Raw genomic sequence first — 55,573 nt, 5'->3', positions numbered from 1 at the left:
TTCCTCGACTCCACCAAGGCACCGTTCGACGACCCGAAACTGCGCGAGGCGGCGGCCCTGGCCATCGACCGGGACGCCATCGTCAAGGGCATCTTCGACGGCCAGGCGGTATCCGACGCCGGCCTGCTCAACGTCAAGCCCGGTCAGCAGCCGACACAGAGCGTGAAAGCCGACGCCACCCGGGCTAAGGAACTCGTCGGCGGGGCGAAGCCGACCGTCCAGATCACCTACCCGGCCGCCCAGTACACCAACATCGAGGAGGTCTCCCAGGCCGTCGGCGGCAGCCTGGAGAAGGCCGGCTTCACGGTCAGCTACGTCCCGCTGGACTACGGCACGCTGGTCAAGCGGATCGTCGGCCGCCAGGTGCCGGGCCTGTCGATCTTCGCCGGGGTGCCGAACGTCGCGGTGCCGGACTACTTCGTCAGCGGCTTCATGAAGACAAAGTCGATCACCGGCAACTGCCCCGACCCGCAGATCGACACGCTCGCCCAGCAGGCTCTGGAGCAGAACGACGCCCAGCAGGCCGCGCCGCTCTACGAGCAGCTCAACACCATCGGCGTGGTCCAGAAGCACTGCTACGTGCCGCTGTACCGGCAGGTGTTCAACTACGCGACCGCCCCCGGCGTCTCCGGCGTGGTGTTCGGCCCGCTGAACACCGTGGACTTCACGAAGACGACCCGCTGACGATGTCCGAGGTAGTGCAGACGGGGGTGCCGGGCGACCTCGCCCGGCACCCCCGCACCCCGGAGCCGGACACCCCCGTGCTGGAGGTCACCGACCTCGTCGTCGAGCACCGCGACGGCGGCAGCGGCGCGCTCTTCCGCGCCGTCGACCAGGTGTCGCTGCGGATCGCGGCCGGCGAGAGCGTCGCCGTGGTCGGTGAGTCCGGCTCCGGCAAGACGACGCTCGCCATGGCGGCCACCGGGCTCGGCCCACGCGGCCGGGGCGACGTCCGGCTGCTCGGCCACCAGCTCTCGGCGATCAGCCGTGCCCAGCTGCGCCGGCTGCGCCCCGAGGTGCAGGTGGTCTTCCAGGACCCGCACGGCTCGCTCGACCCCCGCCAGTCGGTCCGCTCCGGGTTACGGGAACTGCGGGCGCTGCAACCCGAACGGACCTCCTGGATCGGCGACGCCGACCTGCTCGGCCGGGTCCGGCTCGCCCCGGACCTGCTCGACCGCTACCCCCACCAGCTCTCCGGGGGCCAGGCGCAGCGGGTCTGCATCGCCCGCGCCCTGCTCATGCGTCCCCGGCTCATCGTCGCCGACGAGCCGACCTCCGGCCTCGACGTCTCCGTCCAGGCCGACGTGCTGGCCCTGCTGCGGCAGATCCGGACGACCACCGGCGCGGCGCTGCTGATGATCAGCCACGACCTGGCCGTGGTCCGCTCGCTCTGCGACATCGTACACGTGATGTACCGGGGCCGGGTCGTCGAGTCGGGACCGTGCGTCCGGGTCTTCGACATCCCCGCCAACGACTACACCCGCGAACTGCTCGCCGCGATGCCCGGCGCGCGATGGAGGTCCCGCCGATGAAGGCCAGCACCGTACGCCGCGTCGGCGGCCGGCTCGCGTCGCTGTTCGCCTCGCTGCTCATCGCGCTCAGCCTGGCGTTCCTGCTCGGCCGGCTCTCCGGCGACCCGACCGCCACCATCCTCGGCCCGATGGCCCCGCCCGAGCAACGCGAGGCGCTGCGCCACCAGCTCGGCCTGGACCTGCCCGTCGCCGCCCAGTACCTCGACTACCTCAAGGGCGTCCTCACCGGCGACCTCGGCCAGTCGTTGCAGTTCTACCAGTCCAACACCTCGATGATCGCCGACCGGCTCCCGTTCACCCTGCAACTCGTCGGTGCCGGCATGGCCCTCGCCCTGCTGGTCGGCATCCCGCTCGGGGTGCTCGCGGCGACCCGGGAGGGCACCTGGTGGGACCGGGCGGCCTCCACCCTGGCCCTGCTCGGCCAGTCGGTGCCGGTGTTCTGGTTCGGGATGATGCTGGTGGTGCTGTTCGCGGTCAAGCTCGGCTGGCTGCCCGCCGGCCAGTCCGGCAGCCCGAAGCACCTGATCCTGCCCGCGCTCACCATGTCGGTCTACCCGATGGCGCATATCGCCCGGCTCACCCGGGCCTCGATGAGCGACGCGCTGGCCGAGCCGTACATCGACGCCGCCCGCGCCCGGGGCGTCAGCACCCGCCGGGTGGTGTGGCGGCACGCCTTCACCAACGCGATGATGCCGATCCTGACGATCGTGGTGCTCCAGACCGGCATCCTGCTCTCCGGCGCGGTCGCCGTCGAGTACGTCTACTCCTGGCCCGGCCTCGGGCAGCTCGCCCTGCAGGCCATCCAGTTCCGCGACTTCCCGCTGGTGCAGGCGATCGTCGTGTTCGGCGCGCTGGTCTTCGTCGTGCTGAACCTGCTCGTCGACGTCCTGCACTCGATCGTCGACCCGAGGGTGCGGTGAGCATGAGCCAACTCGAACTCGACCCGGTCACCGCCGCGGTGCCGCCGCCCCGGCGGGCCACCCGTCGCCGGCGTACCTCGGTGTTCTGGCTGGGCCTGCCGCTGGCGGTGACCGCCGTCGCGGTGTTCGTGCTGCCGCTGACCGGGCTGCTGCCCGACGCCGGCCAGGACCTCGACGCGACCCGCCGGCCGCCCGCGTTCCTTTCCGGCGGCAGCTGGGCGCACCCCCTGGGCACCGACAAGCTCGGCCAGGACCTGCTCACCCAGTTCGTCTCGGCCGGCCGGCTGACCATCGTGATCGGCCTCGTCGGCGCGCTCGTCGCGATCGGCCCCGGCACGCTGCTCGGCCTGCTCGCCGGCTACTTCCGGGGCTGGGTCGACCGGGTCATCTCGATCCTCATCGACGCCCAGCTCGCCCTGCCGTTCATCCTGGTCGCCCTCGCCATCATCGCCAACCGGGGCAGCTCGCTGCCGGTGCTGTTCCTGGTGCTGGCGCTCACCGGCTGGGCGGTGTGCGCCCGGGTCACCCGCTCCGCCACCCTGGCCATCCGGGAACGCCAGTTCGTCGTCGGCCTGCGCGCCGCCGGCGCGTCCGAGCCCCGGATCGTCTTCCGGCACATCCTGCCCAACCTCGCCGGCACCATCGTCGCCCTCGGCACCCTCCAGGTCGGCACCGCGATCCTGGTGGAGAGCGCGCTGAGCTTCCTCGGTCTGGGCGTGGTGCCGCCGATGAACAGCTGGGGCTCGATGCTCGCCTCGGGCCAGGACGAGCTGAGCCAGGCCTGGTGGATCGCCTTCTTCCCCGGCCTCGCCATCACCGCGCTGGTGCTGCTGGTGAACCTGCTCGGCGACGCCCTGCTCACCCACCACGACCCACGGAAGAGGCGGCGATGAGCGCCCTGCTGGAAGTCTCCGGGCTGTCCATCACCGCCCGGCTCGCCGTCGACGACCTGCGGCTGCTCGACGACGTCGACCTGGAGATCCGCCGCGGTCAGATCGTCGGCGTGGTCGGCGAGTCCGGCAGCGGCAAGACCACCCTGGCCCGCGCCGTCGTCGGCCTGCTCGACCGCAACGTCCGGGTCGACCACGGCACCGTCGCGGTCGCCGGCGAGCAGGTGGTGGCCCCCGGCGTCGACCGGACCGACCGGGTCCGGGGCAGCGCCGTCGGCATGGTGTTCCAGGACGCCTCGCGGTCGTTGAACCCGCTGATGAGGGTCCGCACCCAGCTCGCCGAGGTGCTGCGCCGGCACGTCCGCGACATCACCCGGGCCGAGGTGGAGCGCCGCTCGGTGCAGGTGCTGGCGCAGATGCGGATCGACGACCCCGGCCGGGTGCTGGCCAGCTATCCGCACCAGCTCTCCGGGGGCCTGCGGCAGCGGGTCGCCATCGGGCTCGCCGTGGTCACCCGCCCCGCGCTGGTGATCGCCGACGAGTGCACCACCGCCCTGGACGTCACCACCCAGACCAAGGTCGTCGACCTGTTCCGCACCCTGGTCGACGAACTCGGCATCGGCCTGCTCTTCGTCACCCACGACCTGATGCTCGCCAGCGACCTGTGCGACCGGATCGCGGTGATGAGCGGCGGCCGGGTCGTCGAACAGGGCGACGCGCTGACCGTGCTGGACCACCCGCGGCAGGACTACACCCGACGCCTGCTCGCCGCCATCCCCTCATGGAGCTGAAGGAGAACCCGCGACCCATGCCCGAGCAACCCGGCATCGACGCCTACGCGGCCTACCTCCCGGCGTACGCGCTCGACGACAACCGCCTCGACCCGAGCGTCCCGGCCCGCGCCGGTGGCCCCGCCCGCAGCGTCGCCGGCCACGACGAGGACGCCGTCACCATGGCCGTCGAGGCGTTGCGGCACGTCGCCGCCGGCACCCCGGCCGGCCGGCACCTGCTGCTGGCCACCACCAACGCGCCCTACGAGGCGAAGACCTCCGCCGGGGTGGCGCACGAGGCGCTGGGGCTCGACCCCGGCGTCACCGCGCTCGACCTGCGCGGCCACCGGGCCGGGGCGTCCGCCCTCGACCTGGCCCTGCGGGGCGTCGCCACGGCGGCCCTGGCCGACGTGCGTACCACCCGGCCCGGCGCCCCCGACGAGCTGGCCCAGGGCGACGCCGCCGCGGCGTTCGTCGGCGGCCGGCGGGCCGCCGTGCTCCTCGCCCGCGCCGGCCACACCGCCGAGGTGCTGGACCGCTGGCGACTGCCCGGGGAACGGCACGACCGGGTCTGGGACGAACGGTTCACCGCCGAGATCCTGGTCGCCGCCGGCCTGCACACCGCCCACCGGGCGCTGGCCGAGGCGTCCCTGGACACCGTCGACCAGGTGGTCGTGTCGTCGTCGAATCCGCGCGCCGCGGCGGCGCTGCGCAAGGCGCTCGGCGGCGCGACGGCGCTGCGCAAGGCGTCTGGCGGCGCGGGTCAGGACGCGGCCGTCGAACGGGCCACCGGCTTCACCGGCGCCGCCCACCCCGGGCTGCTGCTCGCCGCAGCCCTCGACGAGGCGCAGCCCGGACAGACCATCCTGCTGCTGTCGGCCACCGAGGGCGCCGACGCGTTCGTGCTGCGGGTCGGCGACGGGGTCCGCGCCGCCCGGGGCGGCCCGTCGGTCCGCGCGCAGCTCGCCGCCCGGCAGCGTGTCGGCTACGGCCGCTACCTGCGCTGGCGGGGACTGCTCGACGTGCAGGGTCCGGCCCGGCCGGCGGCCCCCGCCCCGGCGGCCCCGCCGATGCACCGCCGGGCCGGCTGGAAGTACCGGCTGGAGGGCAGCCGGTGCGACGCCTGCGGCCGGGTCACCACGCCACCCGGCCGGGTCTGCGCGTCCTGCGGCATCGTCGGGGCGGGCACCGCGACCGGGAAGGTCTCGCTGCGCGAGCGCACCGCCCGGGTGGTCTCGGTGACCCGGGACCACCTGACGACCATGCCGGAGCCGGAGGTGGCGATCGTCGTCGCCGACGTGGAGGGCGGCGGCCGGCTCAGCGCGTACGCCACCGACGTGGCACCCGGCGACGTGACGGTGGGGATGGCGATGACCCCCGTCTTCCGCCGGCTCTGGACCACCGACTCGATCCACAACTACTTCTGGAAGCTCCGCCCGGCACCCGCGGACGCCGCGCCAGGGAAGGACACCGCCGATGGCCAGTAGGCGCACCACCCACGACGTCGCGATCGTCGCGATGGGCTGCACCCCGTTCCGGGACCACTGGAACTCCTCCGCCGACGATCTGCTGGTCGACGCGGTGCAGGAGTGCGTCGGGTCGCTGCCCGACGTCACCCTCGACGACGTCGACGCGTTCTGGGTCGGCACCCAGGGGTCGGGGCTGTCCGGGCAGACCCTGGCCCGCCCGCTGCGGCTGGTCGGCAAGCCGGTGACCCGGGTGGAGAACTACTGCGCCACCGGCTCCGAGGCGTTCCGCAACGCGGCGTTCGCGGTCGCCTCCGGGGCGTACGACATGGTCATGGCGACCGGGGTGGAGAAGCTGAAGGACTCGTCGTACTCCGGGCTGTCGGCGGTCTTCCCACCCGCCGACGGCACCGACGTCGACTGGACCGCGCCGGCCGGGTTCTCCCTGCTCGCCCCCGCCTACCAGGCGGCGTACGGGATCGACGAGCGGGAGATGCGCGCCGCGATGACTCGGGTCGCGGTGAAGAACCACGCCAACGGGGCGCGCAACGACCGCGCCCAGTTCCGTCGGGCGGTCACCGCCGAGACGGTGGAGCGGTCCCCGCGGATCGCCGGGCAGCTCGGCGTGATGGACTGCTCCGGCGTCTCCGACGGCGCGGCAGCGGCGATCCTGGTCCGGGCCGAGGACGCCCACCGGTACACCGACAAACCGGTCTACCTGCGCGGGATGAGCTTCGTCGCCGGGTCGGGGGCCGGCCTGGCCGCCGACGGCTACGACTTCACCAGCTTCCCCGAGGTGGTCACCGCCGCCCGCGAGGCGTACGAGCAGGCCGGGGTGACCGACCCGGCGGCGCAGATCTCGCTGGCCGAGGTGCACGACTGCTTCACCCCGACGGAGGTGGTGCTGATGGAGGACCTCGGTTTCTCCGCCCGCGGCACGGCGTGGCGGGACATCCTCGACGGCCGCTACGACCCCGACGGGGCGCTGCCGGTCAACACCGACGGCGGGCTCAAGTCGTTCGGCCACCCGATCGGCGCGACCGGGCTGCGGATGATGTTCGAGTGTTTCACCCAGCTGCGCGGGGAGGCCGGACCACGGCAGGTGCCCGACGCCCGGCTGGCGGTGGCCCAGAACCTCGGCGGGCAACCCGGTTCCTGCGTCGCGTTCGTGGCGGTCCTGGGGAACGAGCGATGAGCGCCCGGGTCACCCTCGACGGCCGGGTCGTCGTCGTCACCGGCGCGGGCAACGGCATCGGCCGGGCGCACGCGCTGACCCTCGCCGCGCGGGGCGCGTCGGTGGTCGTCAACGACCTCGGCGGGACGGTCGACGGCTCGGGGTCCTCCGGTGCCGCCGAACAGGTTGTCGCGGAGATCCAGGCGGCCGGCGGCACCGCCGTCGCCTCGACCGACTCGGTGGCCACCGCCGCCGGGGGCGCGGACCTGGTCGGTCGGGCGATCGACGCGTACGGCCGGCTCGACGCGGTCATCCACAACGCCGGCATCCTGCGGGACCGGACCCTGGCCAAGATGTCCGACGAGGACGTCCGCGCGGTGCTCGACGTGCACCTGGCCGGGGCGTTCCACGTGCTGCGCCCCGCCTGGCCGCACCTGGTCGCCCAGGGTTACGGCCGGATCGTGCTGACCAGTTCGTCGTCCGGCCTGTTCGGCAACTTCGGCCAGGCCAACTACGGTGCGGCCAAGACCGGCCTGATCGGGCTGATGAACGTGCTCGCGTTGGAGGGCGCCCGGCGGGGGATCCTGGTCAACGCGATCGCGCCGACCGCGGCGACCCGGATGACCGAGAACCTGCTCGGCGAGCTGACCGAGCGGTTCGACCCACAGCACGTGGCGGCGGTGGCGACCTTCCTCGCCTCCGAACAGTGCCAGCTCAACCGCCACATCCTCACCGTCGGCGGGGGCCGGGTCGGGCGGATCTTCCTGGGCGTCACCCCCGGCTGGTTCGGCGGTGCCGCACCGGCCTCGCCCGACGACATCCTCGATGCGGTGGACGACATCTGCCGGCTCGACGACTTCATCGTGCCGGACAGCGGCGCCGACGAGGTCACCCTGATCCACCGGGTCCTCGGCGGGTCGGCCGGACCGTCCGCCTGACCCGGCGCGAACCCCACAGGAAGCGAGGCACCATGCCGGTCAGCGAAGTGCACCACGTGGCGATGACCGTCTCCGACGTCGACCGCGCCGCGGACTTCTACGAGCGGGCCCTGGGTTACCGCCGGACGTTGCGTACCGACGTCGGCGGGCCGGGGATCGAGGTGTCGCTGGGGTTGCCCGCCGGCACCACCGGCCGGGTCCAGTACCTCCAGGGCCCCAGCCGGGTCGGCCAGCTCGAACTCATCGAGTGGAACGGCGTCAAGACCCGCACCGCCACCGCCGGCCACCTGGAGCTGGGCACCTTCCTGCTCAGCTTCGAGGTGCCGCTGGACGAGCTGGACGACCTGCACCGGCGGCTGACCGAGTTGGGCGCGCAGTGCCTGTCCGCGCCGAACCGGGTGCTGCTGGACAACTACGGGTACATCACCGCGTTCGCCGCCCGGGATCTCGACGGCAACCTGCTGGAGTTCGTGTCGTTGCCGTCCCGGGAGGAGATCCTGGCGCGGCGGCGGGGGAGCGGCGACTGATGGGCGGGAGCAACTTCACCGAGACGCTGCGCCGGCAGGCGTTGCGCCGGGCCGACGCGGAGGCCCTGGTCGACGGGGACGCCCGTTGGACGTACGCCGAGCTGGACGCCGACGTGGACCGGCACGCCGCGGCCCTGCGCGACGCCGGCATCGCCGACGGCGACCTGGTCGGGCTGCTGGGCCGCAACACCGCCGGCTACGTCGTCGCGCTGTTGGCGCTGAGCCGGCTCGGCGCGGCCTCGGTGCCGCTGAACTGGCGGTTGCACGTCAACGAGCAGGCGTACGTCCTCGACCAGGCCGGCGTCACCGGGCTGGTCTACCACGACGACTTCGCCGCCGACGCGGCCCTGCTGGCCACCTTGACCGGGGTGCGGACGCTGGTCGCCGCCGGGGAGGCCGTCGTCGGCGACGCCCGACGGCTGGCCGACCTGCTGGCCGGTCAGCCGCCCGGCGTCCGGGTCGCCGACGCGGAGAAGAGCCCCGCCGACGTGCACCGGCTGCTCTACACCTCGGGCACCACGGCCCGCCCCAAGGGGGTGGTGCACACCTGCGGGAACCTCACCGCCAACCACTTCGCGCAGGTGCTCGAACTGGAGCTGACCGCCGCCGACCGGATCCTCGTCTCCGCGCCGCTGTTCCACGTCAGCGGGCTGGAGGCGCCGGGGCTGGCGACGTTCGTGGCCGGCGCGACGATGGTGCTCACCCCGACGTTCAAACCGACCGACATCGCCCGGATCGCCGACGGGGAGCGGATCACCGGCATGGTGCTGGCCGCCCAGATCCTGTTCGGGCTGCTCGACCTGGACGACCCGCCGGACCTCGGAACGCTGCGCTACCTGCTCTTCGCCGGGGTCGCGCCGAGCGTGCGCCAGGAGGTGAAGCGGCGGCTGCCGCACGTCCGCCTGATCGACACGTTCGGGATGACCGAGCTGTGCAACGGGGTCTGCTACCTCGACGCCGCCCACGAGCAGAGCAAGCTGGGCGCGCTCGGCGCACCGTTCCCCGGGGTGCGGATCCGGATCGTCGACGAGCACTTCCGGCCGGTCGGCCCGGACGTCGAGGGGGAGATCATCGTGCAGGGGGAGAAGGTCTCGCCCGGTTACTGGAACGACGACGAGGCCAACCGGCTCAGCCGGCGCGACGGCTGGTTCCGCACCGGCGACGTGGGGCGGATCGACGCCGACGGCTACCTGTGGTTCGTCGACCGCCGGGCCGACCTGATCAAGTCCGGTGGGGAGAACATCGCCAGCGCCGAGGTCGAACGGGTGCTCGCCCGGCATCCCGACGTCGCCGAGGTCGCCGTGATCGGGGTGCCGGATCCGCAGTGGGACGAGGTGCCGAAGGCGTTCGTCGTGCTGCGCCCCGGCGCGACCGGCACCGCCGAGGAGCTGCGGGCGCACTGCCGGGCCGAGCTGGCCCGCTACAAGGTCCCCCGGGACGTGCAGCTCGTGACGTCGCTGCCGCGCAACGACTCCGGCAAGGTGCTGAAGAAGGCGCTGCGGGAGACGGCGGTGTCCGGGTGAGCACCGCGAACATCGCCGCGATGCTGGCCGGCAACGCCCGCCGGTTCGGCGACGCCGACGCGCTGGTCTTCGAGGACCGCCGGTGGACCCACCGGCAGCTCGACGACGACGTCAACGCCCTGGCCGCCGGGCTGACCGCCGAGGGGGTGGGCCGGGACAGCCGGGTGGCGATCGTGGCGGACAACGTCCCCGAGTTCCTCGTCCTCTCGCTGGCGCTGGCGAAGCTCGGGGCGGTCTTCGTGCCGCTGAACTACCGGTTGACGGCGGGGGAGCTGGCCCGGCTGCTGGCGCACGCGCGGGTCGGGGCGGTCGCCACGGTGCCGGAGTTCGCCGCGCTCACCACCGCCGCGCTGGCCGACCTGCCGGCCGTACGCCGGTTCGCGTTGGAGCCGATCGACGACGGCTGGACCGACGTACGGTCGCTGGTCGCGGCGCACCGGGGCGCGCGGGTCGCCGACGCGGCCCTCGACGACACGGCGCTGCAACGGATCGTCTACACCTCCGGCACCACCAGCCTGCCCAAGGGGGTGCTGCTCACCCACGGCAACGTGAACATGAACATGCACGCCCAGGTCGTCGAGCTGGGGCTGCGGCCGACCGACCGGATCCTCAACGTCGCACCGCTCTACCACGTCGGCGGCACCGACCTGCCCGGCTACGGCATCTGGCACGTCGGGGGCGCCATGGTGCTGCACCGGCGGTTCGTGCCGGCGGACGTGCTGCGGGCCATCGGGGCGGAGCGGATCACCGGCATGGTGATGGCGGCGACGATGCTGGACATGGTCCGCCGCGAGTCCGCCGCCGCCGACCTCTCATCGGTGCGCTGGCTGATCTTCTCCCAGGTGACCGCGGCGCTGTTCGGGGTGGCCCGGGAGCTGTTCCCGAACGCCCGGCTGATCGAGGGGTACGGCCTGACCGAGACCTGCAGCGGGCTGACCTACCTCGACGCCGCGCACCAGGAGTCCAAGCAGGGGTCGGTGGGGCTGCCGGTGCCGTGGGTCCAGGTCCGGGTGGTCGACCCGGCCGGCGCCGACGTGCCGGTCGGTGCGGACGGCGAGGTGGTCGCGCGCGGGCCGAAGGTGAGCCCCGGCTACCTCGACGATCCGGCGGCGACCGCCGCCGCGTTCCGGGACGGCTGGTTCCACACCGGCGACATCGGCTGTTTCGACGCCGACGGCTACCTCTACATCAGGGACCGGCTCAAGGACATGATCCGCAGTGGCGGGGAGAACATGTCCAGCGCCGAGATCGAGAACGTGCTGGCCGACCATCCGCTGGTGCTGGCCGCGTCGGTGGTGGCCGCGCCGCACCCGGTGTGGCAGGAGGTGCCGGCCGCCTTCGTGGTCGCCCGGCCGGGCCTGACGCCCGAGGCGCTGATCGGGCACGCCCGGCAGCGGCTCGGCCGGTTCAAGGTGCCGAAGGAGGTCTACCTGGTGCCGGAGTTCCCCACCAACCCGTCGGGCAAGGTGCTCAAGCGGTCGCTGCGGGAGCTGCGGTCGACGCTGCGTCCGGACTGGACGTACGACGACGCCCGACGCGACTGAGGCCGCGCCGGGCGGGCCGCCCCGGTGTCACCGGCCGGCGGTGGCGTGACGCAGCAGGGCCAGGGTGTGCACGAGGGCGAACCGCCGGGTGCCCCGGCCCAGCTCGTCCCACGGCTTCTTCCAGGTCATCCGCCGGGCGAGGTCCCACGCGGTGACGCCGTCGCGGACCAGCCCCCGGACCGTCTCGACCTCGTCGTGGTGGAACGCCGCGAGGGCCTCGGCGCGGGCGGCGACGTCCCGGTAGGGGAACTGGTGGGCGGGGCAGGCGACGGCGGCCCCGAGGTCGCGCAGGCGGGCCAGCGTCCGGAACAGGTCGGCGGCCGGGTCGTCCCCGGGGCGGCTGACGATGGCGAGCTGGGTCGGCCCCTCGGCCATCATGGTGTCGCCGGTGAAGACCAGCCCCCGGCTGTCGAGGTAGACGGTGTGCCCGTAGGTGTGGCCGGGGGCGGGCAGGGCGCGGAGGGTCACCTCGCCGAAGCGGAGTTCGGTCTCGCCGGTCAGGGCCGTGTCGAGCCGCAGGTTCTCCGGGTGCGCGGTGACGGCGACCGCGTCGGTGTACATGGTGGCGACGACGTCGGGCGGGGCGCCGGTCAGGTCGAGCGCGGCGCGCAACTGCTCGAGGAAGGTGCCGCGCCGCCGGTGCATGGTGGTGAAGTCGTCGGCGTGGCCCATCACCACCCGGGCGCCGGAGGCGGCCCGTACCCGGTCGGCGAACCCGACGTGGTCGGGGTGGTTGTGGGTGATCAGGACCGCCGCGATGGCGTCGACCCGCTGGCCGATGGCGGCCATCGACCGCTGGAAGGACGCCCAGCAGCTCGGGTGGTCGTAGCCGGCGTCGACGAGGACCGGGCCGTCGCGGGTCTCGATCAGGAAGACGGTGATGGACCGCAGGGCACTGCCGTGCAGCGGGACGGGGACGGCCCAGACACCGTCGACGACCTGGGCGGGGACCGGGACCTGACGGGTCCGCCAGGCGGTGGCGTGGGCGTCGCTCACGGGTCTGGACATCGTCGGACGGCTCCCTTACTGTGGGACACCAACATACCGGATGGTCGGAATCTAGCTCAAGGAGTCCGATGAGCGAGGAGCGGACCGGGTTCCGGCTCTGGGCAGCCGCGGAACCGGACCTGTGCGCGATCGTGACCGCCGACGACCGGCGGATCTCGTACGGTGACCTGTTCGCCGAGGTGAACCGGCTCTCGCACGGGCTGCGTACCCACGCGGGCCTGCGGCCCGGCGACACGGTCGCGGCGGTGATGACCAACAGCCCCGGCCTGGTCGCGCTCTATCTCGCGGCGATGCAGTCCGGGCTCTACCTGGTGACCCTCAACTACCACCTGACCGCGCCCGAGGTCGGCTACGTCCTCGCCGACAGCGAAGCCCGGGTGGTGGTCGGCTCCGCCCGGGTCGAGGACGTCGTGGTGGACGCCGCCGGGGAGGTTCCCGGCATCCAGGTCTTCGTCGACGGGACGCCCGGCACGGACCGGGCCCGACCGCTCTCGGCGCTCACCGCCGGCATGCCCGCGACCAGCCCGGAGCAGACCCCGGCCGGTTCGCTGATGATGTACACCTCGGGCACCACCGGCCGGCCGAAAGGGGTCAAGCGCCCGCTCGGCGGGGTCGACGCGGACACCGGCGCGCTGACCTACGTCTGGCTGTTCCGCGAGTTCGGCATGGAACGCGACGCGTTCGCGTCCTGGCTGGTGTCGGCGCCGATGTACCACTCGGCCAACATCACCCCGGCGATGGGCGCGCTGCACGCCGGCGGCACCATGGTGCTGATGGACGGCTGGACGCCGGAGGGCTTCCTGCGCCGGGTCCAGCAGTGCCGGGTCACCGGGACCAGCATGGTGCCGACCCACTTCTACCGGCTGCTGCAACTGCCCGAGGCGGTGCGCGTCGGCTACGACGTCTCCTCGCTGCGCTACGTGCTGCACGGCGCCGCGCCCTGCCCCCGCGAGGTCAAGCAACGCATCCTCGACTGGTTCGGCCCGGTGGTCTACGAGTACTACGGCTCGACCGAGGTCGGCACCACCGTCGCGCGGCCCCACGAGTGGCTGGCCCACCCGGGCACGGTCGGTCGACCGGCCTCGATCTCCACCCTGCGCATCCTCGACGAGCTGGGCAACGAGGTGCCCGTCGGGCAGACCGGCATCGTCTACATGCGCCAGGGCGACGACCGGATCGAGTACCACAACGACCCCGGCAAGACCGACGGCGCGCGCCGCGACGGCCTGCTGACCGTCTGGGACGTCGGCCACGTCGACGCCGACGGCTTCCTCTACATCACCGGCCGCGCGGCCGAGCTGATCCTGGTCGGCGGGGTCAACGTCTACCCGGCCGAGATCGAGGCGGCGCTGATCGGCCACGACTGGGTCGCCGACGTCGGCGTCGTCGGGGTGCCCGACCCGGAGTTCGGCGAGGTGCCCCAGGCGCACGTCGTGCTCACCGACGCCGCACCCGACCCGGACACCGCCGTCGGGCAGCTGCGCCGGTACCTCACCGAGCGGCTGGCCAAGCCGAAGCGTCCGCAGTCCTACGTCGTGCGCGACGCGCTGCCCCGCGACCCGAACGGCAAGCTCTACAAGGCCCGGCTCGTGCCCGCCGGGGAGACCGGCGCATGACCGGCGACACCGACGACCCGCAGGGGGGTGGGCATGGACTTCGCTGACAGCGAGACCGACCTGGCGTTCCGGCACGAGGTCGGCGGGTGGCTCGACGGGGCGCTGGCCGACGTGCCCGACCAGGAGGAGCTGACCCAGGACGAGCGCGAGCACTGGTCCCGGGTGTGGCAGGACCGGCTCTGCGCCGGCAACTGGGCCGGGCTGTCCTGGCCGGTCGCCCACGGTGGCCGGGGGATGGACGCGCTGGCCCAGGCCGTCTTCAACGAGGAGGCGGCGGTCCGCGGTGCGCCGTACCCGCTCAACGGGGTGGGCATGATGCTGGCCGGGCCGACGATCATCGCGCACGGCACCCAGGCGCAGCAGGCCCGGCACCTGCCCGGCATCCTGCGCGGCGACGAGTACTGGTGTCAGGGCTTCAGCGAGCCCGGCTCCGGTTCGGACCTGGCGAGCCTGACCACGGCGGCGACCCGGGTCGACGGCGGCTGGCGGATCAACGGGGCCAAGATCTGGACCTCCAACGCGCACAACGCGTCGCGGTGCCTGCTGCTGGCGCGCACCGACGCCGCCGCGCCGAAGCACCGGGGCATCACCTACTTCCTCGCGCCGATGGACGGGTTCACCGTCCGGTCGCTGGTGATGATCAACGGGGACACCGAGTTCAACGAGATGTTCCTCGACGACGTGTTCGTCGCCGACGACGACGTGCTCGGCGGGGTCGGCAACGGCTGGACCGTCGCGCTCACCACCCTCGCGTTCGAACGCGGCAGCATGGCGCTCAACCTGTGGGTCTGGGCCCGCCAGGCGGTCGACCGGCTGGTCGACGTCGCGGTCGACCGGGGGGTGGCCGACGACAGCGCGTTCGTCGACGCGGTGGGCGCGTTGCAGTGCGACGCCGAGGCGGTCCGGATCGGGTCGATGCGGATGCTCGGTGAGAGCCGGGCCGGCGGGGTGCCGGGGCCGGAGACCTCGGCGCTCAAGAGCCTGTGGGCTCGGGTGGTGCAGAACGCCAATCGGCTCGCCGTGCAGCTCGACGAGGCCGGCGGGGTGCTGGTCGACGGCGACGGCGCGGCCGCCCGGATGCGCCGCTACCTGCGCGCCCGCGCCCACACGATCGAGGGCGGCACCGAGGAAGTCCAGAAGTCGATTCTCGCGGAGCGGGTGCTGCGCCTGCCCCGCTCACGCTGAGCGGAAGTGGTCCCGTGCGCGCGACATTCACCGAGGAACAGCAGGAGATCGGCCGGACCGTGGGCGCGCTCGCGGACGCCGACCGGGGTACCGCCCGCGCGGCGCTGTCGGGCCGCTGGCAGGCCCCGGCGGGGGACGGACCCCTGCTGCGCGACTTCGGGCTGCTCGGGGTGCCCGAGCAGGCCGGCGGCATCGGATCGAGCCTGATCGACCTGCTGGTCGCCGTCGAGGCGCTCGGCGAACGGCTGGTGCCGAGCCGGTTCCCGGCGCACGCGGCGGCCGTCCAACTGCTCTGCGGCGACGCGCGGCGCACCGGCCCGCTGCCGGACGAGGTGCTCGACGGCCGCCGGGTGCTCACCCCGGCGGTCGACGTGCCGGTCGGCTCCGGCTGGGCCGACCGGGAGCCGTCGGATCCGCTGGTGCGGACCCTGGTGCCGTACGCGACGCAGGCCGACGGCGTGGTCGCGCTCGGCCCGGCCGGGGTCTGGTTCGCCGACCCGGTCCGGGTCACCGTGCGGCAGTCGGTGGACCCGTCGGTGCCGCTGGCGGACCTGACGGTGGCCGCGCCCGAGCGGACGCAGCCCGCCGGGGCCGGCCCGCTGCGGGCCGCGCTGGTGGTGGCGGCCGAGCTGTGCGGGGTGGCGCAGGGGGCGGTCGACCTGGCCGCCGAGCAGGCCCGGACGCGCCGCCAGTTCGGTCGGGTGATCGGGGAGTTCCAGGGGGTGGCGTTCCCGCTGGCCGAGGCGGCCACCGCCCGCAAGGCGGCCTGGGACCTGACCCTCTACGCGGCGTGGGCGGTCGACACCGGTCGTCCGGACGCCGGGATCCAGGTGCACGCGGCCAAGGCGGCGGCCGGGCAGGCGGCGGTCTTCGCCGCCGAGCGGTGCATCCAGGTCCATGGCGGGATGGGCATCACCATGGAGGCGGACCCGCACCTGTTCCTGCGCCGGGCGTTCGTGCTCGACGCCCGGTGCGGGCGGGGCTCGTGGCACCGTCGGCGGACCGGGGAGCTGCGCATCCGGTCACGCCGGACGGCACCCGCCTGACCTGCGGAAGTCTTGCCGGGCAGCAACCCGGGCAGTAACATACCGGCTGGTCGGAATAAATGAGGAGAAGGCCGTGAAGTTCGGAATCATGAACCTGTTCCCGGTGGCCGACGGCGCATCGGACCACCAGGTGCTCCGGGAGAGCCTCGACGAGATCCAGCTGGCCGACGAGCTGGGCTTCGACTCGATCTGGCTCGCCGAGCACCACTTCTCGACGTACGGCATCCTCGGCAGCCCGGTGAACTTCGGCATGGCCGTCGCCGAACGCACCCGGCAGATCACCATCGGCACCGCCGTCCTGGTGCTGCCGCTGCACCACCCGCTGCGGCTGGCCGAGGACATCGCCGCCCTCGACGTGCTCAGCGGCGGGCGGGTCTCGATCGGCGTCGGGCGCGGCTACCAGCCCGCCGAGTTCGCCGGCTTCGGCGTCCCGCTGGCGGAGTCCAAGCAGCGCTACCAGGAGACGCTGGAGATCCTCCGGCTGGCGCTGTCGCAGGAGAACTTCTCCTTCCACGGCGAGATCTTCCACTACGACGACGTGACCACCTACCCGAGGCCGTACACCCCCGGCGGGCCGCCCATCCTGCAGGGCACGGTCTCCCCGGAGAGCTTCCGGGAGCGGGGCGCGGCCGGCGAGTCGATCATCACCTCACCCAACTTCACGCCGTTGGGCATCATGCAGAAGAACTTCGACCTCTACCGGCAGGGCATGCGGGAGAACGGCTTCGACATCTCCACCTACGACCTGCCCTTCATGCAGCAGGTCTGGTGCGGCGACGGCGAGGAGGGCCTGCGCGCGGCGGCCCAGGCGGCGATGAACTACTACAAGTCCGTCGGCAAGGTCATCCCCGGCTCGGAGGACGCCATCGCCAAGGAGCGGTCCTACTACGCGGCCGTCGCCAAGAACATCGAACTGCTGACCCTGGAGCAGACGCTCACCCACGGCGGCAACTTCGGCTCCGCCCAGCGGGTCATCGACACCATCGAGATGCTGCGCGAACAGCTCGGCATCAACCACTACATCGGCTGGCTGCGGATCCCGTCGCTGGACCGCAGGGCCGCGCTGCGCTCGATGGAGGAGTTCGCCGACAAGGTCATCCCGCACTTCCGCGCCCAGCAGCGGGCCGCCGACAGCGTGCCCACTCCCGCGGCGGTCGCCGGGTGAAGATCAGCTGCTTCCTGAGCGCCCAGTTCGACCCGTCGGCGTCGGCCACCGAGGGCGTCGACGGCGTACTGGCCCAGGCCGCCGCCGCCGAGGCGGCCGGCTTCCACGCCGTCTACCTCGGCCACCACTACCTGGCCCGGTCGGCGTTCGTCCAGCCGATCCCGCTGGCCGGCTACCTCGCCCACGCCACCTCCCGGGTCCGGATCGGGTTCGGGGTCCTGCTGGCCCCCCTGCTGAACCCGGTCGCGCTCGCCGAGGAGCTGGCCTCGCTCGACGTGCTCTGCGGTGGCCGGCTGACCGTCGGCATCGGTGCCGGCTACCGGCGGCGGGAGACCACCGCGTTCGGCGTCGCCTGGGAGGACCGGCTGCGACGACTGCGCGAGTACGTGCCGATGCTGCGCTCGCTGTGGAACGGCGAGACGATCGACGCCGCCGGTAGCTGGGGCGAGGTGCCCGGCGCGTCCCTGGCGCTGCGCCCGGTCCAGCCCGGTGGCCCACCACTGTGGATCGGCGCGTTCGCCGAACCGGCGATCCGCCGCGCCGCCCGGCTGGACGCCCCGTGGCTGATCGGCCCCAAGGGCGACGACGCCGAGCTGGCCCGGCTGCTCGGCATCTACCGGGCCGACCTGGCCGAGCGCGGCTTCGCGCTGGACCGGGAGTACCCGATGAGCCGCGAGGCGTACCTCGGTGACAGCTTCCCGGCGGCCGTCGCGGCCGTCCGCCCGCACCTGGAACGGCAGTACGCCGGCTACAAGTCCTGGGACGACGCGCAGTCGCTCGACCTCGACCGGTACCTGGCCGAGGACTGCCTGGTCGGCTCGGCCGACGAGATCGTCGCCAAGCTGCGCCGCTGGGAGACCGAGCTGGGCATCACCGAGGTCTCGCTGCGCCACCAGTTCGTCGGCGCGGGCCAGGACGAGGCGATGGAGCAGCTCGCCCGGTTCGGCGCGGAGGTCATCCCGAGGCTCGCCGCGACCGCCGCCCCCGGGGTGACCCGATGAGCGACGGCCGCCCGGTGGACGCGGGCCGCCCGGTGGACGCCGGTGGCCCAGCGGGCGCGGGCAACCTGGCCGGGGTCCTGGAGGGGCGGCGGGCCGACCGGGGCGACCTCCCCGGCCTGTACGGCGAGGACGGCCGGTCCTGGACGTTCGACCAGATCGACCTGCTCGCCGGGGGCGTCGCCGCCGCGCTGCGGGCCGAGGGGATCGGCCCCGGCGACCGGGTCGCCTGCTACCTGACCAACGGTCCCGAGATCGTGTTCCTGCTCTTCGGGGCCTGGAAGATCGGCGCGGTGCCGGTCACCGTCAGCAGCCTCTACAACGCCGCCGAGCTGGCCGAGTCGGTGGCGAAGACCGCGCCCCGGCTGCTGCTGGTCGACGACCGCCGCCCGGACGTGGTCGCCGAGTTCCTCGCCGCCCGGGACGCCGCCCGGGGTGACGCCCGGGATGACGACCAGGCCGACGGCGGGGCCGCCGCCGGGGATGACGCCCGGACCGCCGCCGACGGCACCGGGGCGGGTGACGTCGACGCCGGGCTCCCGGTCCGCTCGGTCGGGGCGCCGTTGGCCGGGGTGCCGGCGCTGCCCTGGCAGCGGGAGGTCCGGGTCGCCGGGGTCGACGTCGCGCCGGAGGCCGAGGCGTGCATCCTGTTCACCGGCGGCACCACCGGGCGGCCGAAGGCGGTCAGCGTCACCCACGGCGGGACGCGGGAGTCGCTGATGCGGCTGGCCCGGGTCACCACCGGCACCGGGGCCGAGGGCAGTGCCGCCCGCGACGCCCGTCCCAACCTGATCGCCCTGCCGCTGTTCCACAGCGGCGGCCAGCACGCGCTGCTGTTCGCGTACTTCGTCGGCCGGCCGGCGGTGGTGTGGGAACGCTTCGGCGTCGACCGGCTCGCCGACCTGATGGGGCGGTTCGGGTTCGACAACCTCTTCCTGCTGCCCACCATGGTCTTCGACATCGTGCACGCCGAGCGGGACCTGCCGTTCGCCGGGGTCAGGTCGGTGCTGGTGGCCGGGCAGGCGATCTCCTGGCCGGTGCGGCGCGCGTTCGAGGAGCGCTACCGGGTGCCCATCCTGGTCAACTACGGCTCGACCGAGGCCGGACACATCGCCGGCTGGACCGGCCGGGACATGAAGGCCGGGCGGTGGAAGCCGGGCTCCGCCGGCCGGGTCTACCCGGGCGTCGAGCTGGAGATCCGCGACGACGCCGGCACCGCGCTGCCGTCCGGCGCGCAGGGCGAGGTGGTGGTCCGCTCCGCGTTGACCAGAGGGTACGTCGACGACGCCGTCGCCTCGGCCGAGCTGGTCCGGGACGGCTGGGTGCACACCGGTGACATGGGCTACGTCGACGCCGACGGGGTGCTCTTCCTGGTCGGCCGCAAACGCGACATGATCAAGTGCGGCGGTTTCCAGGTCTGGCCCGAGGAGATCGAGGACGCACTGCGCGGACATCCGCTCGTGCGCGACGTCCGGGTGCTCGGCCGGCCGGACGACCGGCTGGGGGAGATCCCGGTGGCGCTCGTGGTCCGGGCGGCCGGCGGCGAAGTCTCCGACACGGACCTGGCCGGGCAGCTCGTGGCGTACGCCCGGGAGCGGCTGGCCCACTTCAAGGCCCCCCGGCGGATCGAGTTCGTGCCGGCGCTGGAACGCAGCGCCACCGGCAAGACCAGCCGCGGAACGGCCTCCCTGCCGGAGGCGGACGGGACCAGCCGATCGACAGCTAGGGGAAGCCGATGAGGTTCGGCATCATGGCGTCGCACCAGTACCCGCCCGGCGACGACCTCGGCAGGCACCTCGACGACCTGTTCGGCACCGTCGAGCTGGCCGCCGAGCTGGGCTACGACTCGGTGTGGACGATCAACCACTTCCAGTCCAACCTGGCCACCCCGCAGCCCATCTCGATGCTGGCGAGCCTGATCCCGCGCTCGGGGGACATGCTGCTCGGCACCGGCATCCTGCTGCTGCCGATGTTCCACCCGGTGCACGTCGCCGAGGAGTTCGCCACCCTGGACCACCTCTCCGGCGGCCGGGTGGTGCTCGGCGTCGGGGCCGGCTACCGGGAGAACGAGTTCGCCGCCTTCGGTGTCGACCCGGAGAGCCGGTTCCGTCGCTTCGACGAGAGCCTGCGCCTGATCCGGGCACTGTGGACCGGTAGGCCGGTGACCCACGACGGGGAGTTCTATCCGCAGGTCGACGCCACCATCGGCATCCCGCCGCTGACCCCCGGCGGCCCCCCGATCTGGATCGGCGCGGGCGGGAAGAAGGCGGTCCGCCGGGCGGCCCGGCTCGGCGACGCCTGGTACGCCCCGGGCAACTCCCCGAGCCGCCGGTTCCTGCCCGAGCACCTGGCGGTCTACAACGAGGCGCTGGCCGAGTACGGCCGGGATCCGGCGACGGTGCAGCGGCCCGTCGGCGTCGAGCTGTACTGCGCGCCGAGCACCGAACGGGCCGTCGCGGAGGCGTTGCCGCACGCCCGGGTCGAGTACTCGACCTATGCCGAGTACCCGGCGCTGCGCTGGCAGCGCGACCGCTTCGACGACCTGGTCCGTAACACCCTGCTGCTCGGCTCGCCCGAGTTCCTCGTCGAGCGGATCTCCGCCCTGCGGGACCTGGGATTCGACCACCTCATCTTCCGTCCCGGGTGGCTCGGCATGCCGACCGACAAGCTCCGCGCCTCGCTGCGGCTGTTCGCCGCCGAGGTGATCCCCGCCTTCCGTACCACCTGACCTAAGGAACCCGCCGTGAAGAAGACCGAAGCCGAACTGCTGGAGAACCAGTGGGACGTCGAGAACATGGAGGTCGACCCCGAGGTCCTGGCGAAGTACGTCCGCTACCACGTCGACGAGGAGCGGGCCGTCGCCACCATCACCTTCGACCGTCCCGAGCGGCTCAACGCCATTCCGGTGGCCGCCTTCGAGCGCGTCGGTGACCTGGTGAAGGAGGCCGAGACCGACGACCGGGTCAAGGTCATCGTGTTCACCGGGGAGGGGGAGCACTTCGGCACCGGCGCGGACGCCGCCGAACTCGGTCACTACATCGGCTACAAGACCGGCACCGACAGGGCGTCCCGGCGTCGCCCGGCGCAGCGGCAGCGCATCCTGCCCGACCGCAACGTGCTCAGCTCCGGCTTCACCCGGCCGATCATCGAGTCGCTCAAGGCGACCATCTGCCAGGTGCAGGGCTACTGCTACGGCGGGCACTTCCAGATCGCGCTCTCGGCCGACATCGTCATCGCCTCCCCGGACGCCCGGTTCACCCACCCGGCGTTCCGCTACCTGGGGCCCGCGCCGCAGGACATGTACCACTGGATCGAGAAGGTCGGCCTGACCACGATGAAGGACGTCATGCTCACCATGCGGGCGATCGGCGCGGAGGAGGGCGAGCGCAAGGGTCTGGTCACCAAGGTCGTCCCGCGTGACGAACTCCAGAAGTGGGTCGACGACTACGCCGACGCGATCGCGGTGATGCCGCTGGACTCGCTGATGATGGGCAAGTCGATGATGCAGGTGGTGATGGAGGCCCGGGGCAAGGGCCTCGGCGCGATGACCGGGTGGGTCGGGCACGGCTGGGCCACCAACGTCAGCTTCGCCGACGGGGACTGGAACTTCCTCAAGGAGCGCCGGGAGAAGGGCATCGGGCAGGCGCTGGCCGACCGGGACCGGCTGGTCGCCCCCTACTTCCGGCTCAGCGACAGCCGGTCGCGGGAAGAGTAGGCGACCGGCGTGAGGTTCGGCATCCTGCTCGACCACCAGTACGCCCCCGGCGACGACCTGGGCCGCCGGATCGGGGAGACCGTCGAGTACGTCCAGCACGTCCGCGACCTGGGCTACGACTCGGTCTTCGGCATCCACCACTACCTGTCGTCGCTGCGTACCCCGCAGCCGCTGCCGCTGTTGAGCCGGCTGATCGACCACTCCGGGACGATGCAGCTCGGCACCGGCATCCTCATCCTGCCGCTGGGCCACCCGGTGCACTGGGCCGAGGAGATCGCCACCATCGACCAGATGTCCGGTGGCCGGTTCGTCCTCGGCATCGGCTCCGGCTACCGGGACGACGAGTTCGCCTCGTTCGGCATCGAACGGCGGACCCGGGTGTCCCGGATGAACGAGGCGCTCGCCGTGATGCAGCGGCTGTGGACCGGGGAGCCGGTGCACCACGAGGGCAGGCACTTCACCCTGGACGGGGTGCGGTGCAGCGTGCTGCCGGTGCAGAGCCCGCATCCGCCGGTCTGGGTGGGCGCCAACGGCCCGACCGGTATCGCCCGGATCGCCCGGCAGGGGTTGCCCTGGCTGGCCCCGTCCAACGTGCGCCGCAACTGGGCCGTCGGCAACCTGGCCGACTACCGCGAGCAGCGGCGGGCCGCCGGCTTCGACGAGCGGGACGCGGTCTTCCCGATCCACCGGGACCTCTGCGTGGCCGACTCCGCCGACGCCGCGTTCGCCGTCGCCGGTGACGCGGTGAGACGCTCCTACGGCGAGTACGTCCAGTACGGCATGGACTTCTTCGAGTCCCAGTGGGACGCCATCAAGGAGAAGGCGCTCTTCTTCGGCTCGCCCGACGACATCGCCGCGAAGATCCAGGACTTCGCCGACGCCGGCTTCAACCACTTCGTGTTCCGCGCCCAGTGGCTCGGCCTGCCGATCGAACGGTCCATCGGGATCGTCGAGCGGTTCGCCCGCGAGGTGATGCCGAGGTTCCGCCCATGAGGATCGGCCACGTGATCGTCCCCGCCGACGACCTGGACGCCCAGCTCGCCTTCTACACCTCGCTCGGGCTCACCGTGCGGTTCCGCGACGGCGACCGCTACGCCGCCGTCACCGACGGCACGGTGACCCTGGGCCTCGCCGACGCCTCCCAGCAACCCGTCGCCGGCCGCACCGTGCTCAGCATCCAGGTCGACGATCTGGACGCCTGCGTCGCCCGCCTGGTCGCCGCCGGTGCCACCGCCACCGACCCGGTGACCGGCCCCCACGAACGCCGCGTCCTGGTCACCGACCCCGCCGGCAACCCCCTCACCCTCTACCAACCCCACCCCTGACCCCCCACCCCCCACCCCCCACCCCCCACCCCCCAACCCCCCTGCTCCCCGCCCCGCCCCGTCCGCCCCCGGTGATCAAGAGGTTTGCGCCACGTTGAAGAGCAATCCTGGCGTTTTCCTCTTGATCACCGGGGCGAACCCGGGGGCGAGGGGGTGGGGGAGGGGGAGGGGAGAGGCGGGGGCGAGATGAGAAGGAGACTGATGTGAGTGAAAGGCTGCGGGGCCGGACGGTCGGCGTGCTCGGGGGGACGGGGCCGCAGGGGCGGGGCCTCGCCCGGCGCTTCGGCGCGGCCGGGTTGGACGTCGTGCTGGGGTCGCGGGACGCCGGGCGGGCGCGGGAGACGGCCGCCGGGCTGCCCGGTCGGGTCCGGGGCGGCTCGAACGCCGAGGCCGCCGCCGAGGGCGACATCGTGCTGGTCGCCGTGCCCTGGGCCGGGCACGCCGAGCTGCTCACCGCGCTCGCCCCGGTGCTGGCCGGGAAGATCGTGGTCGACTGTGTGAACCCGCTCGGCTTCGACCAGCAGGGCGCCTACGCCCTGGTCGTCGAGGAGGGCTCCGCCGCCCAGCAGGCCGCCGCGATCCTGACCGGTGCCCGGGTGGTGGCCGCGTTCCACCATGTCTCCGCCGTACTCCTGGAGGACCCGGAGCTGCCGGCGGTCGACACCGACGTGCTGGTGCTCGGCGACGACCGCGAGGCCACCGACGTGGTCCGGGAACTCGCCGCCACGATCCCGGGCGTCCGGGGTGTCTACGGCGGACGGCTGCGCAACGCGCACCAGGTGGAGGCGTTCACCGCCAACCTCATCTCGGTCAACCGCCGCTACCGGGCGCACGCGGGCCTGCGGGTCACCGACGTGTGACCGACGGGAGGTGCGGGCGGCGGGGGCCGCCCGGGATCGGCCCGGCGCTCCCGGCGGTACCCGCCCTGCTGCCCGTCGTCGGCGACGGCCGACTCGACGGCGGCGTCGCCCGGCCCGGCGTCGCTCGGCCCGGCGTCGCCCGGCCGACCCGCCCCGGCGTCGCCCCGCCGACCCGCCCCTCAGTAGGCGTAGGTGACCGAGACGGTGACGTTCGGGCAGCCGCCGGCCAGGCCGGTCAGGGCGCTCTTCTCGGCGTTGTCGACGGTGAGCCGCCAGCGGATCTTGGTGGCGACCCACTCGGTGACGTACCTGCACCGGGCGGCGGCGTACGGCGGCAGCCAGCCGGCCGGATCCTGGTCGCCCTTGGCCTGGTTGACGTTGTCGGTGACGGCGGCCAGGGCGCGGCTGTCGCCGAGATCGTTGGCGTACGCCTGGCGGCGGCTGGTGCTCCAGGTGCGCGCCCCGGAGTCCCACGCCTCGGCGAGCGGCACCATGTGGTCGATGTCGAGGTCACCGGTGGCGGTCCAGGAGGCGTCGTCGTAGTAGGAGTACCAGCGTCCGCCGGTCAGCGTGCAGGTGCCGGTGACGGTGGGCGCGCTGACCGCCTCGGCGAGCAGCACCTCGTTGCGGGTGGTGCAGCCGTCGCCGTCGGCGTCGATCCAGTGCGGGAAGAGGTCCCGGCTGTAGCCGGTGCGGTTCTCGGCGGCGACGGCGAGGCCGGCCACGGCGGTGGTCAGCGGGGCGGAGTAGCCGGCGGCCTCGGCGGGGTGGGCGAGGCCGGTGGTGGCGAGGGCCGCGACGAGGATGGTCGCGGTGGCGCGCAGGCGTCGGTTCATGGTGCTCCGTCCGGGTGAGATGCGGACTCCTCCGACATGTATAGATGCAAGTCGAAGTTCTGGTCCAGTGCGGGTTCCGTGAACGGTGGACGACATCGCCGGTCAGCGCCGGGCCGGCAGCCGACCCAGCTTGTCCGGGTTGACCACCAGCAGCAGCCGTTCGACGCCGCGTACCGAGGTGTCCAGCGTGATCAGGGTGACCGGCCGGTCGATGGCGACCAGCAGCCCCGGGCCGCCGTTGACCTCGACCAGCTCGATCGTCGTTCCCCGCCAGTACTTGCGCCGCACGTTGTCCAGGAAGTTCGTCACCCGGGCCACCCCGCACACGTCCCGGCGGGCCGCGTGCACCCGGCCGCCACCGTCGGCGCGGGCCACCACGTCGGCGGTGAGCAGCCGTTCCAGGGTGGTCAGGTCGCCGTCGCGGGCCGCGGCGAGGAACGCCTGCGCCACCTGCCGCCGCCGGGCCGGCGGGGCGGGTACGGAGCCCTCGACGGTGAGGTGCCGCCGGGCGCGGCTGGCCAGTTGCCGGGCGTTCGGCTCCGACGTGCCGAGCAGCTCGGCGATCTCCCGGTACGGGTAGTCGAACGCCTCGCGCAGCACGTACGCGGCCCGCTCGGCGGGGGCCAGCCGCTCCAACAGCAGCAGCACCGCGACGTCCAGCGCCGCCGCCCGTTCCGCGCCGAGGGTCGGATCGGCGCTGGTGTCCACCGGTTCGGGCAGCCACGGCCCCACGTACGTCTCCCGGGTGGCCCGCGCCGAGGTGGCCGCGTTCACCGCCAGCCGGGTGGTCGTGGTGGTCAGGAAGGCCGCCGGGTTGCGCACGACGCTCCGGTCGGTGCCCTGCCAGCGCAACCAGGCCTCCTGCACCACGTCCTCGGCCTCCACGACGCTGCCCAGCATCCGGTAGGCCAGCCCGAACAGCCGGGGCCGGACGTCGAGGAAGGCGGCCAGGTCCGCCGCCGTGACGGCCGGTGGGCCGTCGGCGGCGGCGGTCCCGTGCCCTGCCGTCACCCGCCTACCGTAGGCGGTGCGCCGGGCGGACCCGGCCTCGCCCGACGCCGGCGCCGCGCGCAGGGTCAGCGCCCGCGCCACTCGGCCAGCCGGGTGCCACCGGTACGGGCGGCGTCGCCGAGCGGAACCAGCGACTGCTCCGCCAGCAGCGCCCCGAAGTAGCGGCCCTGCGGGTCGGTGACCACCGGTCGACCGTCCCCGGCGGCGGCCAGCGTCTCCCGGCCCAGCTCGTCCAGGCGGAACCGCTGCGGGCCGGCCAGCTCCACGATCCCGTCCACCGGTGCGCCGACGGCGATCCCGGCCAGCGCCGCCACCACGTCGTCGGCGGCGATGGGCTGGATCAGCGCCGGTGGCAGGCGTACCTCGTCGTCCACCGCGGCCGCCTCGACGATGGCCGGCACGAACTCGAAGAACTGGGTGGCCCGGACCACCGTCCACGGCACGTCCGCCCCGGCGATCAGCGCCTCCTGCGCCACCTTGGCCCGCATGTACCCGCTGTCCGGGATGCGGTCGGTGCCGACGATCGACAGCGCGACGTGGTGCCGTACACCGGCCTTCGCCTCCGCCGCGAGCAGGGTACGGGTGGAGGTCTCGAAGAACCTCAGCACGGCCGTCTCCTCGAACGACGGCGAGTTCGACACGTCCACCACGACGTCGGCGCCGTCGAGCGCCTCGGCCACCCCCGCGCCGGTGAGCGTGTCGACGCCGGTGCGCGGTGAGGCGGGCACCGCCCGGTGCCCCTGCCGGTCGAGCAGCGCCACCAGCCTGCTACCGATGAGTCCGCTGCCCCCGATGACGACGATCTTCATGGTCGGTCCACTCTCCCTGTCCGTTCCTGGCGGTCGCGCCGCCCCGCACCACTGACGACCGACCGGCACCCCGATCCGTGACAGCCGGCTCCCCGCGGCCGTCCGTCCGGATGCGGTGGGCCGTACCGCGGCCGTCCGGCCGGGGGTGGCGGGCCGCCCCGCCGGCCGTCCGTCCGGATGCGGTGGTCCGCTCCGTCCGCTGCGCCGGACGCCGGGCGACGGTCCACCGGGGGCTGCGGCACCGGGTAGCGTTCCCGCGACGGGTGCGCCGGCACCCGGGGTGAGGAGACACCATGGCGGAGCCGACGACGGTGCAGGTGCCGACCAGTGACGGCGCGGCCGACGCGTACCTGGCCCGGCCGGACGGCGACGGGCCGTTCCCGGCGGTGCTGTTCTTCATGGACGCCTTCGGACTGCGTCCCCGGCTCGCCGAGATGGCCGGGCGGATCGCCGCGCACGGCTACCTGGTGCTGGTGCCGAACCTCTTCCACCGGACCGGCCCGATGCCGCGGTTCGACCTCGCCGAACTGGCCGACCCGCAGCGGCGCGGCGAGCTGTTCGGGCGGATCGTGCCGCTGATCACCGCGCTCACCCCGGAGCTGGTGGCCCGGGACACCGGGGCCTACCTGGACTATCTCGCCGCCCGTACCGACGTCACCCCCGGCCCGGTGGGGATCGTGGGCTACTGCATGGGTGGCACCAACGCGCTGCGCGCGATCGAGGCGCACCCGGACCGGATCGGGGCGTTGGCCAGCTTCCACGCCGGCCGGGTGGTCACCGACGGGCCGGACAGCCCGCACCGGGGCGTCGGCACGGTCACCGGCGAGCTGTACTTCGCCCACGCCGACCGGGACGAGTCGATGACCGGTGAGCACATCGCGGCGCTGGAGGGGGCGCTCGACGCCGCCGGGGTCAGGTACCGCTCCGAGGTGTACGCCGGGGCGCCGCACGGTTTCACGATGGCCGACACCGCGATGTACGACGAGCAGGCCACCGAGCGGCACTGGACGGCGCTGTTCGACCTGCTGGACCGGAGCATCGGGGGAGCGGCCCGGCGTCCCGGATGACGGTCGGCACGCGGTTGCGTGACAGTCGCGTGACATCTGGCCCGAGTGTCCTCTTCCGCGTTTCACCGGCCGCCCGACGGGGGCACAGGCCAGGGCGACAGCGACTCGTGGAGGGACGACAGACGTGGAAGTACAGGGCTTCTTCACCGCCATCATCATCGGTCTGATCATCGGTGCGCTGGGCCGGTTGGTGGTGCCGGGCAAGCAGAAGATCTCCATCCTGCTCACCCTGGCCATCGGCGTGGTGGCCGCGATCCTCGGCACCCTGGTGGCCGCGCTGCTCGGCGTCGACAAGACCGCCGGCATCGACTGGATCGAGCTGTTCATCCAGGTGGCCTTCGCGGCCATCGGTGTCGCCCTCGTGGCCGGCACGTACGGCCGCCGCCGGCACTGACCCGCCGGCACTGACGCGACCCCTCGCGCCGGCCCGCCCTCTCCCCGGGGCGGGCCGGCGCGGCCGTTCCCCGGGGCACCGGCCGCGGACCCGGGGCACCGCTGCGCTGTGCGGAGCCGGTCGTCGACCGGTCAGTGCCCGCCGGAGCCGGTCGTCGCCGGTCGGTGGTCGGCGGGGCCGGTCAGTGGTCGGTGGGCTCGTCGTCCGTGGTGCCCGGGGGCGGGAAGGCCAGCGCCACGGTCAGGTCGAGCACCGTGCCGGGCTCGTGCAGCCGGTCGCCGTACAGCTCACGCAGCCGGCCCATCCGGTAGCGGACCGTCTGCGGGTGCACGAAGAGGTCGGCGGCGACGTCGTCGCGGCGGCCCTGGTGCAGCAGCCAGGAGCGCATCGTCTCGGCCAACCGGGCGGCGGTCGCCGGGGCCAGGGTGGCCAGCGGGGCGAGCACCTGGGTACGCAGGTCGGCCAGGGCCTCCGGGTCGGTGTGCAGCACCAGCCGGGCCAGGTGCTGCTCGGTGTCCAGCGGGGGGCCGTCCGCCGGTGGCGGCACCCCGAGGGCGAGTGTCCTCAACACCCGCTGGTACGACCGGTCGACCGCGACCCAGGGACGGGCCGGCCCGAGGACCGCGCGGTGGCCGTGCAGTACGGTGACGAGCTGCCGGCGTCGCCCCCCGTGCATGTCCGGCACGAGCAGCAGGGCCGCCTCCTCGGCCCACTGCGCCCCGGGCAGGTCCTCGCCGCTCTCCAGGGTGTGCGGACTGAGGGCGGCGAGCACCGAGCGCAGGCTGCTGCGGGGCAGCACCGCGACGGTCAGGGTCTGCGGCGGGGGCCACTCGGCCCGCTCGGCGCTGCGCCGCAGCACCTCCTCCGGTTCACCGGCGAGCAGCTGCTGGGTGAGCCGGTCCAGGTCCCGCCGTCGGGCCCGGCCGACGTTGGCCAACTCGTCGGAGTGCCCGGCGACGCTGGCGGCGGAGAGTTCGTCGATGTAGGCGAACATCAGCTCGGCGAACTCGGCGACCGTCTCGGCGGAGAGCCCGCTGCGTACCGTGGTGGTGGAGACCTCCCGCCAGGCCACCCGCGCCCCCACCCGGTACGCGGCCAGCAGCGCGTCCATGCTCCGGCCCACCCGCGCCTCCCCGGCACCCAGCGCGTACGCCGCCTCCAGCGCCCGGCTCAGCGGGGTGCTCGGGTCGGCCGCCCCGGCCCGTTCGATGAGCTGGAGGAAGGTGCCCAACGCGATGCGTACCGCGTTCTCGATCTTTTCGCGCATCTGGCCGGTGAGGGTGCCGGAGTAGGCGGGCACCTCGGCGGTGATGGTGGTGACGGTGTGCGCGGCGACCATCGGCAGCCGACCGCGTAACCGCTCGGCCACCTGGGCGTCGAGTTCCAGCCGGCCGCCCAGGTGGCTGGCGGCTTCCGATTCGGACATGTTGTTCCCCTCGAACAAGATGACGCCCCCGATTCACCCTCCTGGGTCAAGATGTTATGCGAAATAGCGAGCACTCTGGGGTCATGACCACCACCGTCCCGCGTCCCCCGGCGAAGACCTCCGTCCGGGACCGGCTGCTCCGGCTGGCCGAGACGGTCACCACCCCGCTGCTGCCGGAGGACTACCTCGACCTGGTCGCGCCGCTGCGCGCCGGGGCCGCCCTGCGGGGGCGGATCGTCGCCGTCGACCCGGAGACCCGGGACGCGGCCACCCTGACCCTCCGGCCCGGCCGGGCCTGGCGGGGGCACACCCCGGGCCAGTACGTCCGCCTCGGCGTCGACGTCGACGGGGTACGGCAGTGGCGGGCCTACTCGGTGACCTCCGCCCCCGACCGCGCCGACGGCCTGATCAGCGTCACCGTCAAGGCCATCCCGGACGGCCGGGTCAGCAACCACCTGGTCCACCGGACCCGGGTGGGCACCATCGTCCAGCTCGACCAGGCGACCGGTGACTTCGTGCTGCCCGACCCGGTCCCGGACCGGGTGCTGTTCCTCACCGCCGGCAGCGGCGTCACCCCGGTGATGGGCATGCTGCGCGCCGGTGTGCACACCCGGGCCGACGTGGTCGTGGTGCACTCCGCACCGACCCCCGACGACGTCGTGTTCGGCGCCCGGCTGCGGGCGCTCGCCGCGCAGGGCGGGATCCGGCTGATCGAACGGCACACCGACCGGCACGGCCTGCTCGGGGTCGACGACCTGGCGACCCTGGTGCCCGACCACCTCGACCGGCAGACCTGGGCGTGCGGCCCGGTCGGCATGCTCGACGCGGTTCAGGAGCACTGGGCCTCGGCCGGCGTCGCCGACCGGCTGCACACCGAGCGGTTCCGGCCGACGGTCGTCGCCCCCGGCGAGGGCGGCGTCGTCACCTTCACCCGGGCCGGTATCACCCTCGCCGCCGACGGCGGCACCCCGATCCTCGATGCCGGGGAGGCCGCCGGGGCGCTGATGCCGTCCGGCTGCCGGATGGGCATCTGCTATGGGTGCGTCCTGCCGCTGCGCCAGGGAGCCGTGCGGGACCTGCGCACCGGCGACGTCACCACCGCCGTTCCCGGTGACGGCGTGCTCATCCAGACCTGCGTGTCGGCGGCGGCCGGTACCTGCGACATCGATCTCTGACCAGGAGGCCGGACGTGACCGTCATCCAGCACAAGCCCGTCAACCCGATCGCCCACCTGAGCGCCGAGGACATCGAGACGCTCGGCAAGGAACTCGACGCCATCCGGGACCGGGTGCTCGCCGAGCGGGGCGAGAGCGACGCGACGTACATTCGCAAGGTGATCAAGACCCAGCGGACGCTGGAGATGGGCAGCCGCGCGGTGCTGCTCTTCTCGCTCTTCCCGCCGGCCTGGGTGATCGGCACCGCCGGCCTCACGGTGGCCAAGATCCTGGAGAACATGGAGATCGGCCACAACATCCTGCACGGCCAGTACGACTTCATGCGGGATCCGAAGATCCACTCCACCACCTGGGAGTGGGACCACGTCTCGCCGGCCGAGCAGTGGAAGCACTCGCACAACCAGCTGCACCACACGTACACCAACGTCCTCGGCAAGGACAACGACCTCGGGTACGGCATCATGCGGGTCGACGAGGACCAGAAGTGGTACCCGCTGCACCTCGGCCAGCCGCTGTGGAACTTCGTCAACGCCTGCTTCTTCGAGTACGGCATCGCCGCGTACGACCTGGAGCTGGGCCGTAACCTGCGCAAGGGGCGGCACAGGACCCCCGAGTTCCGGGCCCGACTGCGCGCGGTCGGCCGCAAGATCCGCCGCCAGGTGCTCAAGGACTACGTCATCCACCCGCTGCTGTCCGGTCCGTCCTTCCTCAGCACCCTGGCCGCCACCTTCACCGCGAACCTGCTCCGCAACCTGTGGAGCCACTCGGTGATCATGTGCGGGCACTTCCCCAACGGGGTCGAGACGTTCGCCAAGACGTCGATCGAGGGGGAGACCCGGGGCGAGTGGTACCTGCGGCAGATGCTCGGCTCGGCCAACATCAGCGGCAGCCGGCTGATGCACATCATGACCGGCAACCTGTCCTTCCAGATCGAGCACCACCTCTTCCCCGACCTGCCCAGCAAGCGCTACCAGGAGATCGCCCCGCAGGTGCGGGAGCTGTTCGACAGGTACGGGCTGAGGTACACCACCGGTCCGCTGCCAAAGCAGGTCGCCTCCGCGTGGTGGAAGGTCATCCGGCTCTCCCTGCCCAACCGGGCGGTGGCCCGACCCGGCACCGACGAGCGGCCGTCGCCCGCCCTCGCGGCCTCCGGGGTCTGACCCCGCACGACCGGGGCGGCGGCAGCCGCCCACCCGACGGCCCGCGACTGGGCACCCCGGCGGCCCGTGACCGCTCGCCCGACGGCCCGCGACCGGGTGGCGACGCCGGGCGCGGGCCGGGCCGGCTCCCCGTCAGCAGCCCGTCCAGCGGGCCGGGGTCAGTCGGCCGGTGTTGGTCCAGCCGACCACCGTGCCGTTGTCCGCGATCGCCTCGGACCCGAGGCTGCTGGCGTCGACGGCTGCCGGGAGCGGCGTCAGCCGCCCGTCGCGCCACACCGCCCGCGAGCCGAGCACCACCCCGTCGGGGGTCACGCCCTCCACCGAGCCCGCCGCCGGGTCGAGCATCGTGGCCGCGCCGGTGCGCAGGTCCCACCGCACCGGCGCGTAGCCGTCCTCCCCGTCGTCGCCCGCCCCGCCGACCGCCCAGCCGCCCCGGGCTGCCGACACGTAGGCACTGGGTCGACCGGGCGCGGTGAGCAGGGTGAGCCGCCCGTCGGGACGGAGCACCCAACCCATGTACGACGACGCACCGAGCGACTGCCGGCCGTAGCCGAGGACGGTGCCGTCGTCCAGCACCGCCATGGCGGTCGCGTCGGGCAGCACGTCGACCACCTCGACCGTGCCGGGCCGGTCCGCGGGCCAGCGCAGCGCGATCGCGCTCTCGGTGGCCTCCACCGCGCCGAACCCCACGATGTCGCCGCGTCCGTTGATGCCGGTGACCCAGGCGCCCGAGACGGATCCCGGGACGACCAGGTCGGTCAGCCGACCGTCCTGGTAGCGCCAGGGCTGTGGTCTCGCGGTGACGAAGGCGTTGCCGACCACCACGCCGGCCGCGTCGACGCCCACCACCTGCTCGGCCAGCGCGGTGTCGACGGCGGTGACCCGGCCACCCTGCCAGAGCAGCAGCACCTGCTGCCACACCCCGTCGACGACCCGGCTGCCGATCCCGGCGACGAAGCGGCCGGTCGGATCCACCGCCTGGGCGCGGCCGAGGGCCACCCCGGTCGGCAACGGCAACGGATGGATCGCGCAGAGCCGGGTGTCCGTCCCGCGTGGCCCGGCGAAGGCCGTACCGGGTAGGCCCAGGACGGCGGTGAGTAGTCCGACGGTGGCTCCGGCGAGTGCCCGGTGACAGATCATGGTGGCTCCGATCGGAGGTGGGGCGGGGGAGGCCGCCTCCGGCCCGGTCGCGCCCGTCGGCCGGGGATGGCCGGGAGCACGGGTGGGACGGCGTACGGGCCGGGGATCCCGACGTGGCCGATCCCCGACGACTGTATGACGCCTGAGGCCCGAGTCGGGTTACGCGGTGTCCGGAACGCGACCCGGGAACGGTCGTGCGGGTCGTACCGCATTACCGCTGGAATCTGATCGAGGGGTCGTCATCCGGGCACGGCTCGGGCCGGCTCGCCCACCTGCCGCTGTCGCCCGTCGGCCGGTGCTGCCGGGATCAGCAACCGGTCCAGCGCATCGGGATGAGCCGGCCGTCGTTGCGGGACCCGACGACGACGCCGGTGTCGGCGATGGCGCTGGCGCCGGTGCCGCCGGGCAGCACCCGTGAGGTGCCTCCCCGCGCTATGCGGTCGCCGCCGACGACCACCCCGTGGGCGTTGACGTCGGTGACCAGCTCCAGCTCGTCGGCCAGCCGGGACCACGAGCGGTCCCGCAGGTCCCAGCGCACGTTGATCCCATAGCCACCGTCCAGGTAGGCCCGACCGACCGCCCAGTGGCCCGCCGCCGAGTCGACCAGGGTGCTGTGGGCGTCGGGTACGGTCAGATCGGCCACCCGGCCGTCGGGCCGCCGGACCCACGCCGTCTCCTGCGCGAAGTAGCCGGCGTTGCCGACGATGGTGCCGTCCGGGGTGATCCCCGCCGGCGCGGGGTCGATCCGTGGGATGTCCAGCGTCTCGACGGTGCCCGGCCGGGCGGCCGGCCACCGCACCGTACGCCGGATGCCGGTGGCCGCCTCGTCGGCGACGCCGACGATGTCGCCAGCCTCGTTGATCGCCGACGCGCCCGCACTCCAGGACGGTGGTAGGGGAAGCGGGGTGAAGACTCCGTCCCGGTACGTCCACGGGCGACCCTGCGCGGCGATCCAGCTGTCGCCGACGACGACACCGCTGGAGTTGACGTCGGCGACGCTACCGAGCGGGGGTGCCGCCAGGGTGGTGAGCCGGTCCCGGTCCCAGAACAGCAGGAGCTCCTGGTTACCGGTGTCCTCGACCCGCAGCGCCGTACCGGCGATGAACCGGCCGGTCGGGTCGATGGCCTCGGCGTCGGCCCGGTAGACGTCGGGCGGGTAAGCCAGCGGGCGGACCGTGCAGGCGGACCCCGGCTGGCCGCGGACGACGGTGGCGGGGGACGCTGCCGCAGCCTCTGCCGACGCTGTCGCGGGTGCGGCGGCGATCAGGACGACAGCCGACATGCCCAGCGCGGTCAGAGCCCCGCCGACTCTGCTTTCGATACGTCGTGACACGGGCATTCCCCTCCGGCGATTCCGCTGCACGGGGGCGGACTGCGCGGTTGCCGCGCGTCGACGCCCCGTGCGGGTTTCTGAGATGAATGCATCTTCATGGACTGATTCCTTAACTCAAAGCGACTGTCTGATTGCTTGCAGTGATCGGTGGCGCGGCTCTCGGCACCGGCCCGCAGGGACGGCTGGTGGACGCGGCTCCCGACCGCTGGTACCCGTGAGACCGCCTAGCGGCGGCCGGCCGAGTGCCGGTGCACCGACTGCCGGCCCCGCAGGAACGCCAGCACGATCACCACGAGCAGCGCGACCAGACCGATGATGGCCAGCCAGCGGACCGCCTCCAGCAACAGACCGAGCAGGATGAGCGCGCCGCCGACGACACCGACGACGAAGAGCATGGCCCGCATCTCGACCTCCTCTGACAGCACCGACCGACCAGCCTTCCCGTTCCGTGTCGCGGTACGCCTCCCCGACCGGATCGGTCCGGGGAACCGCCGGGTGCTGCCGGTGCCGGGCGGGTCGGCGGCCGGCGGGCGGCTGGGGTCAGCGCCGGGCGACGTAGACCGTGTTGGCGGACTCGCCCCCGGTCAGCGGGTTGGCGAACGGGACGACGTGCGCCTGCCAGGTCGGGAACACCTCGGCGAGGATCCGGCCGAACGCGTCGTCCGGCGGGTCGTCGGACCAGAGCGCGAACACCCCGTCGGGCAACAGCAGGTCGGCCAGCCGGCGCAGGCCGTCGGGGGTGTAGAAGGCGGCGTGGCTGGGGTGCAGCACGTGGCGGGGGGAGTGGTCGACGTCGAGCAGCACCGCGTGGAAGCGACGGCCGGGCTGGTCCGGGTCGAAGCCGGTGCCGTCGGCGACGGCGGCGAAGAAGTCCGCCCGGACGAACCGGGTGCGCGGGTCCGGCGCGAGGCCGGCGGCGAAGGGGAGCAGCTGGCGGCGGTGCCAGTCGATGACGTCCTCGATCGTCTCCACCACCAGCACCGAGCGCACCCGGGCGTCCTCCAGGGCGGTACGGGCCGTGTAGCCGAGGCCGAGCCCGCCGACCACCACGTCGAGGGGCCCCTCACCCAGCGGGGCCAGACCCAGCCGGGCCAGTTCGATCTCGGCGACCGGGAAGAGGCTGGACATCAGGTACTCGTCGTCGAGCTTGACCTCGTACACGTCGACGTCGAGGGCGGGATCCCGCCGCCGCCGCAGACTGATCGCGCCGATCGGGGTCTCCCGCCAGGCCAGTTCCTCGAATCGCGCGCCCACCCGGCCACCCTTTCCACCGTCGTCGTGCCGGGATGCTACCGGGACGACCGGTTCGGCCCGGCGTCGGCTCGCGGCGGCCCGGCGGGGCGCGTCGTCGGCTCGCGGCGGTGCGTCGTCGGCTCGCGGTGGCCCGGCGGCCCGGCGTCGGCTCGGGGCCGGCCGGCGGGGTGCCGTCGGCGGGCGACCCACCGCGCCGACCCCCGACGGTGGCCGGTGTCCGCGACTCAGGGTCAACGGGACATCGACGCAGCGCATATCCTGTCCGCCGAGGACTCGCGGAAGGGACAGCATGCCGTCGCGGCAGGACCAGCTCCACTCCTACCAGTTCACCGTGCAGCGGGCGGTCGCCGCCCTGGTCATGCGGGAGACCGACCCGGCCCGGTCGCCGTTTCGCCGGCTGGCCGGAGCGGGTCTGGCCAGCGTCCTGGTGGCGGCGATCGGCCTGGGTGGCTTCGCCCTCTACGGGCTGTTCGCCGGGGGCGGGTCGAGCTGGCGGGACACCGGCGCGGTGATCGTGGAGAAGGAGTCCGGGGCCCGGTTCGTCTACCGCGACGGCCGGCTGCATCCGGTGCTCAACTACGCCTCGGCGCTGTTGATCGTCGGGGCCGACCGGTCCCGCACCGTGCTGGTGTCCCGCCGGTCCATCGAGGGGGTGCCGCGCGGACTGCCGTTGGGCATCGCCGACGCGCCCGACTCCCTGCCGGCCCCGGGCCGGCTCTCCACCGCGCCGTGGACGGTCTGCTCCTGGGAACCGGCCGACACGGCCCGGGCCGCCCCCCGCTCGGCGTTGCTGATCGGCCGGGAGGCGGCCGGTGGGCGGCTGCTGGCCGAGGAGGCGGTGCTGGCCCGGCACCCGGACGGCGCCCTCTACCTGATCTGGCACCAGCGCCGGCACCTGGTGCGGGATCCCGCCCGGGTGCTCGCGGCCCTGGCCACCACCCGGGAACGCGCGGTCCCCGCCGCGCCGGCACTGCTCAACACCCTGCCGGTGGGTGTCGACCTGGCCCCGCCCGCGCTGGCCGGGCTGGGTGAGCCCTCGGCCGAGGTGGTCGGCGCGGTGATCGGGGAGGTCTACCTGGTCCGCAACTCCGGCGGCGGCCGACAGTACGCGGTCGCCGGGCGGGACGGCCTGGCCGGCATCACCGAACTCCAGGCGGCCCTGCTGATGGCCCGCACCGGCCAGGACGAACCGGAGCCGATCACCCTGGGTCGGTTCGCCGCGCTGCCCAAACTGCCGGACCTGGTGCAGACCGGGCCGACCGCCCCGCCACCGGCCCCGCCGCGACTGGCCGGTGCCGACGGTGGCGCGCTCTGCGCCCGGGTCGGCGACGACGCCGTGGTCCGGGACGTCCGGGTCGGCACGGCCGCGCCGGACCTCACCGCCGCCGCCCGCACCGTCGGCCGGGCGGGCGGGGTGCGCGTCGACCACGTGCTGGTCGAGCCGGGCCGGGGTGCGGTGGTCGAGTCGGTGGCCGCGCCGGACGCCGAGGGTGGCGCGGTGTCGGTCGTCACCGACCTGGGCCGCCGCTACGTGCTCGCCGACACCGCGGTCCTCGGGATGCTGGGCTACCCGGGGGTCACGCCGATGCGGCTCCCGGCCGGCCTGGTCAGCCTGGTCCCCGCCGGCAGCACCCTCGACCCGGTGGCCGCCCGGTCGGTCGCCGCCCCGTCCTGACGACATCACCGACCTGCCCGGCGAGACCAGCGCGGCGGACCCGGCACCGGTGGTCCGGGTTCAGTCGGGTGGGCGGCGCAGCAGGCTGACGGCGAAGTCCGCCTCCTCCCGCCAGGGGCGCAGGTCCCAGGTGGCGAAGCGCTGTTCGAGCCGGAGGCCGGCGGCGGCCACGTCGCTGTCGAAGTGGTCGAGCCGGTACCCGCGGTCGAGGCCGAAGCCGACCAGCGCCACCCCGTCGGGACGCAGGTGGGCGGCGACCCGGGCCAGCACCGTCGGTTCGGTGCCGGCCGCGACGAAGGCCATCACGTTGCCGGCGAGCACGGCGGCGTCGAAGGGCTCGGCCTCGCCGGCACCGGCCAGATCCAGCTCGGCGAGGTCGGCGACCAGCCAGCGCGGCCCGGGGTGGTCGGTCCGGGCCGCCTCGACCAGGGCGGGGTCGGCGTCCACCCCGACCACCCGGTGCCCCCGGTGGGCGAGTGCGGCGCCCACCCGTCCGGTGCCGCAGCCGGCATCGAGGATGCGGGAGCGGGGGGCCACCACCGCGTCGACCAGCCGGGCCTCGCCGGCCAGGTCGGCCCCCTCGGCGGCGAGCTGACGGAACCGGTCGATGTACCACTGCGAGTGTTCGGGACCGGTCTCGGTCGCCCACCGGGTCGGGTTGGTCATGTCGCCACGGTAACCGGCGCGGCCGGGCGCTCGGGACACCTCGGGCCTCGGCGCACGCCGTCCGAGGTGTCGGTGGGGCGGGGCCCGAGGGTGCTGACGGGCGGTGCCCGAGGGGTCGGCGGGGCGGTGCCCCGCCGACGGTCAGGGCAGCCGGGCCACCGTGACGAACTCGTTGTAGGTGAAGACCTTGCCCATCGACCGGGGGAACGGGAAGGAGTACTGCTTGACGACCGTCATGCCCAGATCCCGGGCGGCCTGGGCGGCCTCGTCGAAGCCGACGAACCGGACGTGGGTCTCGTCGCTGGCGTACCCCCGCTCCTGCGGGGTGATGAAGACCGCGGTGCCGCCGGAGCGCAGGAACGGCAGGTAATCGGAGATCACCTCGAGCGCCGCCTCGGCGGGCAGGTGCTCCAGCAGGTGGGCGGCGAGGAGCGCGTCGAAGGCGCCCGGCCGGGCGTGCGGGGACTGGTGGAACTCCTCGATCGTGTACGCCTCCAGCCCGGCGGCCCGCGCGTGCGCCACCGACGTCGGGTTGTGGTCCACCCCGACCGCGCCCTCGCCCAGGTTGGCCAGGTTGCGGCCGAGGCCGCACCCGACGTCGAGGGTACGGCCCAGCCCGAGCCGTTGGAGGTTCCACCGGTACGGCGCCTGCACGTCGAGCACCTGCTTCCAGCGTGCGCCACCGAGGCGTTGCAACCGTTGGGTGTAGTCCTCACCCTCGGTGCCCGCCGCGGTGTCCTGCTCTGCTCGACTCATCGCCGGCCTCTCTGCCCGTTGCGGAAAACGTCGCCCTCCGGCAGGCGTGCGGGGGCACGCCGCCGGCCGGTGTCCGCGCCGACGCGGACACCCGAGAGATGCTACGGACCCGGACGGCCATCGTCAGCCCCCGCAGGCGGCGGGTTGGCACCGGAACGCGCCTGGTCACCCTGGGTCACCTGGACTCGACCCTGGGTGTGGCCGGCCCGGTGCCGTCGGTCGTCGAGCGGGTTCGCCGGCCGCCGCCCGGCCCGACGCGGGCAGCGGGTCAGGACGAGGAGACGTCGCCGCTCAGGCCGGCTCGGGCGGGTCGGCGAGATCGGCCTCCTCCGGTTCCCGGGGCGCGGCCACCCAGGCCGAGAAGACCGGCACCCCGTGCCACGGCCCCGCCGTGCCGTCGCGCTGGTCGGTGGCCACCGCCAGCACCGCGTACGGGTGGCCGAAACGCAGTTCGGCGGTCCGTCGGACACCTTCCGGCGGGAGACTGACCAGGGCGAACGCGCCGGTCACCGCGGCGGCCTCGAAGCCGTACCGGCTGTAGTGCGCCACCGCCGCCTGGCGGGCCTCGACGCCCACCTCGGTGCCGAGCAATCCGCCCAGTGCCCGCGCCACCGCCGGGAACCCGAGCCCGGCGGCGGTCAGGTCGTGCTCGTCCCGGGCGGACCAGCAGGGCAGCACCGCGTGGTGCCGCTCCTCCCGGCCGTCCCGGGCCGGGGTGCGGACCCGCTCCTCGCGTAGCGTGCCGAGCGGTCCCGCGCCGAGCGGCAGGTCGAACAGCGACCGGCGGGCCGGTTCACCATCCACCGCCGCGCCGGCCAGTTCGTAGCCGGCGGCGAGGACGTCCGCAGGTGGGACCGTCGGGTCGGCGACGACCGAGAGCACCACCAGACCGGCGCCGTCACGTTCCACCGCCGGGGCGGCGTGCACCGCGACCTCCCCGGCCGCCCCGGTCGACGCGATCCAGACCCGGTGCCCGTGTTCGGGGGTACGCAGCGCCCGGGTGAGCCGTCCGGCCCAGGCGGAACCCGCCCGGCCCGCGTCGCCCCCGGCGGGCCGCCCCGGGCCGTCGGCCGGCCGGTCCGTCCCGGGGTCGTCGCCTGTCCGGTGCGTCCCCGGGCCGTCGGCCGGCCGGTCCGGGGCGTCCGGGTCGGGGCCGAGCGCCGCGCCGGGCACCAGGTCGAACGGGGTGGCCCAGGAGATCCGGGTGGCCAGGGCGCTGGCCAGCGCCACCAGCACCCGGGGGGAGACGGTCAGCGGGAACCGGTCGACCAGCCCGAGGGTGTGCCCGCGGGCCCAGCCGTCCAGGCCCGCCTGGTCGGGCAACGGGCCGGTGGTGGTGGCCCGGGGGAGTCCGTCCCACCATCCGGCCAGCCGCGCCGTGTCCGTGCCGGGGCGGTGCCAGACCGCGCTGGCCGAGGCCACCAGCGGGTGCGGTCGGTCCAGCAGCGCGGTGGCCGTCGCGGCGGCGGTCTCCCCGTCGACACCGAGCACGTCGGCCAGCTCGGCCCGGTCCGCACCGGTCGCGGCGGGCGCGGCCAGGGCCAGCAGCAGCCAGGCGCCGAGTGGGGAGGCGACGTGGTGCCGGTCGCCGATGTCGGCGTGCAGCCGGGCGGCGTACCGGGCCAACGGGGCGTACGGGAGGGTCGTCATGTCCTCCACTGTGCCCATCGTCCGCGCCGCCGGCATCCCGGGGGGTCAGGACCAGAGCTCGAACGGCTCGTCGATCCGGTGGCCGGCGAGGAAGGCGGTGAGCAGCTCGGGCAGCCGACCCGGGTAGAACCGTTCGGTGCTGTCGACGATCTCGTCGGCGGTCCACCAGCGGAAGTCGAAGTAGTCCTCCACCTCGTAGTCGAGCCGGTCGGTGGCGTCGACGTCCGGCGCGGCGGCGTCGAGGCGTACCGTCAGCACCACCTCGTCCTGGACGTGCCGCAACCGCCGGTGGATGAAGCTGGCCCGCCGCCGCCAGGTCGGCGGGCCGAGCTGCCCGGCGGTGACCACGAAGCCGGTCTCCTCCCGCAGTTCCCGCAGCGCGGTCTGCGGGTACGTCTCGCCGGGGTCGACGCCCCCACCGGGCAGCTCCCACCAGGTGCCGAGCCGCGGATGCTCCGGGTCGCGGGTGTGGAAGAGCAGGATCAGGCCGTCCCGGTCGCGGACGACCAGCCGGACGGCGGTGCGTTCGATCACGGGCAGGTCCCGGGGCAGGTCGGTCACGGGTCTCCCTCGACGGGGCACCGCGCGGGCGGCGACGGTGCGACGATGGCGATCATGGTGGAGGTCTTCGGTGAGGTGGCGGCGGACTACGACGAGATCCGGCCCGGATATCCGGCCGCCCTCGCCGGGGCCATCCTCGCCTATCACGGCGGGCCACCCGCCCGGCTGGTCGAGGTCGGCGCGGGCACCGGCCTGGCCACCGCCCTGCTGGTCGGCCTCGTCGCGGCGGACGGCGGCGACGCACCGACCGGCCGGGCGGCGGACCTGACCGGCCCGGGACCGGCCGCACCGGCGGGCGGGGAGTCGGGCGCGGCCGAAGCGGTGGCCCCGGGTCCGGCCCGGGTTACCTGTGTCGAGCCCGACGCGCGGATGGCGGCGGTGCTGACCGCCCGGTTTCCCGACGTCGAGGTGGCGGTGACCCGGTTCGAGCAGTGGTCGCCACCGTCCGGTGGGGTGCCGCTGCTGGCCTGCGCGTTGGCCTGGCACTGGCTGGACCCGGCCACCCGCAACCGGCGGGCGTACGACGCGTTGGCCCCCGGCGGCACCCTGGCCGTCTTCGCCCACCGCTACGACTACGTCGACCCGGCCCGGTCGGCGGCCATCCGGGCGGCCTTCGAGTCGGTCGACCCGGTGCCGCACCACGACCAGCCGGAGGACTGGTTCCACACCGACATCACCGCCAGCGGGCTCTTCACCGACGTACGCACGGTGGCGTTCCGCCGGGCGGTGCCGCTGGACACGGCGGCGTACCAGCGGCTGGTCGGCACCTTCTCCCCGCAGTTGCGCCGGCCGCCGGAGCTGCGGGAACGGGTGTTGTCGGCGATCGGGGCGGCGGTCGACGGCTTCGGCGGTACGGTCACCCTCGACCTGCGGACCACCCTGGTGCTGGCCCGCCGGGCGGCCGGAGGGGAAACCGGTGGGCGGGTCGTGTCGATCCGGCCGGGTTCCCGTTCGACCTGAGGGGGAACGGGTCGACCGGCGGCCCGATGCTGAGGAGTGACGATGGCCAAGTACATGCTGATCATGCGGGGTACCGACGAGTCCTTCGCCGCGATGACGGAGACGCCCTTCGAGGAGATGCTGGAGACGATGGGGCGGTTCAACGAGGAGCTGATCCGGGCGGGCGTGCTGGTGGCCGCCGAGGGCCTGGAGGACCCGGCGCAGAGCGTGGTGGTCGACTACAGCGCGGACCCCCCGGTCGTCACCGACGGCCCCTACGGCGAGACGAAGGAGCTGTTCGGCGGCTTCTACCTGATCGACGTGGCGTCGAAGGAGGAGGCCGTGGAGTGGGCCCGGCGGATGCCGGCGGTGAGCGGCAGCAAGTGCGAGGTGCGCCGGGTGCCGGGCATCGACGAGTTCCCGCAGGACAACGAGTGGATCATCAGGGAGCGGGCGTGGCGCGAGCGGACCGGCCAGCTCTGACCCCGGTGACCGGCGACGGCCCGCCGAGCGCCGAGTCGGCCCGGCGGGCCGTCGAGGCGCTCTGGCGGATCGAGTCCGCCCGGATCGTCGGCGCGTTGGCCCGCTACACCGGCGACTTCGCGCTCGCCGAGGACGTCGCGCAGGAGGCGGTGGCCGAGGCCCTGGTCGGCTGGGCGCGCGACGGCGTGCCGGCGAATCCGGTGGGCTGGCTGCTCACCACCGCCCGTCGGCGCGCGGTCGACGCCTTCCGTCGCCGGGCGGCCCGCGACGCCCGGTACGCGGTGCTCGCCGGTCAGCTCGCCGAGGGCACGGACGGGTCGTCGGCCGGTGACCTGCCGTGGGATCCCGACCGGATCGACGACGACGTCCTGGCGCTGATGTTCGTGGCGTGCCATCCGGTGCTCTCGGCCGAGGCCCGGTTGACCCTGACGCTGCGGGTGGTCGGTGGCCTGTCCAGCGCGGAGATCGCCCGGGCGCTCCTGGTGCCGGTGCCCACCGTCCAGGCGCGGATCACCCGGGCCAAGAAGACGATCGCCGCCGCGCAGGTGCCGTTCGCGCTCCCCGAACCGGCCCAGCGACGGGAGCGGCTCGGCGCGGTCCTGAACGTGCTCTACGTGATCTTCACGGAGGGGTCGACGGCGACGAGCGGTGACCGGCTGCTCCGCCCCGACCTGGCGTACGAGGCGATCCGGCTGGCCCGGACGCTGGCCGCGTTGCTGCCCGCCGAGCCGGAGGTGCACGGCCTGCTCGCCCTGTGCGAGCTGACCGCCGCGCGGTTCCCGGCCCGGGTCGACGCGGACGGCGCGGCGGTGCTGCTGACGGATCAGGACCGGCGTCGGTGGGACCGCTCGGCGATCCGCCGGGGCATGGCCGCGCTCGCCCGGGCCGTGGCGCCGGGGCGGGGCCTCGGGCCGTACGGGTTGCAGGCGGCCATCGCCGCCTGCCACGCCACAGCCGGGTCGGTGGAGCAGACCGACTGGGCCCGGGTGGTGCTCCTCTACGAGGCCCTGGGCCGGGTGGCCCCGTCGCCGGTCGTCGAGCTGAACCGGGCCGTCGCGGTGGCCATGGCCGACGGGCCGCTGCCGGCGTTGGCGCTGGTGGACCAGGTGGCCGCCACCGGTCGCCTGGCCGGGTCGTACCTGCTGCCGAGCGTGCGGGGTGAGCTGCTCGCCCGGCTCGGTCGGCACGGCGAGGCGCGGACCGAGCTGGAGTCCGCTGCCCGGTGCTGCCGTAACGACCGTGAGCGGGCGGTGCTGCTGCGCAAGGTGGACGCCCTGGGCGGCTGATCCGGGCCGGGGGCGGTACGCTGCCCGCCGTGGCAGGTCTGTTGAGGAACGTGGCGACCCGGCTCGGCCGGATGACCGGCGTGGTCGGCGCGCAGCGGGGCACCCCCGGCCCGATCCCGGCCCAGCCGGCCCGGCGGCGGCAGGTCAGCGCCCTGCAACGACGGGAGCTGTCGTACGCCCCGGAGCCGGACGGGCAGGCCGACCCGGGGGAGATCGTCTGGACCTGGGTGCCCTACGAGGACGACCCGAAGCAGGGCAAGGACCGCCCGGTGCTGGTGGTCGGCCGCTCCAGCCGCACCCTGTTCGGGCTGATGCTCTCCAGCCAGAGCGAGCGGGACGGCCAGCGGCACTGGCTGGGGCTGGGGCCGGGGGAGTGGGACCGCGACGCACGACCCAGTTGGGTGCGGCTGGACCGGGTGCTCACCATGCGGGAGGACAGCATCCGCCGCGAGGGTGCGGTGCTGGACCGGGTGCGGTTCGACCGGGTGGGGCAGGCGCTGCGGTCCGGGTACGGCTGGCGCTGACCCGCCGCCCGCTGCGAACGGCCCGGGTCCGCTCACGGGTGGCCCCGCCGGAGCCGCTGAAAGGCGGTCGGCCGGGGTCCGACGTGGGTGTCGGCCCGGGGCCGTGTCTCAGCACTCGGCGAGGCGGGCCGCGTCGAGCAGTTGCCGGGGTGACTGCCGGCTGGTGACGCCCTTCGCCCGGTACATCGCGGCGTCGGCCCGGCACAGCGCGTCGGCCAGCTGGGTGGGACCGGTGACCGGGGCGAGCCCGACCGAGGCGGTGACCCGGACGCTGCACGGACCCAGCGGGATGGGGGCGGCCAGCGCGTCGCGCAGCCGCCGGGTGGCGTGGTCGATCCAGCGCCGGTCGACCGAGGGGCTGGCCAGTAGGCCGGCGAACTCGTCCCCGCCGAGCCGGGCGACCAGGTTGTCCCCGGCGAAGGCGGCCAGTCGTTGGGCGACGCTGATCAGTACCTGGTCGCCGGCGGCGTGCCCGTAGCGGTCGTTGACCTGTTTGAAGTCGTTGAGGTCGAGGACCACCGCGATGAGGGGTTGCCCGCCGGCGTCGGTGAGCAGCGTGGCGGCCAGCCGGTAGAAGGCTCTCCGGTTGGGTAGCCCGGTGAGCGGATCGTGGCTGGCGGCGTGCCGCTCGGCGGCGAGTTCGGCCTGGAGGTGCTCCAGTTCCGCCTCGGCCTGGAGTGCCCGGCGGCGTAGCTGCCACACCGAGACCAGGGCCCCGGCTGCGGAGACGCCGGACGCGACGGTCAACGGATCCGGCACGGGTCCTCCCTCGCGGTGTCGGCGTACGGTCCGGGCGGCGGCGGCCGTCGTGCCGCACCGGACCCTCGTTTCCCCAGGTGAATGCCCCCGGGGTGGTAACCCAAAGTGAACGGATAAGTACCGCGCACGTGCGTTATCATGCTCGCTGTCCGATGCAGATGCAATAGCAGATGCACGTGCATCACGGCCGAATCTGATGTCGCGCAGCCCTTCCAGCCCTGGACCATCCCCTCGCGACACCGGGTCCGAACCCCGACAGAAAGACATCCATGCAGCAGCCTGAGAACGGCGTCCCCACCACCCAGCTGCCCCCCCTGAGGTGGGAGAAGAGCCGGCGGAGCAACCCCAGCGGCAACTGCGTCGAGTTGGCCGAGCTACCCGGCGGCGCCGGCATCGCCATGCGCAACTCCCGCCATCCCGACGGGCCGGCCCTGATCTACACGGTGGACGAGATAACGGCTTTCGTCCTCGGCGCGCGGGACGGCGACTTCGACCATCTGATCGGCTAGTGTTCGACGGTCCCGCCCAGGGGACCGTGTTCGTCCGGAGGATGTTCACCTCACCGTCGGTCCATGGCATGCTTACTCGTCGGCCGGGCGGGGGCCGGGGAATCACGATCGGTCGTGGGCATTGTGCGGAGGGGCGGGGCACGTGACGATGGTTGCCGCCGAGGGGGGGCCGGCCACCGGTCCCACGGTGTTGCGGATGCTGCTCGGCGCGCAGTTGCGCCGGTTGCGGGAGGCCAGCGGTGTCACGCGTGAGGGCGCCGGCTGGGAGATCCGTTCCTCGGAGTCGAAGATCAGCCGGATGGAGCTGGGTCGGGTCGGCTTCAAGGAACGTGACGTCGCCGACCTGCTCACCCTCTACGGCGTCACCGCCGACGAGGAGCGCGGCGCGCTGCTCAAGCTGGCCCGGGACGCCAACAGCCCCGGGTGGTGGCACCGCTACGGCGACGTGCTGCCCGGCTGGTTCCAGTCCTACCTGGGCCTGGAGGCCGCCGCCGCGTTGATCCGCAGCTACGAGGTGCAGTTCGTCCCCGGCCTGTTGCAGACCCCGGAGTACGCCCGCGCGGTGGTCCTGCTCGGGCACCGGGGGGCGGCGGTGGACGAGGTGGACCGCCGGGTGGAGCTGCGTATGCAGCGTCAACAGCTGCTGCGCCGCGCCGACCCGCCGCAGCTCTGGGCGGTGATCGACGAGGCCGCCCTGCGTCGGCCGATCGGTGGCCGGGAGGTGATGCGGGGGCAGTTGACCGCGCTGATCGAGGCGACCCGTTCGCCGCACGTCCGGCTGCAGGTCATCCCGTTCGACGCGGGCGGCCACGCCGCGGCCGGCGGGGCCTTCACCATCCTGCGCTTCGGCGACGACGACCTGCCCGACATCGTCTACATCGAACAGCTGACCAGCGCGCTCTACCTCGACAAGCGGGAGGACCTGGACTACTACGCGGCGGCGATGGAACGGCTCTGCGTCGAGGCCACCCCGCCGGAGCGTACGCCGGAGGTGCTCACCCGACTGCGTGACGAGCTGTACCCGGAGTAACCGCCCCACCGCTTCGCCGACCCCACCCCGGCGACCTCTACGATGGCGGAACCGCAGACAGTGGACGGACGCCATCACCCCCGGGATGGCACGGAGTCATGGAGGACCCGGTGACCACCGATGCCCCGACGGGCGCCGCCCCGCACCCCAGCGACCGGATCGACACCTCGGTCGCGCACCCGGCCCGCCGCTACAACTACTGGCTCGGTGGCAAGGACAACTTCCAGGCCGACCGGGACTCCGGGGACGCGATGGCGGCGGCCTTCCCGACCATCCGCACCGCAGCCCTGGAGAACCGCCGGTTCCTGCAGCGTGCGGTCGCCCACCTGGCCCGGGAGGCGGGCGTCCGGCAGTTCCTGGACATCGGCACCGGTATCCCGACGGCGAACAACACCCACGAGGTGGCGCAGGCCGTCGCACCGCAGTCCCGGGTGGTCTACGTCGACAACGACCCGATCGTGCTGGCCCACGCCCGCGCGTTGCTGACCAGCTCGACGCAGGGCGCCACCGCCTACATCGACGCCGACCTGCGCGATCCGGAGAAGATCCTGCACCACCCCGAGCTGCGACGGACCCTCGACCTGGAGCAGCCGGTCGCCCTGATGCTGGTGGCCATCCTGCACTTCGTGCCGGATCCGGACGAACCCTACGGCGTGGTCCGCCGGTTGCTCGCGGAGCTGCCGCCGGGCAGCTACCTGGCCGCGTCGCACGCCACCTTCGACCACCTCGCCCCCGAGGTGGCCGAGGAGGCCCGGGAGGCGACCCGGGTCGGCAACGCGCCCGGCATGATCAACCTACGCGGCCGGGACGAGTTCGCCCGGTTCTTCGACGGCCTGGACCTGGTGGAGCCGGGCCTCGTCTCGGTGGCCGAATGGCGGGCCGGGGCCGAACCGCAGCCCCGTCCCACGGCCGCCGAGGTGAGCATGTACTGCGGGGTAGCCCGCAAGGGCTGACGGCCCTCCGGTCGCGCCGTCGGGATCCCCGTGCGGCGGGAGCGCCGGCCGGTGGTCAGACCGGCTCGACCCGGTCCCCGGCGGCGACCCGGCCACCCCGCACCACCACCGCGTACACCCCGACGCAGGGTTGCGCCCCCAGCTCGGGCAGCGGGACCACCCGGTTGCGTCGGGCCGGCCGCCGCAGCGCCTCCGGATCACGGGGGAGCACGCCGTGCGCCAGGGTGGGCACCGCGCACCGGGGGGTCGGCACCAGCACCCGCAGCACCACCTCCGCGCCGATCCGCAACTCCCGACCCGGCCACCCGTTCTCCACGAAGCCCGTCGCGTCGGTGGCCACGACCAGGTTGGGCCGGTAGCGGGGCACCGCCGCCAGGGGCAGGCCGAGCGCGTCCAGGCTGGCCGTGGTGACCAGGTGCAGCGGCGCGAAGTCGACCAGGCTGCCGGCCGGGGCGACGCCGCCCAACGGGTTCCCGGTCACCGGCACGTCGGCGTCCGGCCCCTCGGCCAGCACCGCGTCCGGGTCGGCCCGGTCCAGCAGGGCGTCGGCGGGCACGGTGTCGGTGAGCGTGACCGCCCGGCCGAGCAGCCCGGACAGCGCGGCGTCCAGGCGGTGGTCGGGATGGGCGTGGACGCTGCCGTCGGGGAGGGTGAGGCGAACCCGGTCGGGGGCGTCGCCGGTCGCCCGGACCCCGAGCAGGGCCGACCAGCGTCGGGGCCGCTTCGCGCTGCCGACCCGCCCGGTCTCCCGGTCCAGCACGGCGAGCCGACGGTCACCGGCCATGCCCCGACCGTCCACGGTGGTCTCGGGGAGCGGTTCGCCCAGCATCGACTTGACCGGGTACCGCCACAGCTGGGCCACCTGTCCGTGCACGGGTCCACGCTAACCGGTGCGGGGCGGCCGGTCGGTCCCGTGGTCGATCCGTCGACCGGCTCGTAACGTTGTCGGATGATCACACGCTCCCTGGCGCTCAGCCCCCGCACGGTCGTGTCCGCCGCCGAGCCGTCGTCCGAGGGGCCGGTGGGTTACGTCACCGGCCTGGTGGAGCGGCTCGGCGGGCCGGGCGCGGGGCTGGCGGTGGCGTTGGAGAACCTCTTCCCGCCGATCCCCAGCGAGGTGATCCTGCCGCTGGCCGGCTTCGCCGCCGCCCAGGGGCGGATCAGCCTGGTCTCGGCGATCCTCTGGACCACCCTCGGGTCGGTGGTCGGCGCCTGGGTGCTGTACGGCATCGGCGCGGCGCTGGGCCGCGACCGGATGCGGGCGGTGGCGGCCCGACTGCCGCTGGTGAAGCTGAGCGACGTGGACCGTACCGAGGCGTGGTTCCTCAAGCACGGGGTCAAGGCGGTGTTCTTCGGGCGGATGATCCCGATCTTCCGGAGCCTCATCTCGGTCCCGGCCGGGGTGGAGCGGATGCCGGTCCCGACGTTCCTGCTCTACACCACGCTGGGCAGCCTGATCTGGAACACCACCTTCGTGCTGGCCGGTTATCTCCTCGGCGACAACTGGCACGTCGTCGAGGAGTACGTCGGGTCGTTCCAGCGGGTCGTCATCGTGGTCTGCGTCGCCGCCGCCGGCTGGTTCGTGGTCAGCCGGATCCGCGCCGCCCGTGCCGCCCGCGCCGACGCCCCGGCCGCCGGACCCCCACCCGGCGTCGACCCCGTGGACCGGCCGGACCGGGACGGGGGCAGCACCTACCGGGGGACCGTCTACCGGGGCGGGGTCTGGGGGCGTGACACCGAATGACCCGGGTCGGCGCTGGCACGGTACCGGGGTGGAGTGATCCGTTCCGGCTGCCCGTACGTAGTGCTGGGTGGGGGACCGGACAGGGGAGGCACGATGGCGGAGCCGGATCAGGGGTACCGTCCGACGGCGGGCGGACAACGACCGGTCTTCGAGCCGGTGATCGAGGTGACCGGTGATCCGGTCGACGTCGAGGTGACCGGTGATCCGGCCGGCGACCGGCCGCCCCGGTCGCCGTGGCCCCGCGGGGCGCGCTGGCTGGCCGCCGCCGCGGCGCTGGTGGTCGCGCTCGGCGCGATCGCGGTGGTGGTGACCATGGCGAACCCGGACCGGCTGGGGGTGGTCTTCTCCGGGGGGAGCGACGCACCGCCGGTGACGGTGGGCGGCGGACCCGGTGGTGCCGGGGCCGCCGAAACCGCCGCCGGGCGGGCCGCGACCGCGCCGGTCGGCGGGTTACGCCGGGCGACCTTCGAGCTGATGGACGGGGTGACCTCGTTCCGGCTGCGCGTCGACGACCTCGGTGCCGACCTGTACCGGATCAGCAGCCCGGCCGACGCCGGCCTGACCCCCCGGCCCGAGGTGTCCGGTGACCGGGTGCAACTGCGGGTCACCCGGCGGGACGAGCCCGGCCGGGGTGTCGTCGACGTGGTGCTCAACTCGCGGCTGACCTGGCGGCTACGGCTGATCGGCGGGGTCAGCGACCATGTCCTCGACCTGTCCGCGGCCCGGCTGTCCGGGGTGGAGCTGATCGGCGGGGCGGCCCGGGTCGACCTGCGGTTGCCGCCGACGAAGGGCACCCGCACCGTACGGATGACCGGGGGCGTCAACCAGTTCGTGGTCCGGGCGCCGGACGGCCCGCCGGTCCGGATCCGGGCCAGCGCCGGCGCCGGCAGCGTGGTCTGGTACGGCGACCGGCGGGACGGGCTGGCCCGGGGGGCCACCGTCGGATCGGCGGACTGGGACCGGTCGCCCGATCGGCTCTACCTCGACCTCGTGGCCGGAGCCAACGCGGTCACCGTCGTCGAGGACTGAGGTGCCGTGGCGGGGGCGGGCATAGAGTCGGGTGGTGGACCGTACCGAATCGTTGCCGGCGCAGACCCGACCACCCGGCGTCGTCCCCGAAGACCCGGGCAGCGTGCTGCTGCCCGGCCACGACGTGCCACTGGGGCGCTACACCACGGTGCGCCGGCTGCTGCCGCAGCGGGTGCGCCGGATGGTCGGGGCGTGGTGCTTCGTGGACCACTTCGGCCCGGACGACGTCGCGCAGCGGCCGGGGATGGAGGTGCCGCCGCACCCGCACACCGGCCTGCAGACGGTGACCTGGCTGCTCGACGGCGAGATCGTGCACCGGGACAGTCTCGGCAACGTCCAGCCGATCCGGCCCGGCCAGCTCAACGTGATGACCTCCGGGCACGGCATCGCCCACTCCGAACGCTCGCCCGCCACCCGTCCGCCGGTGATGCACGGCGTACAACTGTGGGTGGCGCTGCCCGACCCGGCGCGGGCCGGCGCGGCCGACTTCGCCCACCACGCCGACCTGCCCCGGTGGCGCGACGGCGACTGGGACCACACCCTGCTCGTCGGTGAGCTGGCCGGTGAGCGGTCCCCGGCGGTGGTGCACACCCCGCTGCTCGGCGCGCAGCTGGAGGCGCGCGGCCCGGCGCCGGCGACGCTGCGCCTACGGTCCGGTTTCGAGTACGCCCTGTTGGCGATGTCCGGCCAGGCCCGGGTGGACGGGCTGACCCTGGAGCCCGGTGCGCTGCTCTACCTGGGGACGGGGCGGGACCGGCTGGCCGTGGCCGCCGACCCGGGCAGCCGGCTGATGCTGCTCGGCGGCGAGCCGTTCGACGAGCCCCTCGTCATGTGGTGGAACTTCGTCGGCCGCTCGCACGAGGAGGTGGCCACCGCCCGGGAGGACTGGATGGCCGGCCGTCGCTTCGGCCCGGTCACCGACGACGCGGCCCCGCCGCTGCCCGCCCCGGAGATGCCCGGCGTCCGGCTGAAGGCCCGGGACCGGCGGGGTGACCTGCACGGCTGAGCCGGTGACCGGGGTGGTGTGCTCGCCCACAGTATTGCCGGAAATCAGCCGTACGGATGATGGCGTGTCATATGCTGATCGTGGCAGCGATGCCCACCCGGTTCGGGTGGCCACCCGGCAGCTGGCCGGTGAACAGGCACGCGTGCGCCCCAGGTCGCGGTTCGCGACCCGGGGCGCCCGCCTTTCCGCCCTCGATTCTCCACCCCCGCCGGCCCCTCCCACCCACCCTCCCGCACGCTCCCACCCGCCCGCATGACCCCGTTGATCAAGAGGTTTGCGTCATCCCGCCGCGCACCAGCTGACGTAAACCTCTTGATCAACCAGCCGGGTCCATGGCCGCGACTCCTCGGATCGGGCGGCGGGCGTGTACGGGGGAGGGGGAGAGTCGGGTCGGTGGGGTGGTCAGATGCTGCGGAGGTGTTGGGCCAATCGCCGGGGGTGTCTGGTTTCCGCCGGGCGTGTGCGTCGGGCCGTGCTGATCTCCGGGGCGGCCTCGACGGCGGCGGAGCGGGCCACCTGGGCGTCGTCGGCGTAGTCCACCGGCGGCAGCGCCCGCAACGCCCGTAGCACCTCCGGCGGTGCGCCCAAGCGCTCGGCCTGGCGCACCACGGCGTCCTTCGCCGCCGGGTAGTCCAGGCCGGACAGGTACCGCAGGACTGGGGTCCGACTGGCCATCGGGTGAGCCTCCTCGCTCCTGGGGCGTCGCGATCAGCGCCGCCTCGGTTGTCGTGACCGAGCGCCGCCGTGGTTGTCGTGACCAGCGCTGTCCCGGTCGTGGTGATCGGGGGTGGCCTGGGGCTCCGTGATCGTGCGCCGCCTCCGGTCGTGGTGAGCGGAGGGCCGCCCTGGTCGTGATCGAGCGCCAGCTCGGTCGCCCGTGATCGGGTCGGTGCGATCGAGTGGCGTGGTCGGCGGCGGTTACCCGCCCGGCGGTCGGTCACGCATCGTCGGCGGCGGGAAAACGCCACCGTCGGTCGGGTCGTTTCCGTACCGCGCCGGTCGTTCACCCACCGCGTGTCGTTTCCGGGCCGCGTCGGCCGGTCGGCCACCGGAGTGTCGTTTCCGGGGCGCGTCGGTGGGTAACCGACCGACCCCAGCTCGGCCGGTTGGGGGCACACCGGCCGGCCCCAGCTCGACCGGTGGGGCACACCGGCCGGCCCCAGCTCGACCGGTGGGGCACACCGGCCGGCCCCAGCTCGAAGGGAGCCCGCGATGGACTACGACACCTTCGTCGACCAGGTGGCCCGGCGGACCCGTACCGGTCCGGAGCGGGCCGTGGCGTTGGCGCACGCGACCCTGGCGACCCTCGCCGAGCGGCTGACCGGCGGCGACGTGCTCGATCTGGCGACGCAGCTACCGGCGCCGCTGCGGCTGGCCCTGCGGCCGGGTCCTGGTAGCGAGGCGGCCGAACGGTTCGGTGCCGCCGAGTTCGTCGCCCGGGTGGCGGGTCGGGGGGACCTGACCGAGCCGGCCGCCCGGGAGGCGGTGCGCGCGGTCCTCGCCACGGTCCGTGAGGCGGTCAGCGGCGGTGAGTTCGACGATCTGGTGACCCGGCTCCCGCGTGACTACCGGGATCTGGTGGAGCCGGCGCTCACCCCGGGCGGCACCATGTCGCGTCGCGCCTGACCCACCCCGCGCCGACCGCGCCGTCGTGACCGACCAACGGGCTCCCCGCGCCGTCGCGCTCCGGACCCGCCGGGCTGCCTGCGCCGTCGCGCGCCGGACCCGCCGGGCATCCCGCGCCGCGCGACCGGCCTGCCCGGCGACCCGGCGGCCGGGTGGGGCCGGGACGCCCGACACAGCCGTTGATCAGGGCAACCATGTCGTGAAGTCGGCTGCCCTGACTTGGCGGGCGCTCCCGACCTGGCCTAACCTGGACCGCACGAGGGGAGTACTTCCCACGAACCATTCCGGTCAGTACGGCGGGCCCCGGGCTCGCCTCGGGTGGTTGCCCACGGCGAATCGTGGGTGAAGGAGACCTCGAACATGGCACGGTGTTCGAGGAGGCTCCATGACCGATCTGTCATATCTTGCTGCCGGTGAGTTGTCCTCGGTGGGTACCCCGACCCTCTGGGCGGTCACCATCGTCGGGGTGCTCGCGCTGCTGGTCCTCGACTTCCTGGTCACCCGGCGGCCGCACGAGGTGTCGATCAGGGAGGCGCTCGGCTGGTCGGCGTTCTACATCGCGCTGCCGTTGGCGTTCGGCGGCTGGGTCTGGTCCCGGTACGGCTCCCAGCAGGGCGTCGAGTACCTGACCGGCTACCTGGTCGAGAAGTCGCTCTCCGTCGACAACCTCTTCGTGTTCATGCTCCTGCTGGCCGCCTTCGCGGTGCCCGCGGTGCTCGCCCAGCGGGTGCTGCTCTACGGCATCGCCGGCGCGCTGGTGCTGCGCGCGGTCTTCATCGCCATCGGGGCGGCGGCGTTGCAGACCCTCGACTTCGCCTTCCTGCTGTTCGCCGTCATCCTGATCGCCACCGCGGTCAAGCTGCTACGCGACGCCCTCTCCGGGCACGAGCAGGAGATCGACATCAACAAGATGCGGTCGGTACGGCTGTTGCGCCGGTTCATGCCGGTGGTCGACGAGTACCACGGCACCCGGATGACGGTCCGCCAGCAGGGCCGGCGGGCGCTGACCCCGTTCGCGCTGGTGGTGGTCGCGGTGCTCGCCACCGACATCGTCTTCGCGGTCGACTCGGTGCCCGCCGTCTACGGCATCACCGAGGACCCGTACCTGGTCTTCGCCACCAACGCGTTCGCGCTGCTCGGGCTGCGGGCGTTGTACTTCGTGCTGCACGCCGCGCTGAGCCGCCTGGTGCACCTCAGCTACGGCCTGGCGATCATCCTGGCCTTCATCGGCGTCAAGCTCGGCCTGCACTGGGCGCACGGGATCTGGCCGGGCGTGCCGGAGATCCCGACCCTGGCCTCGCTCGGGGTGATCATCGGTGTCCTGGTGGTGGTCACCCTCACCAGCCTGCGGGCCACCCGCGACCGGGAGCCCGGCGACGCCGAGGTGGTCACCGAAAAGCACTGAGGGTACGCGCCCGGCGGCGGTCCGCGAGCGGACCGCCGCCGGGGCCGGCCCGGTCCGCCGGAACCCTCCCGCCCACGCCCGCCGGGTGGTACGACTGACAGGTGGGAATCGTGTCACCGGGCTTCCAGGGCCGACGTCGGACGACCGACCCGGCCCTGCCGCCGGGGCAGTACCTGACCGAGGACTTCCCGGTCCTCTCCGCCGGACCGACCCCCCGGGTGCCCCTGGACCGGTGGGAGTTCGTCCTCGCCACCGAGACCGGCGACGAGTTCCGCTGGTCCTGGGCGGAGCTGATGGACCTGCCGCAGGAGACCCCGACGGTGGACATCCACTGCGTCACCCGATGGTCCAAGTTCGGCACCAGCTGGCAGGGCGTCTCGTTGGACGTGCTGCTCGACGGGGTGGACACCGCCGCCGACTACGCCCAGGCGCATTCGTACGGCGGCTACACCACCAACCTGCCGCTGGACGACCTGCGCGACGGCCAGGCCTGGCTGGTGCACGGCTACGACGGTGAGCCCCTGCCCGCCGAGCACGGTGGTCCGGCCCGGCTGCTGGTGCCGCACCTCTACTTCTGGAAGTCGGCCAAGTGGGTGCGCGGCCTGCGGTTGACCGTCGAGGACGAGCCCGGTTTCTGGGAGACCGCCGGCTACCACGACTACGGCGACCCGTGGCGCGAGCAGCGCTACCAGGGCGACTGAGGTGGCCGCAGCCGCCACGGGCGGCCGGGTGGCGACGCCGCTGGGCTGGCGGGTGGCCCGGCTGGTGGAGCGCCGGGTCGAGACGCCCACCGCCCAGACCCTCATCCTGTCGGTGCCCGGCTGGCCGGGGCACCTACCGGGGCAGCACGTCGACGTCCGGCTCACCGCCCCCGACGGTTACCAGGCGGCCCGGTCGTACTCGCTGGCCGGGCCGGCCGACGGCGACCGGGTCGCGCTGACGGTGCAGCGGGTGCCGGACGGCGAGGTGTCCCCGTACCTGACCGACGCCTGGGCCGAGGGCGATCCGGTGGAGGTGCGCGGTCCGGTCGGCGGCTGGTTCGTCTGGCGGCCCGAGCAGACCGCGCCGGTGCTGCTGGTCGCCGGGGGATCCGGGGTGGTGCCGCTGATGGCGATGGTGCGGGCCCGCCGGGCCGCCGGCAACCGGGCGCCGTTCCGGCTGATCT

At 73.9% G+C, this 55,573-nt stretch carries 57 protein-coding genes (2 of these 57 running past the window's edge); 41 read left to right on the top strand and 16 right to left on the bottom strand.

The window, feature by feature from the left end; translation table 11 throughout:
• The 11 genes in view from O7625_RS25180 to O7625_RS25130 are tightly spaced (at most 32 nt apart) and all read left to right on the top strand, a layout consistent with a single transcriptional unit that may run on beyond the window.
• On the top strand, positions 1-684 hold the end of the coding sequence (locus tag O7625_RS25180) for an ABC transporter substrate-binding protein (protein WP_282342099.1). The gene continues 840 nt to the left of window position 1, outside the view; 684 of the gene's 1,524 nt are visible here — the last part of the coding sequence; the start codon falls outside the window, past its left edge; the stop codon is at positions 682-684.
• Between the two features lie 2 nt (positions 685-686).
• Positions 687-1,532: a dipeptide/oligopeptide/nickel ABC transporter ATP-binding protein gene (locus O7625_RS25175; protein ID WP_282342098.1), complete on the top strand. Its 846-nt coding sequence runs from the start codon at positions 687-689 to the stop codon at positions 1,530-1,532.
• Positions 1,529-2,452: an ABC transporter permease gene (locus tag O7625_RS25170; protein ID WP_282342097.1), complete on the top strand. Its 924-nt coding sequence runs from the start codon at positions 1,529-1,531 to the stop codon at positions 2,450-2,452. The genes O7625_RS25175 and O7625_RS25170 overlap by 4 nt, the downstream gene beginning before the upstream one ends.
• A 2-nt stretch (positions 2,453-2,454) precedes the next feature.
• Entirely contained in the window at positions 2,455-3,345 is an 891-nt protein-coding gene (locus O7625_RS25165) for an ABC transporter permease (RefSeq protein ID WP_282342095.1), read from the top strand.
• Entirely contained in the window at positions 3,342-4,133 is a 792-nt protein-coding gene (locus O7625_RS25160) for an ABC transporter ATP-binding protein (RefSeq protein ID WP_282342093.1), read from the top strand. Before O7625_RS25165 ends, O7625_RS25160 begins: the two co-directional genes overlap by 4 nt.
• 17 nt (positions 4,134-4,150) lie before the next feature.
• Positions 4,151-5,599 carry a zinc ribbon domain-containing protein gene (locus tag O7625_RS25155; RefSeq protein ID WP_282342091.1) on the top strand — a complete coding sequence of 483 codons (1,449 nt, stop codon included), beginning with the start codon at positions 4,151-4,153 and terminating at the stop codon, positions 5,597-5,599.
• The gene (locus O7625_RS25150) at positions 5,589-6,773 is read left to right on the top strand and encodes an acetyl-CoA acetyltransferase (RefSeq protein WP_282342088.1); all 1,185 of its coding nucleotides are present in this window, start codon (positions 5,589-5,591) and stop codon (positions 6,771-6,773) included. Before O7625_RS25155 ends, O7625_RS25150 begins: the two co-directional genes overlap by 11 nt.
• Positions 6,770-7,690 (top strand): SDR family NAD(P)-dependent oxidoreductase, encoded by a 921-nt coding sequence (locus O7625_RS25145; protein ID WP_282342087.1) that lies wholly within the window; start codon positions 6,770-6,772, stop codon positions 7,688-7,690. Before O7625_RS25150 ends, O7625_RS25145 begins: the two co-directional genes overlap by 4 nt.
• Positions 7,691-7,722: 32 nt before the next feature.
• A complete protein-coding gene (locus O7625_RS25140; RefSeq protein WP_067309619.1) occupies positions 7,723-8,217 on the top strand; it encodes a VOC family protein in 495 nt (164 codons plus the stop codon).
• Positions 8,217-9,740 (top strand): AMP-binding protein, encoded by a 1,524-nt coding sequence (locus tag O7625_RS25135; protein ID WP_282342084.1) that lies wholly within the window; start codon positions 8,217-8,219, stop codon positions 9,738-9,740. Before O7625_RS25140 ends, O7625_RS25135 begins: the two co-directional genes overlap by 1 nt.
• A complete protein-coding gene (locus tag O7625_RS25130) occupies positions 9,737-11,284 on the top strand; it encodes an AMP-binding protein (RefSeq protein ID WP_282342082.1) in 1,548 nt (515 codons plus the stop codon). Before O7625_RS25135 ends, O7625_RS25130 begins: the two co-directional genes overlap by 4 nt.
• A gap of 27 nt (positions 11,285-11,311) precedes the next feature.
• On the opposite strand, the gene O7625_RS25125 is transcribed toward O7625_RS25130, so the two are convergent.
• Positions 11,312-12,292: an MBL fold metallo-hydrolase gene (locus O7625_RS25125; RefSeq protein WP_282342080.1), complete on the bottom strand. Its 981-nt coding sequence runs from the start codon at positions 12,290-12,292 to the stop codon at positions 11,312-11,314.
• A gap of 68 nt (positions 12,293-12,360) precedes the next feature.
• On the opposite strand from O7625_RS25125, the gene O7625_RS25120 reads away from it, so the two are divergent.
• The 11 genes from O7625_RS25120 to npdG all read left to right on the top strand — a co-directional run bounded on the left by O7625_RS25120 (position 12,361) and on the right by npdG (position 24,202).
• A complete protein-coding gene (locus O7625_RS25120; RefSeq protein WP_282342060.1) occupies positions 12,361-13,908 on the top strand; it encodes an AMP-binding protein in 1,548 nt (515 codons plus the stop codon).
• A 33-nt stretch (positions 13,909-13,941) separates the two neighbouring features.
• Positions 13,942-15,093, top strand: a complete 1,152-nt coding sequence (locus tag O7625_RS25115) for an acyl-CoA dehydrogenase family protein (protein ID WP_282342059.1) — start codon at positions 13,942-13,944, stop codon at positions 15,091-15,093.
• Between the two features lie 14 nt (positions 15,094-15,107).
• The gene (locus tag O7625_RS25110; protein ID WP_282342057.1) at positions 15,108-16,139 is read left to right on the top strand and encodes an acyl-CoA dehydrogenase family protein; all 1,032 of its coding nucleotides are present in this window, start codon (positions 15,108-15,110) and stop codon (positions 16,137-16,139) included.
• 73 nt (positions 16,140-16,212) lie between these two features.
• A complete protein-coding gene (locus O7625_RS25105) occupies positions 16,213-17,304 on the top strand; it encodes an LLM class flavin-dependent oxidoreductase (protein ID WP_282342056.1) in 1,092 nt (363 codons plus the stop codon).
• On the top strand, positions 17,301-18,305 hold the full coding sequence (locus O7625_RS25100) for an LLM class flavin-dependent oxidoreductase (protein ID WP_282342052.1): 1,005 nt from the start codon (positions 17,301-17,303) through the stop codon (positions 18,303-18,305). Before O7625_RS25105 ends, O7625_RS25100 begins: the two co-directional genes overlap by 4 nt.
• Entirely contained in the window at positions 18,302-20,041 is a 1,740-nt protein-coding gene (locus O7625_RS25095) for an AMP-binding protein (protein ID WP_282342050.1), read from the top strand. Before O7625_RS25100 ends, O7625_RS25095 begins: the two co-directional genes overlap by 4 nt.
• Positions 20,038-21,030 (top strand): LLM class flavin-dependent oxidoreductase, encoded by a 993-nt coding sequence (locus O7625_RS25090; protein ID WP_282342048.1) that lies wholly within the window; start codon positions 20,038-20,040, stop codon positions 21,028-21,030. Before O7625_RS25095 ends, O7625_RS25090 begins: the two co-directional genes overlap by 4 nt.
• A 15-nt stretch (positions 21,031-21,045) precedes the next feature.
• On the top strand, positions 21,046-22,017 hold the full coding sequence (locus tag O7625_RS25085) for an enoyl-CoA hydratase/isomerase family protein (RefSeq protein ID WP_282342046.1): 972 nt from the start codon (positions 21,046-21,048) through the stop codon (positions 22,015-22,017).
• Positions 22,018-22,026: 9 nt separating this feature from the next.
• Positions 22,027-23,010: an LLM class flavin-dependent oxidoreductase gene (locus O7625_RS25080; protein ID WP_282342044.1), complete on the top strand. Its 984-nt coding sequence runs from the start codon at positions 22,027-22,029 to the stop codon at positions 23,008-23,010.
• Complete coding sequence (locus O7625_RS25075; protein WP_282342042.1) at positions 23,007-23,342, top strand: VOC family protein; 336 nt, start codon at positions 23,007-23,009, stop codon at positions 23,340-23,342. The genes O7625_RS25080 and O7625_RS25075 overlap by 4 nt, the downstream gene beginning before the upstream one ends.
• Before the next feature lie 203 nt (positions 23,343-23,545).
• Positions 23,546-24,202: an NADPH-dependent F420 reductase gene (gene npdG, locus O7625_RS25070; RefSeq protein ID WP_282342040.1), complete on the top strand. Its 657-nt coding sequence runs from the start codon at positions 23,546-23,548 to the stop codon at positions 24,200-24,202.
• 179 nt (positions 24,203-24,381) lie between these two features.
• On the opposite strand, the gene O7625_RS25065 is transcribed toward npdG, so the two are convergent.
• From O7625_RS25065 to O7625_RS25055, 3 genes are all read right to left on the bottom strand, one after another.
• Complete coding sequence (locus O7625_RS25065) at positions 24,382-25,038, bottom strand: HNH endonuclease family protein (protein ID WP_282342038.1); 657 nt, start codon at positions 25,036-25,038, stop codon at positions 24,382-24,384.
• A 102-nt stretch (positions 25,039-25,140) separates the two neighbouring features.
• Entirely contained in the window at positions 25,141-26,049 is a 909-nt protein-coding gene (locus O7625_RS25060) for an RNA polymerase sigma-70 factor (protein WP_282342036.1), read from the bottom strand.
• 65 nt (positions 26,050-26,114) lie between these two features.
• The gene (locus O7625_RS25055) at positions 26,115-26,858 is read right to left on the bottom strand and encodes an SDR family oxidoreductase (protein WP_282342034.1); all 744 of its coding nucleotides are present in this window, start codon (positions 26,856-26,858) and stop codon (positions 26,115-26,117) included.
• Positions 26,859-27,151: 293 nt separating this feature from the next.
• Here O7625_RS25055 and O7625_RS25050 point away from each other — a divergent pair, with 293 nt between their 5' ends.
• Both O7625_RS25050 and O7625_RS25045 read left to right on the top strand, forming a co-directional pair.
• Complete coding sequence (locus O7625_RS25050) at positions 27,152-27,925, top strand: dienelactone hydrolase family protein (RefSeq protein ID WP_282342032.1); 774 nt, start codon at positions 27,152-27,154, stop codon at positions 27,923-27,925.
• 124 nt (positions 27,926-28,049) lie between these two features.
• Positions 28,050-28,319: a GlsB/YeaQ/YmgE family stress response membrane protein gene (locus tag O7625_RS25045; protein ID WP_282342030.1), complete on the top strand. Its 270-nt coding sequence runs from the start codon at positions 28,050-28,052 to the stop codon at positions 28,317-28,319.
• Between the two features lie 181 nt (positions 28,320-28,500).
• Here O7625_RS25045 and O7625_RS25040 read toward each other — a convergent pair whose 3' ends face one another.
• Positions 28,501-29,745: a helix-turn-helix domain-containing protein gene (locus O7625_RS25040; RefSeq protein WP_282342028.1), complete on the bottom strand. Its 1,245-nt coding sequence runs from the start codon at positions 29,743-29,745 to the stop codon at positions 28,501-28,503.
• An 83-nt stretch (positions 29,746-29,828) separates the two neighbouring features.
• On the opposite strand from O7625_RS25040, the gene O7625_RS25035 reads away from it, so the two are divergent.
• Together O7625_RS25035 and O7625_RS25030 are read left to right on the top strand one after the other, a co-directional pair.
• Positions 29,829-30,920, top strand: coding sequence for a ferredoxin reductase (locus O7625_RS25035; protein WP_282342026.1), 1,092 nt, complete (start codon positions 29,829-29,831; stop codon positions 30,918-30,920).
• A gap of 14 nt (positions 30,921-30,934) precedes the next feature.
• Positions 30,935-32,080, top strand: coding sequence for an acyl-CoA desaturase (locus tag O7625_RS25030; protein WP_282342024.1), 1,146 nt, complete (start codon positions 30,935-30,937; stop codon positions 32,078-32,080).
• Between the two features lie 132 nt (positions 32,081-32,212).
• Here the strand turns inward: O7625_RS25030 and O7625_RS25025 are convergent, their stop codons facing one another.
• From O7625_RS25025 to O7625_RS25010, 4 genes are all read right to left on the bottom strand, one after another.
• The gene (locus O7625_RS25025) at positions 32,213-33,220 is read right to left on the bottom strand and encodes a hypothetical protein (protein ID WP_282342022.1); all 1,008 of its coding nucleotides are present in this window, start codon (positions 33,218-33,220) and stop codon (positions 32,213-32,215) included.
• 307 nt (positions 33,221-33,527) lie between these two features.
• A complete protein-coding gene (locus O7625_RS25020) occupies positions 33,528-34,502 on the bottom strand; it encodes a hypothetical protein (protein WP_282342020.1) in 975 nt (324 codons plus the stop codon).
• 275 nt (positions 34,503-34,777) lie between these two features.
• On the bottom strand, positions 34,778-34,957 hold the full coding sequence (locus O7625_RS25015; protein ID WP_091239102.1) for a hypothetical protein: 180 nt from the start codon (positions 34,955-34,957) through the stop codon (positions 34,778-34,780).
• A gap of 136 nt (positions 34,958-35,093) precedes the next feature.
• The gene (locus O7625_RS25010) at positions 35,094-35,807 is read right to left on the bottom strand and encodes a spermidine synthase (RefSeq protein WP_282342015.1); all 714 of its coding nucleotides are present in this window, start codon (positions 35,805-35,807) and stop codon (positions 35,094-35,096) included.
• A 289-nt stretch (positions 35,808-36,096) separates the two neighbouring features.
• Here O7625_RS25010 and eccB point away from each other — a divergent pair, with 289 nt between their 5' ends.
• Positions 36,097-37,482, top strand: a complete 1,386-nt coding sequence (gene eccB, locus O7625_RS25005; RefSeq protein WP_282342014.1) for a type VII secretion protein EccB — start codon at positions 36,097-36,099, stop codon at positions 37,480-37,482.
• A 60-nt stretch (positions 37,483-37,542) separates the two neighbouring features.
• Here the strand turns inward: eccB and O7625_RS25000 are convergent, their stop codons facing one another.
• The 4 genes from O7625_RS25000 to O7625_RS24985 form a co-directional block, all read right to left on the bottom strand.
• Positions 37,543-38,148 carry a methyltransferase domain-containing protein gene (locus O7625_RS25000; protein ID WP_282342013.1) on the bottom strand — a complete coding sequence of 202 codons (606 nt, stop codon included), beginning with the start codon at positions 38,146-38,148 and terminating at the stop codon, positions 37,543-37,545.
• 141 nt (positions 38,149-38,289) lie between these two features.
• Positions 38,290-38,904, bottom strand: coding sequence for a methyltransferase domain-containing protein (locus tag O7625_RS24995; protein WP_282342012.1), 615 nt, complete (start codon positions 38,902-38,904; stop codon positions 38,290-38,292).
• A 291-nt stretch (positions 38,905-39,195) separates the two neighbouring features.
• Positions 39,196-40,554 carry a hypothetical protein gene (locus O7625_RS24990; protein ID WP_282342011.1) on the bottom strand — a complete coding sequence of 453 codons (1,359 nt, stop codon included), beginning with the start codon at positions 40,552-40,554 and terminating at the stop codon, positions 39,196-39,198.
• 45 nt (positions 40,555-40,599) lie between these two features.
• Positions 40,600-41,115 carry an NUDIX domain-containing protein gene (locus tag O7625_RS24985; protein WP_282342010.1) on the bottom strand — a complete coding sequence of 172 codons (516 nt, stop codon included), beginning with the start codon at positions 41,113-41,115 and terminating at the stop codon, positions 40,600-40,602.
• 45 nt (positions 41,116-41,160) lie between these two features.
• Between O7625_RS24985 and O7625_RS24980 the strand changes: the two genes are divergently transcribed.
• The 4 genes from O7625_RS24980 to O7625_RS24965 are packed head-to-tail and all read left to right on the top strand — an operon-like array spanning position 41,161 to position 44,347.
• Positions 41,161-42,075 carry a class I SAM-dependent methyltransferase gene (locus tag O7625_RS24980; RefSeq protein ID WP_282342009.1) on the top strand — a complete coding sequence of 305 codons (915 nt, stop codon included), beginning with the start codon at positions 41,161-41,163 and terminating at the stop codon, positions 42,073-42,075.
• 42 nt (positions 42,076-42,117) lie between these two features.
• The gene (locus O7625_RS24975) at positions 42,118-42,537 is read left to right on the top strand and encodes a YciI family protein (RefSeq protein ID WP_067309289.1); all 420 of its coding nucleotides are present in this window, start codon (positions 42,118-42,120) and stop codon (positions 42,535-42,537) included.
• A gap of 5 nt (positions 42,538-42,542) precedes the next feature.
• The gene (locus O7625_RS24970; protein ID WP_282347081.1) at positions 42,543-43,823 is read left to right on the top strand and encodes a DUF6596 domain-containing protein; all 1,281 of its coding nucleotides are present in this window, start codon (positions 42,543-42,545) and stop codon (positions 43,821-43,823) included.
• Between the two features lie 29 nt (positions 43,824-43,852).
• Complete coding sequence (locus O7625_RS24965) at positions 43,853-44,347, top strand: type II toxin-antitoxin system PemK/MazF family toxin (RefSeq protein WP_282342008.1); 495 nt, start codon at positions 43,853-43,855, stop codon at positions 44,345-44,347.
• A 108-nt stretch (positions 44,348-44,455) separates the two neighbouring features.
• Here the strand turns inward: O7625_RS24965 and O7625_RS24960 are convergent, their stop codons facing one another.
• On the bottom strand, positions 44,456-45,106 hold the full coding sequence (locus O7625_RS24960; RefSeq protein ID WP_067309280.1) for a GGDEF domain-containing protein: 651 nt from the start codon (positions 45,104-45,106) through the stop codon (positions 44,456-44,458).
• Positions 45,107-45,375: 269 nt separating this feature from the next.
• On the opposite strand from O7625_RS24960, the gene O7625_RS24955 reads away from it, so the two are divergent.
• From O7625_RS24955 to O7625_RS24945, 3 genes are all read left to right on the top strand, one after another.
• Complete coding sequence (locus O7625_RS24955) at positions 45,376-45,615, top strand: DUF397 domain-containing protein (RefSeq protein WP_067309277.1); 240 nt, start codon at positions 45,376-45,378, stop codon at positions 45,613-45,615.
• 142 nt (positions 45,616-45,757) lie between these two features.
• Positions 45,758-46,645 (top strand): helix-turn-helix transcriptional regulator, encoded by an 888-nt coding sequence (locus O7625_RS24950; RefSeq protein WP_282342007.1) that lies wholly within the window; start codon positions 45,758-45,760, stop codon positions 46,643-46,645.
• Between the two features lie 98 nt (positions 46,646-46,743).
• Positions 46,744-47,598 (top strand): SAM-dependent methyltransferase, encoded by an 855-nt coding sequence (locus O7625_RS24945; protein ID WP_282342005.1) that lies wholly within the window; start codon positions 46,744-46,746, stop codon positions 47,596-47,598.
• 55 nt (positions 47,599-47,653) lie between these two features.
• On the opposite strand, the gene O7625_RS24940 is transcribed toward O7625_RS24945, so the two are convergent.
• Positions 47,654-48,472 (bottom strand): MOSC N-terminal beta barrel domain-containing protein, encoded by an 819-nt coding sequence (locus tag O7625_RS24940; RefSeq protein WP_282342003.1) that lies wholly within the window; start codon positions 48,470-48,472, stop codon positions 47,654-47,656.
• A 75-nt stretch (positions 48,473-48,547) separates the two neighbouring features.
• On the opposite strand from O7625_RS24940, the gene O7625_RS24935 reads away from it, so the two are divergent.
• From O7625_RS24935 to O7625_RS24925, 3 genes are all read left to right on the top strand, one after another.
• On the top strand, positions 48,548-49,342 hold the full coding sequence (locus tag O7625_RS24935; RefSeq protein WP_067309274.1) for a DedA family protein: 795 nt from the start codon (positions 48,548-48,550) through the stop codon (positions 49,340-49,342).
• Between the two features lie 93 nt (positions 49,343-49,435).
• Positions 49,436-50,371 carry a hypothetical protein gene (locus O7625_RS24930; protein WP_282342000.1) on the top strand — a complete coding sequence of 312 codons (936 nt, stop codon included), beginning with the start codon at positions 49,436-49,438 and terminating at the stop codon, positions 50,369-50,371.
• A 34-nt stretch (positions 50,372-50,405) separates the two neighbouring features.
• Entirely contained in the window at positions 50,406-51,377 is a 972-nt protein-coding gene (locus O7625_RS24925) for a pirin family protein (RefSeq protein ID WP_282341999.1), read from the top strand.
• A gap of 402 nt (positions 51,378-51,779) precedes the next feature.
• On the opposite strand, the gene O7625_RS24920 is transcribed toward O7625_RS24925, so the two are convergent.
• The gene (locus tag O7625_RS24920) at positions 51,780-52,052 is read right to left on the bottom strand and encodes a DUF2795 domain-containing protein (protein ID WP_282341997.1); all 273 of its coding nucleotides are present in this window, start codon (positions 52,050-52,052) and stop codon (positions 51,780-51,782) included.
• Positions 52,053-52,589: 537 nt separating this feature from the next.
• Between O7625_RS24920 and O7625_RS24915 the strand changes: the two genes are divergently transcribed.
• The 4 genes from O7625_RS24915 to O7625_RS24900 all read left to right on the top strand — a co-directional run.
• A complete protein-coding gene (locus tag O7625_RS24915) occupies positions 52,590-53,003 on the top strand; it encodes a DUF2267 domain-containing protein (RefSeq protein WP_282341995.1) in 414 nt (137 codons plus the stop codon).
• Positions 53,004-53,388: 385 nt separating this feature from the next.
• Positions 53,389-54,408, top strand: a complete 1,020-nt coding sequence (locus O7625_RS24910) for a TerC/Alx family metal homeostasis membrane protein (RefSeq protein ID WP_067312830.1) — start codon at positions 53,389-53,391, stop codon at positions 54,406-54,408.
• Positions 54,409-54,509: 101 nt separating this feature from the next.
• Positions 54,510-55,109, top strand: coding sequence for a sulfite oxidase-like oxidoreductase (locus tag O7625_RS24905; RefSeq protein ID WP_067312827.1), 600 nt, complete (start codon positions 54,510-54,512; stop codon positions 55,107-55,109).
• A gap of 1 nt (position 55,110) precedes the next feature.
• Positions 55,111-55,573, top strand: the 5' portion of a protein-coding gene (locus O7625_RS24900) for a ferredoxin reductase (protein WP_282341991.1). The gene runs 299 nt beyond the window's last position; 463 of the gene's 762 nt are visible here — the first part of the coding sequence; the start codon lies at positions 55,111-55,113; its stop codon lies beyond the right edge, outside the window.

It is taken from the genome of Micromonospora sp. WMMD714 (assembly GCF_029581315.1).
Lineage (GTDB): Bacteria > Actinomycetota > Actinomycetes > Mycobacteriales > Micromonosporaceae > Micromonospora > Micromonospora rifamycinica.
Note: the sequence above shows the minus strand (reverse complement) of the source record. Positions and strands in the feature narration are given on the sequence as shown.

What these genes read in the sequence shown, in the direction of transcription:
- O7625_RS24920 (WP_282341997.1), bottom strand. Translation starts at nt 52,052, where the DNA reads ATGGCCAGTCGGACCCCAGTCCTGCGGTACCTGTCCGGCCTGGACTAC.
- O7625_RS24915 (WP_282341995.1), top strand. Translation starts at nt 52,590, where the DNA reads ATGGACTACGACACCTTCGTCGACCAGGTGGCCCGGCGGACCCGTACC.
- O7625_RS24935 (WP_067309274.1), top strand. Translation starts at nt 48,548, where the DNA reads ATGATCACACGCTCCCTGGCGCTCAGCCCCCGCACGGTCGTGTCCGCC.
- O7625_RS25140 (WP_067309619.1), top strand. Translation starts at nt 7,723, where the DNA reads ATGCCGGTCAGCGAAGTGCACCACGTGGCGATGACCGTCTCCGACGTC.
- O7625_RS24945 (WP_282342005.1), top strand. Translation starts at nt 46,744, where the DNA reads ATGGAGGACCCGGTGACCACCGATGCCCCGACGGGCGCCGCCCCGCAC.
- O7625_RS25065 (WP_282342038.1), bottom strand. Translation starts at nt 25,038, where the DNA reads ATGAACCGACGCCTGCGCGCCACCGCGACCATCCTCGTCGCGGCCCTC.
- O7625_RS25135 (WP_282342084.1), top strand. Translation starts at nt 8,217, where the DNA reads ATGGGCGGGAGCAACTTCACCGAGACGCTGCGCCGGCAGGCGTTGCGC.
- O7625_RS24930 (WP_282342000.1), top strand. Translation starts at nt 49,436, where the DNA reads ATGGCGGAGCCGGATCAGGGGTACCGTCCGACGGCGGGCGGACAACGA.
- O7625_RS25040 (WP_282342028.1), bottom strand. Translation starts at nt 29,745, where the DNA reads ATGTCCGAATCGGAAGCCGCCAGCCACCTGGGCGGCCGGCTGGAACTC.
- O7625_RS25150 (WP_282342088.1), top strand. Translation starts at nt 5,589, where the DNA reads ATGGCCAGTAGGCGCACCACCCACGACGTCGCGATCGTCGCGATGGGC.
- O7625_RS25050 (WP_282342032.1), top strand. Translation starts at nt 27,152, where the DNA reads ATGGCGGAGCCGACGACGGTGCAGGTGCCGACCAGTGACGGCGCGGCC.
- O7625_RS24990 (WP_282342011.1), bottom strand. Translation starts at nt 40,554, where the DNA reads ATGACGACCCTCCCGTACGCCCCGTTGGCCCGGTACGCCGCCCGGCTG.
- O7625_RS25000 (WP_282342013.1), bottom strand. Translation starts at nt 38,148, where the DNA reads ATGACCAACCCGACCCGGTGGGCGACCGAGACCGGTCCCGAACACTCG.
- O7625_RS25115 (WP_282342059.1), top strand. Translation starts at nt 13,942, where the DNA reads ATGGACTTCGCTGACAGCGAGACCGACCTGGCGTTCCGGCACGAGGTC.
- O7625_RS25075 (WP_282342042.1), top strand. Translation starts at nt 23,007, where the DNA reads ATGAGGATCGGCCACGTGATCGTCCCCGCCGACGACCTGGACGCCCAG.
- O7625_RS25095 (WP_282342050.1), top strand. Translation starts at nt 18,302, where the DNA reads ATGAGCGACGGCCGCCCGGTGGACGCGGGCCGCCCGGTGGACGCCGGT.
- O7625_RS24955 (WP_067309277.1), top strand. Translation starts at nt 45,376, where the DNA reads ATGCAGCAGCCTGAGAACGGCGTCCCCACCACCCAGCTGCCCCCCCTG.
- O7625_RS25165 (WP_282342095.1), top strand. Translation starts at nt 2,455, where the DNA reads ATGAGCCAACTCGAACTCGACCCGGTCACCGCCGCGGTGCCGCCGCCC.
- O7625_RS25145 (WP_282342087.1), top strand. Translation starts at nt 6,770, where the DNA reads ATGAGCGCCCGGGTCACCCTCGACGGCCGGGTCGTCGTCGTCACCGGC.
- O7625_RS25020 (WP_282342020.1), bottom strand. Translation starts at nt 34,502, where the DNA reads ATGTCGGCTGTCGTCCTGATCGCCGCCGCACCCGCGACAGCGTCGGCA.
- O7625_RS25125 (WP_282342080.1), bottom strand. Translation starts at nt 12,292, where the DNA reads ATGTCCAGACCCGTGAGCGACGCCCACGCCACCGCCTGGCGGACCCGT.
- O7625_RS25160 (WP_282342093.1), top strand. Translation starts at nt 3,342, where the DNA reads ATGAGCGCCCTGCTGGAAGTCTCCGGGCTGTCCATCACCGCCCGGCTC.
- O7625_RS25120 (WP_282342060.1), top strand. Translation starts at nt 12,361, where the DNA reads ATGAGCGAGGAGCGGACCGGGTTCCGGCTCTGGGCAGCCGCGGAACCG.
- O7625_RS24975 (WP_067309289.1), top strand. Translation starts at nt 42,118, where the DNA reads ATGGCCAAGTACATGCTGATCATGCGGGGTACCGACGAGTCCTTCGCC.
- O7625_RS24910 (WP_067312830.1), top strand. Translation starts at nt 53,389, where the DNA reads ATGACCGATCTGTCATATCTTGCTGCCGGTGAGTTGTCCTCGGTGGGT.
- O7625_RS24980 (WP_282342009.1), top strand. Translation starts at nt 41,161, where the DNA reads ATGGCGATCATGGTGGAGGTCTTCGGTGAGGTGGCGGCGGACTACGAC.
- O7625_RS25015 (WP_091239102.1), bottom strand. Translation starts at nt 34,957, where the DNA reads ATGCGGGCCATGCTCTTCGTCGTCGGTGTCGTCGGCGGCGCGCTCATC.
- O7625_RS25170 (WP_282342097.1), top strand. Translation starts at nt 1,529, where the DNA reads ATGAAGGCCAGCACCGTACGCCGCGTCGGCGGCCGGCTCGCGTCGCTG.
- O7625_RS25025 (WP_282342022.1), bottom strand. Translation starts at nt 33,220, where the DNA reads ATGATCTGTCACCGGGCACTCGCCGGAGCCACCGTCGGACTACTCACC.
- O7625_RS25035 (WP_282342026.1), top strand. Translation starts at nt 29,829, where the DNA reads ATGACCACCACCGTCCCGCGTCCCCCGGCGAAGACCTCCGTCCGGGAC.
- O7625_RS25175 (WP_282342098.1), top strand. Translation starts at nt 687, where the DNA reads ATGTCCGAGGTAGTGCAGACGGGGGTGCCGGGCGACCTCGCCCGGCAC.
- O7625_RS25155 (WP_282342091.1), top strand. Translation starts at nt 4,151, where the DNA reads ATGCCCGAGCAACCCGGCATCGACGCCTACGCGGCCTACCTCCCGGCG.
- O7625_RS25090 (WP_282342048.1), top strand. Translation starts at nt 20,038, where the DNA reads ATGAGGTTCGGCATCATGGCGTCGCACCAGTACCCGCCCGGCGACGAC.
- O7625_RS24995 (WP_282342012.1), bottom strand. Translation starts at nt 38,904, where the DNA reads ATGAGTCGAGCAGAGCAGGACACCGCGGCGGGCACCGAGGGTGAGGAC.
- O7625_RS25055 (WP_282342034.1), bottom strand. Translation starts at nt 26,858, where the DNA reads ATGAAGATCGTCGTCATCGGGGGCAGCGGACTCATCGGTAGCAGGCTG.
- eccB (WP_282342014.1), top strand. Translation starts at nt 36,097, where the DNA reads ATGCCGTCGCGGCAGGACCAGCTCCACTCCTACCAGTTCACCGTGCAG.